Here is a 57,671-nt window from a genome sequence, read left to right as displayed (position 1 = left end):
CAGATCTACTGACGTATATTTTGCTCAATGAATAATTGAGGTGGTAAAATTGATATAGAAACGTAAAGGGAGAGAATAGAATGAATAAGCGAGAAACAAATAGCAATGAGAATGTAGTTACGTTATATGTTACAAGACATGGTAAAACAATATTAAATACGAATCATCGCGCGCAAGGTTGGGCAGACTCTCCATTAGTAGAAAAAGGTGTTGAAGTTGCCTCTAATTTAGGAACGGGATTAAAAGATATTCATTTTACGAATGCGTATAGTAGTGATAGCGGTCGAGCGATTGAAACTGCTAATTTAGTATTAAAATATAGTGAGCAATCAAAGTTGAAACTTGAGAAAAGAAAAAATTTACGAGAATTGAATTTCGGTATTTTTGAAGGTGAAAAACTTGACAATATGTGGGAAACGATTGGGAAAGTTGCGGGCGTTACATCACCAGAAGAACTCATGAAGCTTTCTATTCAAGAAGTGATTAATCTTATTAGAGCAGCAGACCCTACAAAAGAGGCGGAAGATTGGGAATTATTTTCTACTCGCATAAAAAAAGAGATTGATAAAATTAGTGAAGAAGCTGCTGGAAATGGTGGCGGTAACGTTTTAGTTGTCGTTCATGGGCTTTTGATTACTACATTAATTGAAATGCTAGACAGTAGCAAAACAAAACTTGGAGTAGAAAATGCTAGTGTGACGAAGATTTTATATCAAGATGGAATATACACCGTCGAATCGGTTGGAGATATGAGTTATGTTGAAAAAGGAAAAGAAAGCGTGGAAATATAATAATATCTCAATTAGAAATAAGAAAAGGAGGCTAGAAAAATCTAGCTTCCTTTTTAAATTGGAACGATTAAGGGATTAATAAAATCTTCCCAGTGCTTTTTCTGCTTTCTAATAATTCATGAGCACGGGCACCGTCTTGTAAAGAGAACGTAGTAGGACTCGCAATGTTTAGTTTCCCGTTCGTAATCCATTCGAATAATTGAGAGGAACGTTCTTTGCGCTCTTCGTAAGATGTAAGTACATTCCAAAGGTCTCCGCCAGTTAAAGTTTTTGAAGTATCCATAAGCATACGTGGATCAACTAGCGCAGGATTACCTCCAGCCATTCCGTAAAATACGACAGTACCACCAGTTTTAGTAGCCTTAAAGCTGTCTTCTAATGTAGAACCTACTGATTCATACACAACATTTACGCCGGCACCATTAGTTACTTCAAGTACATTCGTATGCCATGCCTCTGTATATAAAAATACGTGATCGGCACCAGCTAACGTTGCTATCTTTGCTTTTTCTTTTGATGACGTTAGACCGATCACTTTTCCGCCTTGTAGTTTAATCATTTGAACGAGAAGTTGACCAACACCACCAGCTGCAGCGTGTACTAAAGCTGTATCACCTTGTTTTATTTGATAGCTATCTTTCGTTAAATAATGTGCAGTTAATCCTTGTAATAGTACAGAAGCGGCTGTTTCAAAAGAAATAGAATCTGGAAGTGGAATTGCTTTTTCTGAAGGAACGGCAACTAATTCTGCATTTGCAAATGGGACATCAGCAAATGCAATGCGGTCTCCAGGATTGATTGTAGTAACGCCGGATCCTACTTTTTCAACAATACCAGCCCCTTCATAACCTAATATATAAGGCGGGTTGCCAGCGAGATGATAATCGCCACGGCGTCTATAAATATCAGCGAAATTTAAGCCAATTGCTTTCGTACGAACAAGGATTTCATTTGGATTTATGATTGGATCAGGTATTTCTTTATATTGTAGTACATTAGCGTCTCCGAATGTTTCGAAACAAAGTGCTTTCATATGGAATACCTCCATTTATATTGTTTGTATATATTTTTTATCATACAATACAAATATCAATAGACAAAGAGGATTATTTCGATGGAATCAATCGGGAATTTCGATTGAAAAGAGGGATGATAAATGGAGATAAAACAATTAATTACATTTAAAGTAGCTGCAGAAAGCTTGAATTTTACCCAAACTGCGAAGAAATTAAACTTTGCCCAATCGAGCGTAACAGCACAAATTAAAACGTTAGAGGCTGAGCTCGGTACGCCATTGTTTGAGAGATTAGGAAAACGTCTTTTCTTAACTGAAGCGGGGAGGAAGTTTCAATTATATGCGGATAAGATGATTGCGCTCAGTAACGAAGCGAAAATGGCTGTGAAAGATGATGAGGAAATAGCAGGTACGTTAATAATTGGTGCGCAAGAAAGTCAATGTACATACAGGCTTCCTTCCATATTAAAAAGGTTTAAAGCACAATTCCCTCAAATAAAGCTTATATTTAAACCTGCTCATTCCAATAAAGATGCGAAGGAACAACTGATGGAGGGGAAAGTAGATCTTGTATTTATTTTGGACGAATGTAAAACAGAAGATGTTTTACATGTGGAGCCACTTATGAAAGAAGAATTAAAAGTAGTAGCTGCTCTGGGGCATCGTTTACTTGAACAACCTTCCGTTTCTACAAAAGATTTGGAGAGTGAAACACTTTTATTAACAGAACTAGGTTGCTCGTATCGAACTTTATTTGAAGATCTATTTCGTGCTGAAGATGTATACCCAGCAAATAAGATTGAGTTTGTTAGTGTCGAGGCAATTAAACAATGTGTCATTGCAGATTTAGGTATAGCCGTTTTACCGGCAATAGTAGTAGAAAAGGATATACGAGAGGGGACGATAAAGGAGTTAGTTTTAAAGGATTCAATCTCTCCAATCTATACACAAATCGCTTGGCATAAAGATAAATGGATGACAGCTCCTTTACAACAATTTATTGATGTAACGAGGGAGTTTTTTACAACGAATTAAGTGGAGAAATATTTGTTTTATATGAAAGAAAAAATGGCACTTTTGTATAGAGAGAACCGATGCTTGAATGAAACAAGTATCGGGTTTTTTATGTTTTAAATAATGAATGCTATAAAATGTGTATTTCTCAAGTTTTTTTCTTAGACGGATAAGTAAAATTCTTCGTATATTCCAATAACCAAAAGGGAATTTACAACGTTTATTTGTTTCTGTAAGATGCCTCTAGGAAGAATGAAAGGAGGGCTTACATAGCGGTATAGGTTGTCTTTATTATACGTACTTATTTTGAGGGAGGAAATGTAAAATGTTTAAAAAGCTAATGAAAGTATGCGTGTTAAGTGCAGCAAGTATGGGTGTATTATTTAGTTTTCAAGGAAGTACATTTGCAGCTACTGATTTAAGCAGTTATTATGACGGGAAAAATCCGGCTACAACGAAAGTATACGGGGGAAGTACAACGTGTGATGCAGATGGATTTAACGCAAAATCTACAGCGGTATACGAAGGTGGTAAAAAAGTAGGGACCGTTTATTTACGTTACAGTAATAACTGTCATGCAGCATGGTCTAAGCTTGTTTTAGATCAACCAGCGCCTTCTGTTTCTGGAGGGATATATGCTTATGCAGTTATTAATAAATATAAAAACGGTGTATTCCAAAAATCGGTAGATTCTAATAGTGGTAATGGAGCAATTAAAACTGGTCAAACGAGCACTTATACAGGAATGGTGTTTGATTTAACGGCTGATTTTGGTTATACAGCTGATGCCGAAGCGGTTACGATTAATAACGGTTACGGGAAAACTGGACGTTATTAATAAAGGAGCGAAATCTATGGGTCTTTATAATGCTGCCGTTTCCGAAATTCGGAACTGTGCTGTGCAATTTTTCTAATGGGATTTCTTCTAAAAACGTAAATAGAGTTTCTCTTGTAGAACTAATAAGATTATATTGTTGTTTTAGAACATCTAACATGCAATTACACTCCTCTTTTGTTTACTGAAATGTTTGTACGGTAAGTAATTCTATATTTACGAGGGTTGTACCTTTTTATCGTATTGCCGGAGTGCGCTAAGCATATTAGGTGTATTTCTTAATTGTTTCTGGTAGATTTATAAATAAATTGTATATAAAAAAGGGGAACGATAGAGTGAATAGAATAGTTGGTTTAAAACAATTTGAAATAACTCGCGGGGCATTACTTAAATTTATGGAAAATTTAGATGATAAAACTGCGGATACGCAGCCGGAGGGTTTTAATAATACAATTCGTTGGCATATTGGTCACGTGTTATCTGCAGCAGAGTTGTTTATGTTTGGAAGAGAGTTTAAACATTTGCCAAGTGAATATCCAGGTTTGTTTGGATATGGAACAAGACCATCTAAATGGGAAACAGAAGGCCCTTCATTAGAAGTGTTAAAGTCTCAGTTACAAGAGCAAGCAAAGCGCATTAGTGCAATTCCAGCAGAAGCGTTTGAAAATAAACTTCCAGAGCGATTTTTAGGATTGGAAACAGTAGGGGAGCTTTACGGTATGATGCTTTATCATGAAGCGGATCATATTGGTCAAATGAAAGCGATGGAACGAATTATTAAAGCTCTATAGATTTGAAGAAGTTAAAAAAACGAAATCCTAGATGGATTTCGTTTTTTTATTGAGTAAGTAGAGAAGCTTAGAAGTTTCTAATATGTATTTACATTATCCTCTTGATTCCTTCAAATGTTTGAGTTGTGTAACAATCATGATACTAATGACAACGAGTAAAAACCATGAGCTAATTTTACTAAGGTGAACGAGATTCCATGCCTCCCGTTGATTTGGATATTGCCACGCCCCGAAAAATGTTGCGATGTTTTCTGCAATCCAAATAAAGAATCCAATAAGGAAAAAGGAGAGTACGAGCGGCATTTTATATGTAACTCCTTGTAACGAAAATTCTACAAATGTGCGAAAGAATACAATGAATAAAAGTAAGGTTAATACCCACCTAAAGTCATATAGAAAATGATGTGTGAAAAAATTGAAGTAAATCATAGCTCCTAACGGTATTGCAAAAATAGCCCTCGGCCAATTATACATTTGTAAATGCAACCTTCTCCACGCTTGACATATATAACTTGCGACACTTGCATACATAAAACCACTGTAAAGCGGAACACCTAAAACTTTTGAATATGCCTCTTCAGGATAACTCCATGAACCGAAATGTACTTTATATATTTCTAGTAGAAGGCCGATGAGGTGAAAGACAGTAATTACTTTTAGTTCGTCTTTTGTTTCAAGACCAGTCTTGTACATAATCCACTGCATAAGAAGACATACGATGAGTATGAAATCATAACGATATAGCCCTGGGATAGAAATGAGTTTTGAAAGGGCGAGTGTTAAAAAAATAACGACAGGGAACAAACAGGATAATGCTTGTTCGTAAGTAAAGTGTAGTAGTTGTTTTACATAAAACATTTTTTCACCTTCGATATACGTATTTGGAAAATTGAAACAATAACTTAGTATACTATAAATTTGAAAATATAACACCGCGCTATTTTGCATGTATTTGTAAGTTTTAGAAGGGAATTGTAATAAGTATTTTAATATTTTAACAAAGTAAAAAAATAGTTTGCTATTTAAAAAAAGTGGGGATATAATATCTAAATGAAAATGATAATTATTATCAATAATGATTATAAATAAAAAATTATTTTAAAAAACAACTGAATATAAAGGATGAAATGAAACATGTTACATAAGTCTACTGTACATGCTGGCAATAATCGCTGGATACATATTAAGTTCGTATGTTTTATGAGCTTAACAATTTTATGTTTAATTGGGTCTATATTTTTAGCTATTGCATTCGGTGCAAAGGATATTCATTTACAAACGGTGTGGGCAGCGGTTTTTGATTACAATCCAAAATTAACGCAGCATCAAATTATTTATGAATTAAGGCTCCCGAGGGTAATTGGCGCGGCAGTTGTAGGAGCTGCTTTTGCAGTCGCTGGGGCTGTTATGCAAGGGGTAACACGAAACCCTTTAGCTGATGCAGGTGTACTAGGAATAAATGCTGGTGCGATGTTTGTAGTAGCACTTAGTTTTGCTTTTTTCCCGCATATGCCGTATTCCTATTTAATGATTGTCTCCTTTATGGGAGCTGTTTTAAGTACAGTACTCATTTTTATTATCGGATCGGCAACATCAGGCGGGTTAACACCGATGAGGCTAACGATTGCAGGAGCAGTTATGGCAGCGCTTTTACATTCGTTAAGTTCAGGTATCGCGATTTATTATGATCTAAGTCAAGATTTAGCGTTTTGGTACGCTGGTGGTGTTGCAGGAGTAAAGTGGGACCACTTGAAATTTTTAGTGCCTATTATTCTCATAACGATTGTTTTTGCGACAGTGCTAGGGCGGTCTATTTCACTTATATCAATGGGGGATGATGTTGCTACGAATTTAGGAGTAAAAACGAACCGAACGAGAATACTTGGAATGATTATAGTAGTCATTCTTGCAGGTGTATCTGTTTCAGCTGTTGGTTCCATTGGGTTTGTAGGACTTGTCATTCCGCACATCGCTAGAAAATTAGTAGGTGTTAATTATCGGCTTATTATTCCTATGTCAGCATTATTAGGTGCTATGTTATTAGTTTTAGCTGATTTAGGGGCAAGAACAGTAAATCCTCCTAAAGAACTTGCGATAGGAATTATGGTAGCTCTTGTTGGGGTTCCGTTCTTCCTTTATATAGCACGTAAAGTTGGGAGGGAGCTATAAGTGAAAGATCTTTTTAACACGGATAAAAAGAGGGCTATTACTGTAACTACAATTTTCGGATGTATAAGTATCGTTGTAATTTTGATTAGTCTAAATACGGGGACGCTGAGTATTGCACCGCTCAAAGTGATTCAAACGCTTTTTGGTTATGGTGATTTTGAGAGTGCAACCGTGCTATATGATTATCGTATGCCAAGAATTATAATCACAATGCTAGCTGGTATTGGCCTTGGGATTTCCGGTGCGATTTTGCAAGGATTATCTCATAATGCACTCGCAGATCCAGGTATTCTCGGATTACATTCAGGTGCATCTTTCGGGCTTATTGTATTCGTTACTCTCTTTCATTCTATTAATGAGAGTGCATCAATTTTAATACCGTTATTTACATTTGGCGGAGGAGTGCTTGCTGCATTTCTTATTATTATACTTGCGAGTGACCGGTCAAAAGGTTTACTTCCCATTAGACTTATTCTCGTTGGTATTGCAGTTTCAGCTGGCTTTAGTGCGATTTCGTTATTTTTCTCTCTCAAGTTAAATGATGAGACATATACATTCGCTTCTAGATGGTTAGTTGGTAACGTTTGGGGAAGAGATTGGATTCATGTCCTTGCATTATTGCCGTGGATTTTTATATTAACCCCGTATGCATGGCTAAAATCTAAAACGTTAAATGCACTGTCACTAGGTGATAGTGTAGCAGCAGGACTTGGTGTTTCTGTTCAAAAAGAACGTTTACTACTTTTAGCTACAGCAGTTGGATTATCTTGCGCGAGTGTATCGATGGCAGGAGGCATTGGTTTTATCGGCTTAGTTGCTCCGCATATTGCAAGAAGGTTAGTAGGTACTACATATCAACACTTTCTTCCGCTAGCGGGTATTATCGGAATGATTATTTTAGTACTCGCAGATACGATAGGGCGCTCTTTATTTGAGCCAAATTCTATTCCAGCTGGTGTAGTAGTAGCGGCTTTAGGAGCACCGTATTTTCTTTATTTACTTACAAAAACAAAATAAACACTTCAAAGAGGAGAACATATGAAAAAGAAACTTACTATTTTATTTAGCATTATGTGTATTGTAGTATTATCAGCATGTGGTCAAACGAAATCTAGTGAAGAGGCAACTAAAAAAACTGAAAAAAGTAATGATCCAAAAATTGCTTCTATGTCTATTCATTTGACGAATGATTTACTTGCATTAGGAATTACACCAGTAGGTTCTGTTATTGGTGGAGATTTAAAAGATTTCTTACCACACGCAAAAGAGCAGTTGAAAGATACGAAGAAACTCGGTGTTGTAACAGATCCAAATATGGAAGCATTGCTTCAATTAAAGCCATCTGAAATTTATGTTGATGAAAAATATGCTGGCAAAGATTTAGCGAAATACGAAAAGATTGCAAAAACACATGCTTTCAATTTAGATGAAGGTACGTGGAGAGATCATTTAAAAGAAGTTGGTAAGCTTGTAAACCGTGAGAAAGAAGCAGATAAATATATTCAAGACTATGAAGAGCAATCAAAACGAGTAAAAAGTTTAATAGATAAAGAGTTAGGTAATAACGAAAAAGTAATGGCAATTCGCGTTACTGCAAAAGAATTGCGTGTATTTAGTACGAAAAGACCGATGGGACCAATTTTATTCCAAGACTTAGGATTACAACCCGCAAATGGTGTAGAGAAAATTGATGGAAACCGTCCTTTCGAAGTCATTTCACAAGAAGTATTACCTGATTTTGACGCAGATGCGATTTTCGTTGTCGTAAATAGAGACGATAAAGCAAAAGCAGCATTTAAACAACTACAAGAAACACCAATTTGGAAAGACTTAAAAGCTGTTAAAGGTAAGCACGTATACATTATTAATGACCAACCATGGCTTGACTATTCGGCTTTAGGAAACAAAATGGCAATGGATGAAGCAGAGAAAATGTTTACGAAGTAATATCGTCTTGTTGTTAGGAAGGCCCTCTAAATTTGGAGGGTCTTTTTATCATTGTTATTGTTAGAATAAACAAAAAATATACAATGAAGTCGATCTTTTTTATTTTGTGAATTTTTGAGAATAAGAGATTTTCGATTAGAATATGATATTAAAATCGAAGCGAGTGTAAAAAATTACAATTATGAAAGAGGTGTTTAAAGATGGAGCAAGATGAGATTTATTTGCGAGCTAAAAAAAGGGTGGAGAATTTAAAAGCATTTTACGTTCATTTAACGCTCTATATACTAGTTAATCTGATGCTTTTTTTAATAAATGTAATCTCTGATTCAAGTAAATTATGGTTTTTATATCCACTTGGAGGTTGGGGAATAGGTATTGTTATACACGGTTTGACAACTCTTCCATTAGGGATATTCGGAAAAGAATGGGAAGAACGAAAGATTAAAGAATATATGGAGAAAGATAAGTAAATCTTTTTCTTTCATATCTTTCTTGCATGGGGCGTTTCCTCCAAAAAGATTTTTGAATGTAAATAATATTATATTCTTGTTTCAAGCACGTAAAAAGGTCGCTTCCGTTTGCAGACCTTTTATGAATAAAAGTACATGATGTATTATATCTATTTGTAATATGTTTTCGTTTCATGGTATGTATTGTAAGGTCGCAACATCAAAAAATCATATGAAAACTGTACTGTATTCTAGTCAAAATAAGAACCCTCCTACAATTAGGAGGGTTCTTATCTTTCATATAAGTGAATCCGATTTTATGATTTTGAAAATGACTGTCGTATGTTATACCCCTAAAACGCAGACTGATCAGAGCATGCTCTGACTTCATTGTTATACTAGTGTCTATGATTGAACTCAATATGATAGTAATAGGTAGATTTCACCTAACGTATAATCTTCTGCTTTTTTTCCTCGGCGCTTGCAACTGATATTTGACTACATAACAAACCAAGTGATAATGTAGCGCCAACTAATGCTTTGTTTAATTTTATAAAACTTTCCTACTTTCTGAATGTTTATATAACGCGCATTTATGATATGATGATTTCTGATGGAAGTAAAGGGTTATTTTCCTAATTGTTTAAAAAATAGGAAATAAAAGGAGACGGGCGTAATGAAGCGGAAGGTGCTATTTGCGATAATAGTCGTTGTTTTAATTGGATTTATCATTTACTATAATCGTACAATTGAATCAAAAATACAGGGATTTCCTGTACCTGCTCGTGCGGAATATGTACATCAGGAAGAGCATAAGGATTATGAATACAACGGAACATGTTTTTCAAACGGATTACCCATTGATTATCAGCTAGGAATTTGGTTAGCTGGATGGAAAACACAGAGAGCAGAAGGCGCAATGATTCAATATAAAAAGAACGATAGAGTTGTTGTTTTAATACAAGGTGGGAATGCCATTTACATTTACGAAGAAGGTAGTAAAAAATAGGCTAGATTTTGAATGTATTTAAATAAGAGATGTTTAATATCTCCTCCCATATATTCATTAATACAAATTGCTAAGCTAATAATTAAAAACCAAAAAGTGAAATATCTTAATAATAAGCTGAACTTCATAATAATTTATCTCCTTAACAAAATTTAGCAGATTAATCCTAAAACAGCTTTATCCTAAAACAACATATTTATGTTATAAAGATAGAATAACAGCTTACAAGACTGGAATACCTTCTGATGTTTTAGATCAAAATAAAGTTTCTTATAGGGATTCTACCGCATCGCTATTAAACTAACATAAGAAAATCCCCCATGCCTCTCAAGATAATATTTTGAAGTATCCCCAAAACGAAAATTTTATTATTTTACGGTTATTTATGAGGATTCATCTCACTTTTTCGTTTTGAGGAACAACCAATTTCTTAAGTTGATGGGCATGGGGATGTGCCAATGTCAGCGCTTATTGTAAGTATCCTGTTCATACAACAGTTCAAGGGGCAAGGGGATAAATAGGCTAGAATAATTATCCCCGCTATTTAAAAAAGGGAGAGTTTCAAATGACAATTAATCTTTTTCAAGATAAAACAATTAAATTATCAGCTATTAGAGCAACTGATGCTGAAGTAATGGCTGTGTGGCAAGAGGATAGTGAGTATTTAAGAAATGTAGATACAGACTTAGCGTTCCCGCAATCTTTACATGAAATATCAAATGATGAGCTATTAAAGGGGCGGAGATCGAATAGTATTTCTTTCATGTTAAGAACGGTTCAAGATGATCGTCTAATTGGTTTTGTTGCAATTCATGGTATAGAGTGGAATAACAGAGCAGGTTTATTAGCAATTGGAATAGGAGATGCAAATGATAGGGGAAAAGGATATGGAAGAGAAGCAATACATCTTATTTTAAGGTATGCTTTCTATGAAATGAATTTACACCGGGTCGGCCTCGACGTTATTTCTTATAATAAAGCAGCCATTGAACTGTATAAACAGATGGGTTTTCAGATGGAAGGGTGTATGAGAGAAGCAGTTCAGCGAGATGGAAAGTGCTTTGATCGTATGATTATGGGGATGTTGCGGGATGAATGGATAGAGCTGCAAGATTAAAAATACATTCCATATTGTATATGTAGTATGCAGGAGATATAACAATAATTGGCGAATTTTTACAGTGTACTGATTGAACTTATAAGGAGTTATGCAAAATGAACTTAGAAAAAGCAAAACCAGTAAATGAAGAGGTCGCTGAATTAAAAGAACTAATTAAAGAATTGCACGGAAGTGTACACCAACTTCAAAGTGAAGTGCAGCAACTAAGGCACGAAAGACCAGTTGTTGAAGTGAGAAAAGGTGTTCAATTATCGCCAGCAATTATCGGACAAATTGGTGGGATTATTTTAGGTGGATTAGCAATTATAGGTATATTTTGGTGATGGAAAAAGGTATGCGGCGTAGTGCTGCATACCTTTTTGTATTGTTTGAAAGTTTTCGTCATTTGTTGGTAAGTAAATAGCATGTCCTTTACATTAAGTAACGTAAATATATGTAAGCATGTGATAATAATAATGCGATGATTGTTAGTGGTAAGCCGATTTTTAAGAAGTCCATATAAGAAAATCCATGTCCTTCACGTTTTGCAATACCAGCAACGACTACGTTTGCTGATGCTCCAATTAACGTTCCGTTTCCTCCTAAGCAAGCTCCAAGAGATAATGCCCACCATAGTACTTCGATTTGCGGAGAATCGACAGATAGTCCGAGTCCTGTAGCTAAATCTTGAATAAGAGGGATCATCGTTGCGACAAATGGGATATTGTCAATTGTTGCAGATGCGATGCCAGATACCCATAAGATAAGTATAGCAGCGAAACCGATATCACCATTTGTTACGTTAAGTACTTCTTTTGCGAGTGAAGAAATGAGTCCGATATCAATTAACCCGCCAACGAGAACGAATAGTCCAGCGAAGAAGAAAATTGTCACCCATTCAACGTGAGCAAATATATCTTCTATTTCATGTTCTTTCGCGCCGATTAACATAAGAAGTGTAGCACCTGTCATCGCAATAACTGCAGCGTCTACATGAATAATAGAATGAAGTACGAAGCCTAAAATGGTTAGTCCTAAAATCGTAATGGATTTTAAAAGGAGGCTTTGATCTTTAATGTAATCCTTTTCATTTAATGCCATTAGTTTTTCGATTTGTTCAGATGTTGTTTTTAGTTTGTTACGATACATGAAGTAAATAATTCCTAATGTAACGATAGAAATAATAAGTACGATTGGAGCTAAGTTTAATAAAAAGGCATTAAAGTCTAAATGCTTATTAGCCGATCCAATCATAATGTTCGGTGGATCACCGATTAGTGTTGCTGTGCCGCCTATATTTGAAAATAGTACTTCTGAAATCAAATAAGGCACAGGATTTACTTTTAAAATACGTGTAATGGATAGTGTAACAGGCACGATTAATAATACGGTCGTTACGTTGTCCAAAAATGCAGAACCGACAGCGGTTAATAGGGATAGTAATAATAAAATGCGGATCGGTTTTCCGCCAGCTGCTTTTGCTGCTTTAATGGCTACAAATTCAAATACGCCTGATTGACTCGTAATATGTACGAGAATCATCATCCCGATTAAAAGAGTGATTGTTTCCCATTGAATATGTGATGTGAAAGCAGTATGTAAATCTACGATTCCAAAAATAATCATAATAGCAGCACCGAATAGTGCGATTACAGCACGATTCAATTTCTCAGAAATAATAAAACCGTATGTGACTAAAAATACGGCAATTGCAAAATAATATTGCCAATTTGCTACTTCATGTACTGAATGTTCCAAGCATGTCACCTTCTTTAAATTATGTATTCAATTGTCGAAATGTATCCCTCTACATAAAATATATTGTAGCAAATTCAAAAAAGAAAGAAAACTGTTTAACAAAGTGAAAGAAAAAATGATGATTTTACATATCATATAAAAAATAAAAAAAACACAGTGCAAATTATTAGGAAAAGTGAGCGTTGTCCTCTAATATAGAGATAGCAATTTACATTATTTTTGCGTAAAATGGTTTAAAGAGGTGAATTCCGATGGAAATAGTAAAAGATAGTTCTCTTATTCAAAATGAAATTGAACGTTTTGTAAATAAAGATGTATATATTCATTTAGAAACGACGAACGGAGCGTATGCATCACACATAAATGAAAAGATGATGACAGTTGGTGCTTTCATTCGAAATGCAATTATCCGCTTTGAACGCGGGAAGATAACTGGAACAAACCCATACCGAGTTGGTCTGAAAATGGATCACGGATGGGTATATGCTGAAGGTATTACGCATTGGGAAGTAGATGATCAAGATCGTTTATTACTAGCTGGACATGATAATTTAGGTCGCCTAGCAGTTGCGCTTGAATTAAGCTTAACACCATTTAAGTAAGAGGGAGGGAAACTTATGGAGAGACATGTACTTGTTGTATTTCCGCATCCAGATGATGAAGCATTTGCTGCGGGAGGAACAATTCGCTTATTAACAGATCAAGGAGTACCTGTAACGTATGCATGTGGTACTCTTGGACAAATGGGACGTAACATGGGTAAGAATGTATTCGCTAACCGTGAAACGATTCCAAATATCCGTGAAAAAGAATTGAAAGATGCATGTGAAGCGATGGGGATTCAAGATTTAAGAATGCTCGGTTTCCATGATAAAACGTTAGAGTTTGAAGATGTTGATTTCGTTGCAGACAAAATTGAAGCAATCATTCAAGAAGTAAATCCATCTCGAATTATTACATTTTATCCTGAGCATGGCGTACACCCAGATCATGATGCATTTGGCCGTGCTGTAGTTCGCGCTGTATCACGTATGCCAAAAGAAGAGCGTCCAGTCATTCATGCAGTTGCAATTACAAAAAATCGTGAAGCTGTACTAGGTGAACCGGATGTTGTAAATAATATTAGTGAAGTATTTGAACATAAGTTAGCTGCACTAGGCGCGCACCGTTCACAAACAGAAGCAATGCTTGAAGACACGCATGCAAAAATAAAAAATAAAGATGCAGCAACATTAAAATGGCTGCAACTTGAACAATTTTGGACTTATAAATGGGAGTAGGCTAGAAGGATACCTTTTAGTAGCTCTTACATAGAAAAAGCGCCGTCACTTGTGATGGCGCTTTTTCTTGTTGAAGTGTGGTGTGTTATGTTATGTTTGTTGATTAGTCAATCCATAATCTTTAAGTTACGAATGTATGTATATCCCTGTATCTGGTGAATTATCATGATTGGCTCAAGAAGTTCAAAGCTGCTTATGCCTGTGCTACCATTTTTCAGATTAACCATGATTTTAGCTACAAGGGTGCTGTCTCATCCGTGAACTAGCCTACTTTTCGGACAACTTCTTTTTGTGTGCTATTTTTTCGTACTAGCCAAATACATTAGCATGTGGAATTTTTCGTCTATTACATGATAATCAAAATAAGGTCCTGGATCTGTACAGTAACCGATATTTTCACTTTGCATGATTTGAAATCCGTTAACTGATAAATTTTCTTCTAAGTATGTTGGATATAAAATGTGCTCGTGGGAATTTGGATATAAGGCTGAAATATTTTTCAAGGATTTGGCCGAGCTATCATAATACGAGTATCCGCCGACAATTGTTGAACTGTTATGTAAATAGTTTTTTAGAACGTGATTTGGGAACTGCGGATTAAGCAGTGAAAAATCAGTTATTGTAAAACTATCTACAAAAACGTCGATGCTAAGCGGTTTCAATGGTAGGTTTAAATCAGTATTTAAAATATAAAGGACACGTGGTTTCGGATTCATACGCTCAATTCTGTTTCTAACCTTCTTGAGCATCGCAAGCGAATAGCCACTGAATACATAGGACGCGCTCGTTTCAAGAACATCGATATATTTGGGTAGTGACACAAAAGCGTCAACGTTTGTTTCCACGATTAATTTGTTTTTCAAATCTATATTTTGTAGAACTTTTTGAAACTGAAAATTAATTTTTTCAAATAAGTTAATCATTTTGGGATTGATCTCTTTAATCGTTTCTTTATCGTAAAAATAAGATGGATAAGGGGACGTCTCGTACAAGTTTGCGGTAATGATAATACCATCCTCGATAGCTGCCTCATATCCACAGGAACAAGTTAAACTCCCCGTGTGAATGTAAACTTTTTTAATCGTTACATCTTTCATTTCAAGTGGAATGTGGCACTTCGGACAATAGAGCAGATCTACAAAGGAAAGTGGGATCCCTGTAAGATTCTCTTCTTCAGATGAAGGCGAGCTAGTTTGAACCGCTTTTTCAATTAATTGGATAGCTTTTGATATGTCTTCTTTTTTCTTGGCCAGCTCGTTCTTTTTATCAATGAGCAAGTTGTTGTAGTAGTCGATATCCTCATGATCCGAGAAGTTTGTGACACGCCGATACGATAAAATTCGTTGGATTTCTAGCAATGAAAAATGAAATTTTTTTAGCTCAGTAATAAAAGTCATGTCGTCGAAACACAATTGGTTCATTTGATACTGGGTGTTTTTTTTGTCTGGTATTAATAATCCTAGTTCAATGTAATAACGAACGGTATCAGTTGTAACGTGAAGAAGTTTTGCAAATGTACCAATTTTCATAGATGTCCCCCCAATGAAAAAAAGTGGAGTTACTCCATTTTTTTCGCAAAATGAATTCAAAAAACTCTAAAATGGCTATTGACTTGGAGGAAACTCCAAGTCATATTATTAGTTTAATAAGTGTGAATATTTAGAATATTTTTGAGTGTATTGTAACATACATGTCACGAAAGGAGAAGGATTAGCTATGGATAAGATGGATCGAATGGATACTCTCTCATTGTGGAAAGCAACTGCAAACAGCTATGACAAAGGAAAACCTCTTGAAGGAAATGAAGAGGCGGATGTTGTCATTATTGGCGCAGGCTTCACAGGTCTTTCTTCTGCATATCATTTGCAAAAATTAGGGAAGAGTGTCATTGTCCTTGAGCAAGAAACAATCGGATATGGCGCAAGCGGTCGCAACGGCGGGATGGTATTGCCAGGCTATAAGCCGACGATGCAGGAGCTTGCCAAGAAGTATGGTGCCGAAGAGGCGAGACAACTTAACGATCTTTCGCTGCTTAGTGTTGAACTAGTTAAAAACATCATCGATGAGCATCAAATCAATTGTAACTTTAGAAAGACAGGCCACATTGTGGCGGCTTACAAAGCTAAGCATTTTGAAGGATTGAAACTTGAAAGCGAATATTTAAACAAAAATTTTGGATATGAATGTAGCGTGCTTAATCGAAGTCAGTTGCATCAAGAAATCGATTCCCCGCAATATTATGGTTGCCTAGTCGACGACTCGAGTTACTCGTTCCAACCACTGAATTATGCAATTGGTTTGGGAGAAGCAGCTAAATCGATCGGTGCAAAAATCTTTGAGCATTCGAAAGCACTATCTATTGAGTACGGCCGAAATATTGTGAAAGTTGTTACAGAAAAAGGTGCTGTTACAGCGAAAGACATTATTGTTGCTACAGATGGTTACTCCGGAAAAATCATGACTGAATTGAATAAAGGCGTACTGCCAATTTCGGCACGTATTATTGCTACTGAACAGCTTCCAGAATCATTGGTGAATAGCGTCATTCCTAAGGATCGCATGGTTTTTGATACAAGCAGTTTCCTTTACTATTTCAGACGTACACCAGATAATCGGATCGTATTTGGCGGTGGTGACATTCGTCCAAACTTAGGTGATGCTGTTTATCAAAGTGTTTACGATGCCATGGTTAAAATAATGCCAAAACTAGAAGGAAGCAAGATTGATTACAGGTGGGGTGGATTGATCGGCGTGACAATTGATACGTTCCCGGTTATTGGCAGATCTAAAGAAGGCGCATATTTCGCAACGGGTTATACGGGCCATGGTGCGTCTCTCTCAACATTGTTTGGTAAGTTATTGGCACAATGGATCACAACGGGGAGTGCAGGTGGATATCGATTTGAAAAGGAACGCCTCAAATCATTCCCGTTCTATAATCAGAAAACGATGCTGGTCAATATAGCACATATTGGTTTCAAACTAGTAGATATTATTGCATAAAGGAGAGGTGTTTATGGAAATTAACATGTTCATTGACGGGAAATGGGTAGAAGCGTTATCCGGTGATAGACGAAACATTATTAACCCTGCAACCGGAGAGGTTATTGCAACGTCTGCTCATGGATCAGCAGACGATGCGAAGATAGCAATTAAGGCAGCTCGTAAAGCATTTGACAGCGGAATATGGTCGGGTTTATCGGCGGATGAAAGAGCTGACTATTTATATAAAATTGCAGACCGTCTTGAAGAGAAGACAGTTGAAATTGCCCGTTTGGAAACGGTAAATAATGGTAAGGTTATTCGTGCCACAACCTATGTGGATATTCCTGTATCAATTCAATGCTTCCGCTATTATGCTGACTTAATTAAAGGTATGAAAAAAGAATCTTACACTCGCGAGGATGCTTCGGAAACGATTATTATTCATGAACCGATTGGTGTTTGCGGACTTATTGTACCTTGGAATTTCCCGCTTATGTTAGCTGTTTGGCAAATTGCTCCGGCACTTGCCGCAGGGAATACAATTGTAATTAAACCTGCTGATGTCACTCCTGTAAGCGTATACAAATTGTTTGAAATTATCGAAGAAGTTGGGCTTCCTGACGGAGTGGCAAACTTAGTATTGGGACCTGGCTCAAAAGTTGGGAATGAGCTTGCAGAGAGCCATGATGTTGATAAAGTTGCCTTTACCGGTGGAACAACAACAGGCCAAAGTATTATGCGCGCAGCTGCTGGCAATATGAAAAAAATCACACTTGAACTAGGTGGTAAATCTCCACTTATTGTGTTCGACGATGTGGATTTTGAAACCGCAGTTGATAATGCGATGTTTGGTATTTTCCACAATGCTGGGCAAGTTTGTTCAGCGGCATCTCGTTTGCTTGTACAAGAGACTATTTACGATAAGTTTGTTGAAAGATTGGCCGAGCGTGCGAACAAAATTGTAGTTGGCAACGGAGAAAATGAGAACATTGAAATGGGAGCTCTCACAAACGAATCTCATATGAATGAAGTGTTACATTATATCCAGAGAGGAATCGAAGAAGGTGCAAAATTAGTTTGCGGTGGTCAGCGCTTAACAGAAAATGGGCTTGATCGAGGATTTTTCATCGCACCAACAATATTTGCTGATGTAAATGAGAATATGTGTATTGTTAAGGAAGAGATTTTTGGTCCAGTCCTTGTTGTACAGAAATTTAAAGATGAGGAAGATGCGATCCAAAAAGCGAATGATTCCATTTATGGATTAGCCGGTGCTGTATTTACGGAAGATATGGATCGAGCAAAACGTGTTATTAGTAAATTACGTGCGGGAATTACTTGGATTAATAGTTATCATCTCGCTTATGTTGAAGGTCCTTGGGGCGGATATAAGCAAAGTGGAATCGGTAGAGCGTTAGGTGCTGTTGGGCTGGAGCATTTTATGGAAACGAAGCAAATCAATATCCACCAGCATGTCAAGCCTGTAGGTTGGTATGCGAATTAATTGAGCTTAACTTGCTATATAAATTATTTATAAGGGGATATGCTCATGAAAATAGTGGACAACCGTCCGTCATCGAAAATAGAGCAACCAGAAGTAATGAATACGCCGGTGGATGATTCAGTGCTGGGAACCAAAAGTATTCCGTTACTATATTTACGGTTTGCTTTGGCAGGAATTATGGCTAACGTAATTCTAGGAGTTGTATCGGTTATCGATGGCTTTTTCGTCAGTGGCTTTCAGGAGCTAGAAATCGAAGGGATCGGAATTGGATTTACGGTCATGGTTATTACCCGTATGATTGGTGTTCTTTTGGGTGTAGGAGCCGGAGCGGTCATTTCACTTCGACTGGGGAAAGGGAAGATAGAAGAAGCTAGAGGTATTATGGGGCAAACTTTATGGTTTACTCTTTTCCTTTCTTCTTTGTTAGCTATACTTGGGTTGGTCTTTGAAAAGGATATTATGATTTTATTCGGGGCAAGTGATGAAGCGCTCCCGTATGCGGTGCAATATAGTCGACTACTATGGATTTCATTGCCATTAACGATATTGGCCGTTGTATTAAGTATTTTAACTAATATCGATGAAAAACCTGGATTATCAATGAACAGTTGGTTAGTCGCAGCAGTTGTTGCTGGGATTACAGAATGGATTATGGTAGTGAAGTATGACATGGGGATGATGGGTTCTTCATGGGCTAATACGATTTCGCAATCGATTCCAGTCCTTCTAATCTTTTATTTCTGGTTTGGTAAAACGAAACTTAAGCCAAAAATGAAAGATATGATGATTAATCTAAAGACGATTGGTGAAGTAGCTTGGACGGGCTTTGCATCTTTCTCGAGTCAGTTTATGATGTTTTTTGCCATTATTATCTTCAACAACTTACTACAAAGCTACGGTGGTGGGCTGCACGTTGCAGCTTTCACGATTCAAAACGGTTATATTACCAATCTACTTGCCTTAGCAGCGCTCGGCGGGATGACAGGACTCCAACCGATTATTAGTTATAATTACGGTGCAGGAAACCTTGATCGTGTTAAGCAAGCAATTAAGATGGGGCTCATTTTTACAGTTTCCTTCTTTGTGATTGTGACAGCTCTACTAATCATTTTTGCAGATCCAGTTGTGTCATTTTTCTCCGGTGGTAATGTTGAATTGCAGAAACTGGGCATTTGGACGACAGTTGTATTTAATTCTTTGTTTATGCTTAATGCAGTCAGTTTGCTTATCTCCGGTTATTTCGAATCACAAGAGAGAAATTGGATCGCAACGTTTATTAATGTTAGCAAAATGCTGTTGTTCTTGTTCCCATTTCTATTTATTTTCCCGAAATTCTGGGGTGTGGAAGGTGTATGGTACGCAGGCCCTGCTGCAGAAATTCCAGGCGTTCTCATTGCCATATACTTTATGAGAAAAGAGTTCAAACGTTTAAAAGATACAAATGTTAAGACGGTAGATTTATAGAATTAATTTCTTCAAAATTACCAATAAGAAAGAGAGATGATCATCATGTTTTTTGCGAAAAAACTTACGGCAGAAGAAGCAGAGCAACTAGGTGTTAACACGTGGGAACCATGGGTAGGCGAACCGAATAAAGGAACGTGGCATGTAGAAGAACAGGAAGTTTTCTATGTGACAGACGGTGAAGTGTTTATTACTGTTGATGGGAAAAAATATCATATTACAAAAGATTGGGTCGTTTCCTTGGCTAAGGATCTTGTTTGTGAATGGGATTGCCCAGTATTTTTGAAAAAGAATTATAAGATGAACCATGAGATCAATGTGAAATGGGAAGTGGGCAAATGCTAAGTAGATAACTACTCCTGCGCGTTAAAAAGATTGAAAATTCAGAATAGAGATGTTGAAGAAATGTAGTGGGATTTATGAAGATAAGTTTACATACCGCCTTATGAATGCGCTTTCTTTATACGTAGGGCGGTTATCTGAAAATAGGAGGTTTCACCATGGTAGTAACGAAAAATGTACAAACATTGAAAAATTATATTGGCGGACAATGGATAGAATCCACAAGTAAGCATGTTGAAGATGTACCAAATCCAGCAACAGGAGAGATTATTGCTCGTGTACCTCTTTCGACTAAAGAAGATTTAGATAGAGCTGTAGCAACTGCGAAAGAAGCATTCCAAACATGGAGAAAGGTTGCTGTGCCTAGGCGTGCTCGAATTCTATTTCGCTATCAACAGCTATTGATTGAAAACTGGGAAGAGTTAGCTAAACTCGTTACCTTGGAAAACGGAAAAAGTTATAAAGAAGCTTACGGTGAAGTACAGCGAGGGATTGAATGTGTTGAATTTGCCGCAGGTGCACCCACTTTAATGATGGGAGAGCAACTTCCCGATATTGCTACAGGTGTTGAATCAGGGATGTATCGTTATCCGATCGGAGTAATCGCAGGAATAACGCCATTTAATTTTCCGATGATGGTTCCATGTTGGATGTTTCCACTTGCGATTGCATGTGGAAATACGTTTGTATTAAAACCATCTGAAAGAACACCGTTATTGGCTAATCGTATAGCCGAACTATTTAAAGAAGCAGGTCTTCCAGATGGAGTACTAAATGTTGTGCATGGTGCACATGACGTCGTTAATGGCATTCTTGACAATGAGGATGTGAAGGCTGTATCTTTCGTTGGTTCTCAACCAGTCGCTGAGTATATTTATAAAACAGCAGCAGCTAATGGCAAACGTGTACAAGCTCTTGCAGGAGCAAAAAATCATTCGATCGTATTAAAAGATGCGGACCTTAGTTCTGCAGCGAAAGAAATTACAAATGCTGCCTTTGGTTCAGCCGGTGAACGATGCATGGCGGCGGCTGTTGTTGTAGTGGAAGAAGATGTTTTCCTTGGCCCCGTTATTCGCGAAGGACATAAAGAGCGAACACTCGGATACATTCAATCTGGTGTAGAGCAGGGAGCGACACTTATTCGTGATGGACGTGAAGATGATGCAGCAAACGACCGAGGTTATTTTGTTGGCCCAACGATTTTTGACAATGTGACACAGGAAATGAAAATCTGGAAAGATGAAATTTTCGCACCGGTTCTTTCTGTTGTACGCGTAAAAAACTTAATGGAAGCGATTCATGTTGCTAATGCATCACCATTCGCAAATGGTGCATGCCTGTACACGAATAGCGCAAAAGCTATTCGTGAATTCCGTGAAGAAATTGATGCAGGTATGCTTGGGGTTAATCTTGGAGTTCCCGCTCCAATGGCATTCTTCCCATTCTCTGGTTATAAGAAATCTTTCTATGGTGATCTCCATGCAAATGGAAAAGATGGCGTGGAATTCTATACTCGCAAGAAAATGCTTACGGCTCGTTATTAAAAAATTTATGTGAAATCATAAAAAGATAGAATGGAGTTGGTGATTGTGCAAGCGACAGAACAAACACAAAGTTTGAAACAAGCAGATGAAAAGTACCTTTGGCATGCGATGAGAGGAGCGGCCCCTAGTCCAACGAATTTAATTATCACAAAAGCAGAAGGAGCATGGGTGACGGATATTGATGGAAACCGTTATTTAGACGGTATGTCTGGTCTTTGGTGCGTGAATGTTGGATATGGCCGAAAAGAGCTTGCAAGAGCGGCTTTTGAACAGCTTGAAGAAATGCCGTATTTCCCTCTGACACAAAGTCATGTTCCTGCTATTAAATTAGCAGAAAAATTGAATGAATGGCTTGATGATGAATACGTCATTTTCTTTTCTAACAGTGGATCGGAAGCGAACGAAACAGCGTTTAAAATTGCTCGTCAATATCATCAACAAAAAGGTGATCATGGACGCTATAAGTTTATTTCACGCTATCGCGCTTACCACGGTAACTCAATGGGGGCTCTTGCAGCAACAGGTCAAGCACAGCGAAAGTATAAATATGAACCATTGGGGCAAGGATTTCTGCATGTAGCACCGCCTGATACGTATCGTAATCCAGATGATGTTCATACACTGGCAAGTGCTGATGAAATCGATCGCGTCATGACATGGGAGTTAAGCCAAACAGTAGCCGGCATGATTATGGAGCCAATTATCACCGGGGGCGGCATTTTAATGCCTCCTGATGGATATATGGCAAAAGTAAAAGAAATTTGCGAGAAGCACGGTGCGTTGCTCATTTGTGATGAAGTTATATGTGGATTTGGCCGGACAGGGAAGCCGTTTGGATTTATGAATTATGGCGTCAAACCAGATATCATTACAATGGCAAAAGGCATTACAAGTGCGTATCTTCCTTTGTCAGCAACAGCAGTCAGACGAGAGGTTTATGAGGCATACATAGGCAGTGAAGATTATGATCGCTTCCGCCATGTGAATACGTTCGGGGGAAATCCTGCTGCTTGCGCCTTGGCTTTGAAGAATTTGGAAATTATGGAGAATGAGAAACTCATTGAACGTTCCAAAGAATTGGGTGAACGACTGTTATATGAACTAGAGGATGTAAAAGAGCTTCCAAACGTAGGAGATGTTCGCGGAAAGGGCCTTCTTTTAGGTATTGAACTAGTGGAAGATAAGCAAACAAAAGAACCGGCTGCCATTGAAAAGGTGAACAAAGTCATTAATTCTTGTAAAGAAAAAGGTCTGATAATTGGTAAAAATGGTGACACTGTTGCAGGTTACAATAATATTTTGCAGCTTGCACCTCCATTAAGCATTACAGAGGAAGATTTTACTTTTATCGTTAAAACCATAAAAGAGTGTTTAGCTCAACTTTAATTTGTTAAAACGCGGAAGGTCCTATTGAGAGATGTAATTTTAAATACTGAATGAATTACTCGAAAAGGGTAATTCCGAAAGGGTTGAGTTTATGAAAGCTGATGTTGTCTTGATAAATGGAGAAGTTATTACAGTCGACCAAAAGAATGCAGTAGTCGAAGCTGTAGCAATAAAAGATAATCGCATCGCAGTTGTTGGTTCGAATCAGGAGGTTAAGAGTTTTATAGGAGAAAAAACGGATGTAATTGACTTGCAAGGAAAAACGCTTCTTCCTGGATTCATTGATTCCCATCTTCATCTCATTTCTTATGGACTAAATCAGTTGGCTATCAGTTGTAAAGTTGAACATATTGATTCTATCGAGGCTTTGTTAGATGATCTGAAAAAGAAGGCATCAGAGACGCCAAAAGGTGAATGGATACGTGCTTGGGGCTTTAATGAAACAGCTGTGAAGGAAAAGCGTTATCCAACAATTACTGAGCTGGATGAAATTTCAGTTGAACACCCTATTATTATAACTCGTACTTGCCACCACATAAGCGTGGTGAACAGCAAAGCATTAGAAATTGCGCAAATTAACGAGAACACACCGGATCCGAGTGGGGGAGTTATTGAAAAAAATCAGGAAGGAAGGCTTACAGGAAAGTTAATTGAAGCAGCAAATATGAGAATGAGCGAGGTTGCAAGTTATACAGAAAGTGAAATGATGAAGGCTGTGAAAATCGCATCAGATCATTTCGTTGCAGCTGGCATAACAAGTATACATGACGCAGGTGGAGATGGACCTGAGAGTTTTCGTTTACTACAACGAGCTGTGAAGAGTAGGGATATTCGTGTCCGAATATATGCAATGATATGTCAAATAAATAACTCTCATGAATTTGTTAATAAAATGATCGAAGCTGGTGTAGTAACTGGTACCGGAGATGAGAGATTCAAAGTTGGACCGGCTAAATTATTTACAGATGGGAGTAGCACTGGCCCTACAATTGCAACCCGTAAGTCATATTCAAGTGACCCTAACAATTACGGTATTCTTTATTATAGTGAGGAAGAAATCTATAAGGTTTTAGGTGAAGCGCATAAAAAAGGTTATCAAATCACTGTACATGCACAAGGTGATAAAGCTATTGAAATGTATTTAAATTGTGTAGAAAGGGCGCTAGAGGAATCACCAAGAAAAAATCATCGTCATCGAATCGAGCACGCGGGAATTTCTTCACCGGATTTACAAGAGAGAATGAAAAAACTAGAGATGGTTCCAATTCCAAATCCTCCATTTCCATATGAATTTGGAGAGATATATGTCCGGCATTATGGTGATCGTGTGAATCACATGTACGCTGCTCGTGATTTTATTGATCGTGGCATCATTGCAGCAGGTAGTTCGGATGCACCAGTTACTGACTATAATCCTTTATTAGGAATTCATGTTGCTGTCAATAGAAAAAGCCAGTCTGGAATGGAGGTTGGTGCTAATCAATCTATAAGCGTAATGGAAGCTATTAAACTATACACCTGGAATGGCGCTTATGCGAGTTTTGAAGAAGAGATAAAAGGAAGCATAGAGGTCGGAAAGTTGGCGGATTTAGTTATATTAAGTGACAGCATTTTAAGTGTCAATCCAAATCAAATTAAAGATTTAAAAGTAGAAACAACAATTATTGATGGTGAAATTATCTATCAAGAAGAACAATCAGTGAAAATTTAATATATCATAGTTTGCATACCACGTAACTCTTGTAATGTTACGTGGTGTTGTATTTAGCTATTATGCAGAAGCGCCGTTTAGCTTTATTGAGTACTTTCAGTTATCACCTAGTATGTACGGATTTCTAGGAATTGTAGTTGCGTCTGCCTCTATTATTGGGGCGAAAGTTTCAAAACGGTTACTACCTATTTATAAACCGGGGAAAATCATATATATAGGTTGTATTGTAATGACAGGAGGAGCAGTCATTTTATCTGTTATTACTTCTGTTGGATCAAATCCAAACATACTATATATGATTGGATTTTTAGTAGCGATGTTTATATTGCTACTAGGAATTGGGGTAGCGTTACCTAACTGTCTAAGCTTAGCGTTAGTAGATTTTCAAGATGTCATTGGCACAGCCGGTGCATTGTTTAGCCTAGGCTATTATATAATAGTGACGATGACGATTTGGGGAATGAGCCAGCTTCATACAGGTTCATTAGTAGTCATGCCTCTATATTTTTTAGATATTGTAGTAATTATGGTAGTTTTCACTCGAGTATTTATTTTGAATGATAGAGCTGAAAATTCTGTTTAAATATATAAAGAGAAAAGAGAGTCTCATTGAAAAATGAGACTCTCTTTTTTATAAAAATTATCATTCATGTTGATAATTTTTAATACTACAGTTTTACAAAATTTATTTATTGAACAAGAGATTTCTTTAGCAACTGTTTTTTTATCATCTCCAATAAATTGTGAATATAGTCGTCATGTGGGAGTGTAATGGAATGTTTGCTGTATAAAAATAGGTCGAGTAGATTGTAAATAAAATACTAAATTCATATTTTTAAACAGATTTGTAGATGGAGGAGGTTTGAAATAAGGTTTTATCCAAAAAACTGATATTTGGTTTATATTTGGTTTGTATTTGGTTTATGTTTGGTTTATGTATACTTTGCGTCTGCCTTATGTTTGGTTTCATTAATTACAAAATCAGTTACAAAAGTTACAAAAACTATTTTTGTTGTCTAAATAGTCTTATATTACGGAGGAGAGCATGAAAAAAATGTCTTTAGGAGGGGGCAAAAAAATTCGGTGAATAAAAATTGTGAATCATTAAAAATGTGTTATTAAACTTGGACATACTCATGTTATGAATCTAATGATGAAGGGGAAAAGTATGAGTAAACCGCTAGCTTTTTAATGAGAACATTATTAATCAGATATTTATGCTCATTTTAAGATGGCAGGTATGATGCAACGGTATAACGTTTTAGATTACAACGTTATCAGTAATTGCTTAGTTTGTAAATGTTGATACCATCAGCTAAGTATTATGTTGTAAACGGTAAGCGACTTAGTAAGGATAATAGGGAAATATCGATTGTTTTTTGTTTGTACGATGATTATAAACTAGGTTTATCAGTACGATTTAGAATTAAATAGTTTATATAAAAGTAAGAGGATAATAAGTTTACTTATAGCGTGCCGTTGATTTAGAAAGAAATACAATTGATTTTTATTTAGGTGAAACAAGAAAGTATAAGGCCACGGAGCGTTTTTTATGAAAGCTTTGCGGTCTTTTTATATTTTATTACTCTATACAAGTACGCGGTGGATCCTATGGTATTTCAGAACAAGATCATCATTGTAATAGGTAATTGTTTATTGCTTCTAGTTGGAAAATTTATATGGGGAGTCTTAAAGATATAGTAAATATAAAGGAGATGGGTTAAATAGTGAAATACACACTTAAAGATCTTATAAATATAAATGAGTTTAAGAATATAACAGAGCAATTTTATAATTTAACTAAAGTTCCATTCTGTCTCCTTGATAATAATCAAAATGTTATATTTTCCAAAGGTGACCCTTTTTTTCATAATCAGAAAATCCAATTGCCCCAAGAAATGCATATTCCCATCATTATTGAGCAGGAGCATATAGCAACCTTTGTTATAGGAACAAGTATTAATAAAGAGGTTATTGCAGATTCTCATATAACACATTTTAAATGCATTGCAAATCTAATTGAAGAGATGGCAACACAACAATTACACCTTAAAAAATTTCATGAAAAAGATTCACAAATAAAGACGATAACAAATCATGAAGAAAATTGTTTAGGCAGTGTATTACAAAATATGCCGATTATGATTAATGCTATTGATGAAAAAGGAAATATTATTATGTGGAATCGGGAATGTGAATTAGTAACTGGATATAATGCAGATGAAATAATTAACAATCCCAAAATGATGGAATTGCTACACCCTCATAAACCTTATAGAAATCAGTTATGTAACGAGTTGTTGCATAATGGTCACGAATCTAGAGATTGGGAGGTGAATATAACATGTAAAAGTGGAGAGATAAAAACTATTATGTGGTCAAACATTTTACATAGTATTCCAAATTTAGGATGGAGTATTGGAGCAATTGGAATTGATATAACTAAGCGTAAGAGGATGGAAGAAAAACTTAAACAAACCTCGACTGAACTAGAATTAATTTTTAAAGCAATTCCTGATTTGTATTTTTTGTCAGAACTTGATGGGACCATTAAGGATTGTAAAGTTAATGCTATATCCAAATTTTATGTTCCAATTGAAGAATTTATAGGGAAGAAATTCCAAGAGATATTACCAGTTCCTATCATAAAGCAATTTGAGAAGGCTATTAATCAAATAAAAACTTCATCCGCTCCTGTATTAATAGATTATTCTCTACAACTAGATGATGAAATTTATTATTTTGAAGCAAGACTTTTACCGCTTTTTGAGGATAAAATTATGATTATTGTACGTGATATTACAGAGCGTACAATAACGACGGAATTATTAAAGAAATCAGATACCCTTAATGCAGTAGGGCAATTGGCAGCTGGGATTGCTCATAAAGTTCGTAACCCATTAACAGTAATTAAAGGGTTCATGCAATTATTGCAACAGGAAGTAGGGAAGGATAAAGAATATTTAAGCCTAATACTTTCTGAAATCAGTAGTATAGAAAAAGTTATTCAAGAATTTTTATCTATTGCAAAACCGAATGCTGCAGTATTTGAACCCAAAAACCTTTGTACTATATTAGATAATGTAGTCGACTTAATAAGTACACAAGCAATTATGAAGAATATTCGTATTGCATTAAATATGGATGTTGAAAACTTATTGGTTGAGTGTTGCGAAATTCAACTAAAACAAGTTTTCTATAGTATTTTACAAAATTCTATTGAGGCTATACAAAATGGTCAAGAAATCATCATTAGCGTGAAAAAACATAATAGTACCGAGGTTAAGATTTGTATTTTAGATAAAGGAGTAGGTATTCCTTCAGAAAGAATTAAAAGACTAGGTGAACCTTTTTATAGTACAAAAGAAAAGGGGACGGGTGTTGGGCTCATGATGAGTTACCGAATTATTGAAAGTCATGGTGGAAAAATAAGTATAAAGAGCCAAGTTGGGAAAGGAACTACTGTTACTCTGTTTTTTCCAATTTATAACGGTGACTCAGTTGGTGATGTTAGTGCAAATAGCATGTAATCATAACTAGCAAATAAATCTCTGAAAATGAAAGATCAAGCTATTATCTTGTAGAAACATAGGTGGTCTGAAGTAATTTGATCTGGCAAAGAAAAATGGATTTAATAGGGATAATGTAACTTGAATTTGAAGTACAACTCCTAGTTTCAGTAGACGTTATATTTTATGCATAGAAGTAAGAGGCTCCTTTCAAAATTCACTTAAAAAGTTAGATTGATAATTCATAATGTAACGGAAGATAAAAAATTAATTTAGGGAAAAGAAGGTTGCTCTAAATACCATTTAGGTTAAGTTACATGTATATCTAAAAAGTGAAAAGTTTCTTTTTCTCAGCTATTGAAAAAGAAACTTTTTTACTTGAGTGATAATTTTTTATGATATTTGTGAAAGGGTTTTGTTATATTTTTGAAAGGAAAATGCAATGTATATAAACTAATATGAACTTACGCATATTGATTTTATATCAATCGCCATTGATGAAGGAACCGAGGAGACTTAATGTATGAAAACAAGAATTGCAATTATAGAAGATGAAGATAGTATACGAGAGATATGTAAACGGTACTTAGAAAGAGAAGGGTATGAAGTATACACTGCTGTGAACGGAACAGAAGGATGGAATGTATTTCAACAATTTCAACCAGATTTAATTATTTTAGATTTGATGATGCCAGGAAAAGATGGATGGGAACTATGTGAGGAAATTCGCCAACATTCCAATGTGCCGATTATTATGTTAACCGCGAGAGGAGAAGAAAGAGAGCGGATTTTAGGATTAACAATGGGAGCGGATGATTATGTAACAAAACCCTTTTCACCTCGTGAATTAGTATTAAGGGTACAAATTATATTAAGAAGAGGAAGTCAAGTAACAATTCAAGGAATAGAGTCTGCATCAGGAATGATAGAGTTTCTAGATTTGAAAATTGATCCAACAAAAAGACGTGTATTTGTTTGTCAATATGAAATAGAGCTAACGGTGAAAGAGTTTGAGGTGCTTTATCTCATGGCAAAGCATCCTAAACAGGTGTTTTCACGGTCTCAACTTCTTGAACAAATTTGGGGATTTGAGTATGAGGGCTGCACAAATGCAGTAACTGTATTAATGAGTCGTTTACGTGAGAAGTTGGAGAAGCATACAACAAAGAACCGTTGGGTTCATACGGTCTGGGGCATCGGTTATTGTTTCGAACCAGATGGAGGAAACGATAAATGAAATTACGATATCAACTTTTATTGATGAATTTATTAAGCACGGGTATCATGGTAATTTCTATATGGTACAGTGAAAGGCAAATGTTACTTAGACCAGAACAGACACGATTATTAATAGTAATTGTAATTGTAGCCATGATTATTTCTACGATTATTTATTGGTTAATGACACGTCCTATTATGAGATCTATTCAAAATTTAATTGCCTTAACCAAACAATTTAGTGATAGACAATTTGGAACGATGTACATAATAGGGAAAGAACCGGAAGAGTTTAAAGAATTAGCGGAAGCTTTTCAAGAAATGGCCAAAAAGTTAGACGAAAGCTTTGCTAAATTAGAAAAAGGAGAAAAAGCACGTACAGAGCTGATTGCGAATATTTCCCACGACTTACGAACACCCATGGCTAGCATACAATTGATGATAGAAGCGTTACAAGATGGATTAATTGAAGACCCTGATATGAAACAACAATATTTAAAGACAATCCTAAATGATATACAACGATTAAGTGGATTAATTAATGATTTATTTGACCTTTCTAAGTTAGAACTTGGACAAGAAGTTTTTCATCCAAGTTTAATACATGTAGATAGTATTCTATTAAAAGTAATAGATTCACATGATATCTTATTGCAAGATAAAGAGATTGATTTGCAATTGCACGTTTCTGAGACATTACCACGAATTTGGATTATGCCATGTAAAATAGCTCGAGTTATTAATAATTTGTTGCATAACGCGATTCGGCATTCTCCTACATGTGGAGCAATCGAATTAATTGTAGAGGAAAATAAACAGAAGCAGCAAGTTCAATTCACTTTGTGTGATGAAGGAGAAGGGATTTCTCCAGATGATCAATTGCGTATATTTGACCGTTTCTTTAGAACGGATCCATCAAGAAGTTCACAATCCGGAGGTTCTGGGCTTGGTTTAGCCATTGCAAAATCGCTAGTTGAACTGCATAAAGGACAAATTGGTGTTCGGGATCGCCAAGACGGGAAACAGGGATGTGAATTTTGGTTTACTCTTCCTGTTACATCAGAGAAGAAATGAGACGGTTGAAGGTCTTTTGTAACATTTACGAAAGTGAATTGAAAGATATACATAATAAGATGACTGTATTGAAGGTAATTATATTTTAATTTCTTTATTTTAGGAGAAACAGCGGAACTGGGACAATTCTTAAGCAGAATCGCATGTGTAATTATAGGGATTTTATCTTTTATAATTAAATCGTTTATCAATAAAAGGAACACAACTTTAAAAAAAGTAGTGTTCCTTTTATTTTTGTCATCTATCATATTTAAATTTTATTAAATAGCAAAGTAAAACAGGGAGCAAGCATAGAAAATTTCTTCTTCCTTTTTGTTTGGTTAGGATATGATTATAAAATTTGTTTCTGCAATTTTCTCATCTTTCTATGTGTTAAGAAATTCTGCAACGGAACTCGTTATATCGATAAAGTAAAAAAAGATTTGTGAAAGACTTTTGTAACATTTGCGAAAGAGAAATGAAAGACTTGTTAGATATTATGAAATCAATCTTACTAGTAGATGTTCAAACACGTATAGGAAATATGGAGGAAAACTAAGATGAAAAGATTAAAGCCAATACTTGGTGCAGTAAGTAGTTTAACTATGGCATTGACGATAACAGCCCCTGCTTTAGCTGAAACAAAGCCTGAACAAGACGGAAAAGTAGAAACCTTTAAAGAAGATACAAATTTAAAGGAAGGACAGAATATTATCTATGGCGATTCTGGAAAAAAGGGAGTCATGATTATGGAAGAGCCTCAGGAAAATAATGATTGGGACGAAGATGGTATTCCTAATGATGTGGAAGAAAAAGGATTTAAAATTGTATTTAATGAAAAGACAGGGAAAAATGAAGCCCAGTTATATGACCTAGTGCAAGACTTTGGAAAAAAGAGATTTATAACAAATCCTAAGAGTGCAAACTCAGATGGAGACCCTTTTACAGATAGCTATGAAGTGGAGCATTATGATAGTGATTCTGATATAGATTTTAACCCTATGATCGCGAATGTACCAAATCTACAAATTGCTGTAAAACGTATTGATATTACTCCTGTTGCTAGTATTACAGACTCAAATGGTGAGTCACGTACTAAGACTTGGGAAAAAAGCTTATCTGTACAACATTCTTTTAATGTTGGCTTAGCTGGTGAAGGTGGCGCTGAAGGATCAGCAGCGGGTCCTGTACCATCGGGTAAGGGATCGATAAATGTGGGGTATGGTTATTCAAATACAAAAACGGAAACAGAAAGCATCTCTAATAGCTTTGACTGGTCGACAGCAACCACTGTTGATTCATCTAAGGCAGCAAATGTGAGGCTTCATCTAGAATATAAAAATACGGGTACTGCATCTGCTGGAGATGTTTCACCGCACTTTAACATTCGATTAGGAAATAAAATTATTAATACTGTAAAGGCAACACAAGATCGTTATAAAGCCAACTTGTTAACTACAGCAAAAGGTGGAAATAATAAAACTGAAATTCTAATGGATAGTATAGAAGGTCAAGCGGATGTGAAAATTTCCTTAACACTGGATGAATTAAAAGCGGTAGAACAAGGGGCACCACTTTCTATTGAAGTCTTGCCTACTAGTACGATGAATGTGTATACAATGAAAGATGGACAATTTGTAAATTTAGGAGATTGGTCGCATTTTGCATCAAATGTAAATGCTTCTACTACATTGGTAGAAACAAACTACGGTTCTATACCGAAATATAGAATCTATACACCAAGAACGGGCAAGGAAAAGCCTGCTAACATTAATCATAATCTTTCACTAGACGAATTCTTTGCACATACTGGGATAGCTGATAAAGGTTGGGTAGCGAATTATATAGTAAATGGTCGCCTAAACGAAGAACGAGTTCGTTATGGTCCAAGTCGGACTCTTTTAGAACGAGGTAAGAACCTTGGTTTCTTTGATAATCGTGCACTACGACCAACTCTATCATATAGCAGTTATGATTATAGCAAGAAAAAGATTTACGCATCGGTTATACCAGGGATATTTAATTTGGGTGAAGAAATATTTGTTACGGTTCGAAATAAAAAAGGTGAGAGCCAAAAGGTAACGTTAGTTCGAAATCAGAATTCAAATGTGTATGAATCTAAAGAAAATGAGCCTGTAGACATAGCAGTAAACCGTGCATCTCTTGGAGAATATCAGGCAAAGTTTGAACTCATTGATGCAAAAGACAATAAAACTGAAGTCTTCACACCTCTTGTTTCAAATAAAAGCTATCTAGAAGCTATCGATAAATTAGTAGTAGATAATTCTGGAGAACCTATAGTAGAAGGTAAAAAGTACTATTTGAAGTCATCTGCTCGCTTTTATGAAGGTGTACAGGAATCTTGGTCTGCCGGTACTTTAAATCAATCAATTAATGGGAGATATGTACACTTTTCACTTAAGGGGAATAATTGGGACGGATTGAGACTCGGTCCTATCCAACAAGCAATACATGGACCAGACATTCAAGCAACACCAGTATTGATTGAAAGAAAAGGAAAATCTAAACCTGAAGAACCATTCAAAAAAGATGAAGAAGTATTTCTTAAGTTTACGAATAGTAGCCATAGTAATTACCAGTATTTAAACTTTGGAAACGGTTATGATTATAGCTGGTTAGATACTGAACAGAATAGATCTGCTATTAAATTAGACAAAATTCCTAATCAGAAGAGCTTCTATATAAAATCTGATTCTACTTATATAACATCTAGAGAAAATCAGTGGACTAGTTCTGTTGCAGATAATGGTATTGCCCCGCTTGTGGGTGCTGGTGAGCGTGTTTTAAGATCTGAGCATACAACTTCACCGGGTAATTATCACCAATGGGAATTAGAAAGTATTAAGTAAAGAATGATGCTATATATGTACCCCCTATCCATATGGATGGGGAGATATATATGAGGTTATAAAGATATCAAATCTTTCTGTTGGAGATGTCAATCTTCTCGTTTCGGGTTATTTGAATTTATTAGCCTGATGGATATGTAGCGAAACCTAGGACGGTAATACTTAAAATAATATAAGTAGTATTACAATTTAAAATGAATGCATAAAAAAAGACACTCATAAGAGTGTCTTTTTTTAGCAGCTGAATCCATCGCAACCACCACCATATCCCATAATAATTCCTTCTTTACGTAAAAGGGGGAATTATTGTTTCACTCTTTTGTTTTAACGGTTTTACATTACTTTATGTTTTTATAATGAATGAGCAGGTCCTTTGAGAAATAATTAAAGAAAAACAACGTGCAGGGATAAAGTTAGCGAAACGAAAAGGAGTTTACAGAGGAGAGATAATTAAGGTTTTGTTGAATAAAAATGCGTTACAATAGTTTATTATTTAATAGATAATTTTTGGAAAAAAACCTTTATTTTTCAATAATATTGAATTTATGTTTTTAGTTACTAATATAGTAATGGATTGTATTCGATTTGCATATAACAATCTACCAGAAAAAGTAATTGTATTTTTCAGATAAATGAATTATTATAAAATAAGCAATTTTACAATTGTACAAAGGGAGGAAAATGAAGAGGCTTTTACGACTTAATAAAAAGTAAAGAATAACTTTTAAGTGCGCTAAAAATGATACTCGCCTCATCATTTTCAGACCAAAGAGGAATTGGGGTACAGCATCTTGTTTTAAAATGCGGCTATGAATCATCTAAGAGGGGGAAGTGAAGTGGCAAACAAAGAATTGAAACGAGGTTTAGAAGCACGTCATATTCAAATGATTGCGTTAGGCGGAACGATTGGTGTTGGTTTGTTTATGGGGTCAGCCAGCACGATTAAATGGACAGGTCCGTCAGTAATGCTTGCATATGCAATTGCAGGTATTTTTATCTTCTTCATCATGCGTGCCATGGGAGAAATGTTGTATATGGAGCCAAGTACAGGTTCATTTGCGACGTTCGGTCATAAGTATATACACCCGTTAGCAGGTTATATGACAGCGTGGAGTAACTGGTTCCAGTGGGTTATCGTTGGAATGTCAGAGATTATCGCGGTTGGAGCGTATATGCAATATTGGTTCCCGGATTTACCAGCTTGGATACCAGGTGTTATCGCAATGGTTATTCTTGGGGCTGCTAACTTAATTTCGGTTAAGTCATTCGGTGAATTTGAATTTTGGTTTGCAATGATTAAAATCGTTACGATATTATTAATGATTATTGCTGGATTCGGTCTCATTTTCTTCGGAATTGGGAACGGAGGAGAAGCAATCGGTATATCTAATCTATGGAAAAATGGCGGTTTCTTTACAGGTGGTTTTTCAGGATTCTTCTTTGCATTATCACTTGTAGTTGGGGCATATCAAGGTGTGGAATTAATCGGGATCACTGCTGGTGAAGCGAAAGATCCGAAGAAGACACTTACAAGAGCTATTCAAAGTACAATTTGGCGTATTTTAATTTTCTATATTGGTGCTATTTTCGTGATTGTAACGGTGTATCCTTGGGATCAATTAAGTTCAATTGGTAGTCCATTCGTCGCAACTTTTGCGAAGGTTGGTATTACGGCAGCAGCTGGACTTATTAACTTCGTTGTTATTACAGCGGCAATGTCTGGTTGTAATAGTGGTATTTATAGTGCTGGACGTATGCTTTATACGTTAGGTGTAAATGGACAAGCACCGAAATACTTTACGAAGGTTTCTAGTAACGGTGTACCTTTATTCGGTACAGTTGGTGTGATTATCGGTTTAGCGGTTGGTGTTGTTTTAAGTTATATTGCACCAAAAAACTTATTCGTATATGTATATAGTGCAAGTGTCCTTCCTGGTATGGTACCATGGTTTGTTATTTTAATTAGTCAAATTCGTTTTAGAAAAGAAAAGGGAGAAGCGATGAAAGATCATCCATTCAAAATGCCATTTGCTCCTGTTACAAACTATTTAACGATTGCCTTTTTAATTATGGTGTTAATCGGTATGTGGTTTAACGATGATACTCGCATTTCACTAATTGTAGGTATTGTTTTCTTAGCTATCGTAACAATTAGTTTCTATGCTTTCGGAATAGGGAAACGTGTTCCGTTAGACGTTCAAAATGATCAAGAGGTTTCAAGTAAATAGAGAGAATGAAAAAGATGCTGTCCAAAAAATATTTGGGACAGCATCTTTTTATTATAAGAATATTAGAGTTGTCAGTTTTTGTCGGTAAATCGATATATACTGAAAATCGCCTATATAATTTTAATTACTGTTGTACTGTTTAAAAATGTGTTACATAATTAAAATTCCTCTAATACAATCTTCCCAATTGTACGTCCACTCTCAAGCAATGCATGTGCCTTTTTAAGGTTTTCTGCATTGATCGGTGTTAGCGTATCGTTTAAAGTTGTTTGAAGAATACCTTCATCTAATAGTTCGCTCACTTTATTTAAAAGTTCGTGCTGCGTAATCATATCACCAGTTTCATACATCGCTTTTGTAAACATAAACTCCCAAACGAATGTAGCACTTTTACTTTTTAAAATCCCCATCTCAAGAGGGTGTTCATTTTCTACGATAGAGCAAATTTTTCCTTGTGGTTTAATGATATCACCGATCGCGTGCCAATGTTGATCTGTATTGTTTAAGCAGAAGATATAATCTACATCTTTTAGCCCAAATTCTAATATTTGATCTTTTAAAGGTTGGTGATGGTTAACTATATAATCGGCACCGAATTTTTCAACCCAGTGTATCGTTTCACTGCGGGATGCGGTTGTGATTACATTCAGTCCAGCCCATTTAGCTAATTGAATAGCAATTGAGCCAACACCACCAGCTCCGCCGATAATTAAAATATTTTTAAATGAATTCTCATCTTTCTTATTATAATCTATCCCTAAACGTTCAAACAAACCTTCCCACGCTGTAATAGCAGTTAAAGGAAGTGCTGCAGATTCAGCGTCAGTTAAAGTTTTTGGTTTTTTACCAACAATTCTTTCATCAACTAAATGGTATTCACTATATGTACCTTGTCTCGTAATACTTCCAGCGTAAAATACTTCATCGCCTTCTTTAAATAATGTACAACCTTCGCCAGTTTGTACGACAATACCACTAGCATCCCAGCCGAGTATTTTCGGTATGTCTTCTTTTTTATCTTTCGGTGAGCGAACTTTTGTATCAACTGGGTTAACGGAAATCGCGTTAACTTTAACGAGCATATCTCTTCCTGTAGCAACAGGTTTTTCAACTTCAACATCAATCAAACTGTTTTCTTCTTCAATAGGTAAGTATTCATGTAAACCAATTGCTTTCATTTCTATTCCCTCCATTAAAGTAAGAGTCATTTACTCTTTTATTATAGATGGTGAAATGCCATTATGTAAAAAAGTACAATCTTTTTTATTTATGCTGGTATGAAAGGGGGAAGGAGTTTGTTTCTAAAAAGCAGAATTTTTTACTGTGTTATTTTATCTCAAATTAAATGTAAAGGTGGATACATAATGACAGTAAAGAAGCTTTATTTCGTCCCAGCAGGTCGTTGTATGTTGGATCATTCGTCTGTTAACAGTATTTTAACTCCAGGGAAACTATTAGACTTGCCGGTTTGGTGTTATCTTTTGGAGACGGAAGAAGGGCCTATTTTAGTAGATACAGGTATGCCAGAAAGTGCGGTTAATAATGAAGGTCTTTTTAACGGTACATTTGTTGAAGGGCAGATTTTACCGAAAATGACTGAAGAGGATAGAATCGTGAATATTTTAAAACGCGTTGGATATGAGCCGGAAGATCTACTTTATATTATTAGCTCTCACTTGCATTTTGATCATGCGGGAGGAAATGGCGCTTTTACGAATACACCTATTATTGTACAGCGTGCTGAATATGAGGCGGCGCAGCATAGAGAAGAATATTTGAAAGAATGTATATTACCGAATTTAAACTACAAAATTATTGAAGGGGATTATGAAGTAGTACCAGGTGTTCAATTATTGTATACACCGGGACATTCGCCAGGGCATCAGTCACTATTAATTGAGACGGAAAAATCAGGTCCAGTGTTACTAACGATTGATGCATCATATACGAAAGAAAACTTTGAAGATGAAGTGCCGTTTGCTGGATTTGATCCGGATTTAGCTTTATCTTCAATAAAACGTTTAAAAGAAGTAGTTATGAAAGAGAATCCGATTATTTTCTTTGGACATGATATAGAGCAGGAAAAAGGCTGTAAAGTGTTCCCGGAGTATTTGTGATATTGTATATAAAAAAGTCATGGGCTCGTTAGCTCATGACTTTTTTACATGCATTATTAAATGATTTTCTTGAATAAGTTATATACTTTTTGCGAATTGCCCTCATTTAATTGATAATAAGTAAGATTTAAGTCATCAGGAGTGTTTTGGTGGGCAATCATAACTTCACTACTGTTGTTATCTACTATCCAAATTAAATATTGTTTATAAGTCCCATCTTGAAAAGTAATCCACATGTTACAATCTACTAAATCAGAACCTTCTTCATCTAGCGTTAAATCGCCTTTTTTTGCTGTGTCCATACTATTAATAAACGTTTTTAGTTCATCTGTTTTTGTAAGAAAGATAGATTTTTTCGTTTTAATTGACTCTACATGAATATCTTTTATTTCTTGTTTTCCTAAAAAAACAGGAGGCGCATTTGGGTCTCTTTGCGTTGAAATAATAGTAGCTTTCTTTTTGGGCTTGCTAGATGTATATAGATCTTGAATAGATTTTCCAGAGTTTAAAAACCATACGATTCCAAAAATAATCAATACGCTACTGAGTAGTAAAATTATTTTTTTAATAGGATTGTCTCCTCTCTATGAATTCGAACTAAATAGGTTCTATATTAATATATATGATAAGAGAACGTGTATATTCTACTAATAGTGAAGAAACTATCATGACCTAATAGGGCTATAATTGAACATGGTTATTCTTCACGGTTTTAATTGGACGATCAACAAGTAAATTGTAAGTAAGACCAAGTAATACTAAAATTCCACCAACAATTTTGCCAATTGAGAGTTCGTTTGATAGTAAGAAATCTATAACAGTCCCCATAAATAATTGTCCGATAAAGATGAGTAACGTTAAGTAAAATGCTGATATTTTTGGAGTAATATAGTTTGATAATACAATGACGATAACACCTACTAAGCCACCTAAATATACAGCGAAGGGAATGGATTGCAATGTGTGACTAGATATATACAAAGAGTCTGTACTGAAAATCAAAAATAATGCAGAGAAAAATAACCCGGTAATATAATTGAAGAAAGTGCCTTCCCAAATTCCTATTTTTGTTGCTAAATTCGCATTAATAATTCTGGCAACAACGATAGAAACCCCAACTAAAATAGCGATACAAATATATAACATTTTTTTACCCCCATTAAAAAATAGTCATGACAACAATTCCAGAAGAAATGAACAATAATCCAATCAACTTTTTCTTTTCAAACTTCGCAACCTTCATTCCTAATAGCCCATAATGATCTATAACAATAGAAGCAATGGACTGTCCGAGTAAGCTTAATGCAATCGTAATGGAAGCACCAAGGGCGGAGAAGCTTATATTACTAAAAAGAACAGTGAAAACCCCAATGGCCCCAGCGCTGTATAAATAAAGCGGAATACCTTTCTCAAAAAGAATTTTATTTTTGTTAATGATTAAAACGATAACAACTGCTACTAAGCCAACGAGGTGAATGACAACGCTTGCTGTATAATTCCCTATAATTTCGGATAAGATTCCGTTTAAAGGAATCATAATTGCGATAAGTGCACCTATAAAGACAGAAAGAAAGTTATACAATGTGATGTCCCCTTTATATTTCATATTTGTAATGACTGTATCATGCTGAAATTGTGTATTACTATGACATATGTCATAGTGAAAGAAGAAAATTTTGATTACAATGGGGATGAGTGGTAAAGGCGGGGGATTATGAAAAAGGTATGTAATTCTAGTAAGCTAGCAGATTATATGAAACAAAATAAAATTGATTCATTTTTTAGTAACGATATGAAGCCTTATATGGAGCTATTATTTTTTAAAAAGAATGAATTCATATGTAGGGAAAATGAGGATATAGATTATTTGTATTTTTTTGTTGAGGGAAAAGCGAAAGCATTTAACACATTAAGTAATGGGAAATCTGTATTGCTATGTTTTTATGATAGTTTGCAGTTGCTAGGGGATGTAGAATTAATTCACTCTCAAAAGATTACTTCAAACGTACAAGTAATGGCAGATTCGTATTGTGTTGGCTTGCCTTTAGGGAAAGTTAGAAACCAATTATTTCATGATGCGAAATTTTTAAGATGTATTTGTGGATCATTAGCTCACAAATTAAACAGACTTTCAAAAAATAGTACAATTAATTTATTATATCCGCTTGAAAATCGACTTGCTAGTTACATGTTAGCAGCGGGGGAAAGAGCGGTTCAGCATGGAAATAGAATTGTATTTAATGGGAATTTAACGGAAACAGCTGAATTGTTAGGAACGAGTTATCGGCATTTATTGCGCACATTAAATACCCTTTGTGATAAAGAGATTATAAAAAGAAATAATGGTTGCTTTGAAGTGATGAATGTAGAGGTGCTGAGGGAACTGGCTGCGGATGTTTATAAATAAATGAAATTAATTGGTGGAGCTATTTGTATATCGGTTGTATATTTACTACCAGATATTTTACTGTTAATTGCTGGTCTAATGGGTATTTTCCGTAAACCTAAAACTGTAGAATAATATAAAGTTTAGAAACACGCTAGTTCTTTAATTGCTAGCGTGTTTTTTGTTAGTAATAGAAAACAAAAAATAGATCAGTAGCAAATACTACTGATCATCCATATGTACATGAATTAGGAGAGGTCAATCATTTATTAGCCTTATTATAATAGATTTTCAGAGACGAAAAAACTAAAAAATCGTGTTTCTATGTTGAGAAAGTTTTTTGTATCGAAATATAAAAAAATCGGGATTTTTATTGAAAGAAAATATGATATTTATATTTTAGTAAATTATGATATAGTCTATAAAAGGATATTTTCCTAAAATTTGATTTTTACATAGTAATTACATTTGCAGATGGAAAGGGGAAGTGATTGTGAAGTTTGATGATCAACGTCTACTAGGAGTACGATTGGGTTCTGTACTCGTAACAGAAGAAAATCAATATTTAGTAATTAAGAAAAAAGACCATTATGCACTATTAAACATACATAATTTAGAATGCACACATGTGGAAGTGCAGTTAGAGCATATTGAAGAACTGTTGCATGAAGATTTTCAAGAAAGTATAACGGAAATTATCGCACCGGAACATATTAAAATTGTGGCGAAAAATGTGATATAAAGAAAGAGGCTGGGAGAATCAGCTTCTTTCTTTGTTTTTGCTTAGTTCATTATAAGGATAACATTTTTAAAACCTCACCAATAATCCCTTCCATTTGATGAACACCTAAATCCGAGTTTGTCATAATAATAGCGCTATTCCCTCGGAGTGGATAACAAACCATCATACATTGGAATCCAACGCCCCAGCCAAGTGAATAAATTTGTAAGTCTTCATTAGAATCATCTAGAAAAACACCTAAGCCAGTCCATTTTGAGCAGCCTTGAGGAGAAATCATATCTTGTACTGTTTGTTGAGAAAGTGCTAATTTGCTATTCCCTTGTAAGGAATGAATAAGTTCAATTACTAAAGTTGATAAGTCAGATGGTGTTGTCCAAATGCCTGAAGCAGCTGGGAATGGATAAAACGGATACTTTTCATTTGTTACAGTCCCATCTTTATTATACCCGCAAGCAAAGGTGTCGGTTTTATTCATGTCTTCAGGAGAGAATAGTGTACTATTTTTCATTTGTAGTGGGTGAAAGATAAATTCTTTTAGTAACTGACTAAATGATTGCCCAGTAATATCTTCTAGTAGTTGTTCGATTATACAAAAGCTTGCGTCAGAGTAGTGAAATTCACTTTCTGGTTCATAATTCACTTCTATAGGTACTGGGCAATATAACGCGTTACCGGCAAGGAGTTCAGGAATTTTAGGTATTCCTTGCGCGAGCCTATAATGTTCAAAACTATTAGGCGGGTCGATTATTCCGGATTGATGACTTAATAAATTTCGTAAAGTGATTTTTTTCTTTGAAGTCAATTTGTTGGTAGGGATTTTCCAAGATGTGAGTCTATCATTTACGTCTTCATCTAAATTTACGATTCCTTGATCACATAATTTTAGTACGAGCGTTGCGGTGATGAATTTGCTAATAGAACAAGAATTGAAGATGGAATTTGTAGTAATATTTCTAGTTGTTCCAGATTCAAGTGTTCCGAAGGCTGTCGCTTCGTCTAGTTTACCACCACGTATAACAGCGAGGCTTAAACCAGCAACAGAATATTGTTTCATTTGCTTGTATATATTTTTACTTAATAGGTTCATAGTATCTCCCTTCTAATAAAACGGAATATTAACTTTATTATACATTAGTAAATAAAGAGAAGTGTTGTGAATGGAATAAAAAGGTGAGTTTTAATAGAAGGAGAGAATAAAAGAAAATGGAAAATAGTTGCTTTAAAAAGAACTTGGTTTTGTAAGCCGAGTTCTTTTTAGAATAGTATGAGTTTAGTGTATACAAAGGAGAGATACAGATGAAAAAGAAGCTTATAATAGGAGGATTTCTTACCCTAATTAGTGTAATGGGGGTAGTTGCTTACTTGATTTTCCAAGGGATATTCATTCCAAATCAATTAAAAGCGGATAAGTTTTTAATAAAAGGTGTAGATGTCGCATCTTATCAAGGAGAGATAGATTGGAGAGAGTTAGAAAAACAGAATATGAAGTTTGCGTTTATAAAGGCTACTGAAGGGAGCTCGTTTGTGGATGAGTACTTTTCGGAAAATTGGACTAATGCTAATAAGACAAATATGCGTATAGGAGCGTATCATTTTTTTAGTTTTGATAGTAAGGGTGAAACGCAAGCAGAGCAATACATAAGAACTGTTCCAAAACATGAACGAGCATTGCCACCAGTTATAGATGTTGAGTTTTACGGTGATAAAAAAGACAATCCCCCTAGGCGTGAAGATGTTACGAAAGAGTTGACGGTAATGATAAAAATGTTAGAAAAACATTATGATAAGAACGTGATATTGTATGCAACTCAAGAGGCGTATGACTTGTACATAAAAGATGTATATCCTGAATGTGATATATGGATTCGTAGTGTTCTTACAAAGCCGAGTTTATCCGATGAGAGAAAATGGACGTTTTGGCAATACACGAACCGTGGAAGATTAAGCGGTTATAATGGAAAAGAAAAATATATTGACTTGAATGTGTTTTATGGGAATGAGGAAGAGTTTGAGAATTATGGAATGAAAGATTAAGTTTTGAAGCGTACAAAATTTTGTACGCTTTTTTATTAATCGCATGAAAAATATGTAAGAAAAGATGGAACAAACTTTTGGAATGAATTGTCTATTATAGGTAATAACTATTTGCTTTGAAAGAAAGGATTGATAAGGATGAAAAAGAATACGTTATTAAAAATAGGGTTATGTGTAAGTTTACTAGGAGCAAGTCAATTTGCTACTGCAATATCTCCTGTACAAGCAGAACAAGAGGTAGAACAGAAAGTAATAAAAAATGAGACAGGAACAATTTCAATTTCTCAGCTAAACAAGAATGTATGGGTACATACTGAGTTAGGTTATTTTAACGGAGTTGCAGTTCCTTCAAATGGTTTAGTCTTAAATACTTCTAAAGGTTTAGTACTTGTAGACTCTTCTTGGGATGATAAGTTAACGAAAGAATTAATAGAGATGGTAGAAAAGAAATTTCAGAAGCGAGTAACTGATGTCATTATTACACATGCGCATGAGGATCGAATTGGCGGAATGAAAACGTTGAAAGAAAGAGGTATTAAAGCGCATAGTACAGCATTAACTGCGGAAATAGCAAAGAAAAATGGATATGAGGAGCCGCTTGGAGACTTACAAACGATTACGAATATGAAGTATGGAAATATGAAAGTAGAAACGTTCTATCCGGGGAAAGGTCATACCGAAGATAACATTGTTGTATGGTTACCACAATATAAAATTTTAGCTGGAGGCTGTTTAGTGAAATCTACGGAAGCTAAAGATTTAGGGAATGTTGCTGATGCGTACGTAAATGAATGGTCCGGATCAATTGAAAATGTGTTGAACCGATATGGAAATATGATTTCAGTAGTACCTGGTCATGGTCATGTAGGTGACAAAGGATTGCTTTTACATACACTAGATTTGTTGAAATAAGAAACGAGAAATAAAATAATGATGAAGCTTATTGTAGATTTAAGAAACTTTTGGAATACAAAAGAGAGAAGAAAACAATTTCCTTCTCTGTTTATTCTAGCTATATTTAAATGCTGAAGCTATCGATTACGCCTGAATACGTCACTGAGATTTTAATTCTAAGTATACAAATACTAGTACCGTCATAATTGCTATAACAACGTAGGTAGCATCAAGCATTATAAGTGTTTTTAAAGTTTCAGTCATCAAAGTTCACCCCTGTTATAAAAATATAACATGATTTCTTTATCAATTAGATAAGAGATCATAAAGATAAAAATGTACATGAAATTCCTTAAGTAGTTGTTATATCAATATACCATAAAGTAATGTAAATAATGTTAAGACAGTGTAAAAGTATTGTAAATAAAGAGATTTCTCATAAAGTCTTTAAAACGTTTTTAACAAAAAAATGATTGTTCCTCAAAATGAAAAAAACGCCATTCTTCTGTTGAATGATAGAAAAGGATGGCGTTTTTCTAAGTTTATTTCTGTAACTGATGAATTACAACTATTTGCTTAAGAGATTCAAAACTCTTTATTGCCAAATATATTACGAAATCTTGGTTTTGTACAATGAACTAGTAAGTAAAAGATTTAGTTGCTTTACATATATTGATGAATCAAAATGTCGCTAGCATTTCTTTAAAATAATTATCTAGATGTTTGGAACCATCAATAGAAGTGTCCATGCTTATGTATGAATTTTAAAGTGTCAATAAAAATATTATGTCAACAATATGAACTGTCACAAACTTTTACATATTATTGTGATTGATATCACATCCCTTTTTCTCAATGGGTATTATGCTTAGTTTGTAAGGAATGATTGGGAGAGGGTGGGATGATATGTTTTGTTATCAATGTGAACAAACGCCAACAGGTGGATGTAAAGTAATAGGTGTTTGCGGAAAGAATGAAACCATTGCAAGTTTACAAGATACGATTGTGTTTGGGTTAAAAGGAATTGCAGCTTATCGTACCCATGCTGCTCAGCTAGGGTATACAGATGCATTTGTAGATGCTACAACGCAAGAAGCGTTATATATGACATTAACAAATTCTAACTTTAATGAACAAGAACATATTGATATGGCTATGAAAGTAGGGAAATCAGCTTTACGAGTGATGGAGTTATTAGATGAGGCACATACGAATCACTTTGGTGTTCCAGAGCCTGTTCAAATTACACAAAATCATGTAGAAGGTAAGGCAATTGTAGTTACTGGTCATAATTTATTTGCATTAGAGGAATTATTAAAGCAAACAGAAGGAAAAGAAATTAATATTTATACGCATTCTGAAATGCTGCCAGCACACGGATATCCACAATTGAAAAAATATAAACATTTAAAAGGAAACATTGGTAAGGCATGGTACGATCAAAGACGCCTTTTCGAAAAATTTACCGGTGCAATATTAGCTACAACGAACTGTGTTATGCCAATTAAAGGATCATACTCTGATCGATTCTTTTCATATGATATTGCAGGCTTAGAGGGTGTACAAAAAATTGAAAATGATGATTTTACACCATTGATTCAAAAAGCGCTAGAGCTTCCAGAAGTACATATGGAGTCGGATGAACAGTTAGTAACAGGTTTTCATCATAATACAGTATTATCATTAGCTCCAGAAATCATTGAGGCAGTGAAGGAAGGGAAAATTAAGCGATTCTTTGTTATCGCAGGTTGTGATGCCCCAGGAAAAGGTGGAGAATATTATCGTGAATTAGCAACGTCACTTCCACCAGAAACGGTTATTTTAACAACTTCTTGCGGGAAATTCCGTTTTAATGATGTGAATTACGGTGTTGTACCTGGTACGGAGATCCCGCGTTACATTGACTTAGGACAATGTAATAATTCAATTTCTACAGTGAAAATAGCGGCCGCTTTAGCAGATGCTTTTCAATGTGAAGTAAATGAATTACCAGTGAGTATTGTCCTATCATGGTTTGAACAAAAAGCGGTTGCCATCTTACTAGGGCTATTTAGCCTTGGGATTCAAGATATTCGTATCGGTCCAAAGGCTCCTGAATTTATTTCGTCTGGTGTGCTTGATGTATTACAAGAAACATTTGGTTTAAAACTAATTACAACTGCAGCAGAAGATATGGATATGATGTTATCGTAACAAAAAAATGATCCGTCTTATTAATAAGAAGAGTTAGCCATATTCATTAACTTCTGTATAGTATAGCGCCCCAACACAAAAAGGTAGAATTTTTGTGTTGGGGTATTTTCTTTTCTTAGTAGGATAAGTATGTGGCGAAATTTTTTCAAAAAGAAAATCGGCTGTATCTAATAGGTAATAGTTGATTTTAGAAAAAATATAAAAATCGAGTTGACATCTATCGCTACTTAGTCATACAATGTACTTGTAATAAGCGATACTGAATAGTGTTGTTTCTCAAAATATATTCAGTAAACAATAGGTAATAGCGGATTTTAGAAAAAATTTGAAAATCAGTTGACATCTATCGCTACTTAGTCATACAATGTACTTGTAATAAGTAATACTGAATAGTATGGTTTTTCAAAAGCTATTCAGTAAAAATTAGCCTTAGTACTCTGTGATACTGAATATAAGTCAGACAGAATAGGGGGTAGAGGAGGAGCAGAATATGGAAAATTTAACTGAAATGCTGAAAGGTTCGCTGGAAGGATGTGTGCTGGAAATCATTAGCCGCCGTGAAACCTATGGCTATGAGATTACCCGCCACCTGAATGATCTTGGGTTTACCGAAGTCGTGGAAGGAACTGTGTATACCATCCTCGTACGATTAGAGAAGAAAAAGCTTGTGAATATTGAAAAGAAACCGTCAGATATGGGGCCGCCCCGTAAGTTTTATTCACTTAATGATGCTGGCCGCCAGGAGCTTGAATTGTTTTGGGAAAAATGGGATTTTGTATCATCAAAAATTAACGTCTTGAAGTCAAACTAGCTTCATAAGATAAGTTATTGCGTCTAATGTTTTTGGAATTTCTTGTTCTGCTTTATAAAAAAGGAGGAAAAACAATATGATGGAAATGTTCAAAAAATTAATTGGTGATAAAAAAGAGTACAAAATGATGATGGCACGAGTTGGGGCTCTCCCAGAGGACTACCAGTTTGTATTTAAGAAAATTCAAAACTACATGTGGAATTTCTCAGCAGGCAACGGGATGGATATGCTACACATACAGTATGAATTAATCGATTTGTTCGAAGCCGGTGCGGCGGAAGGGAGACAAGTGCTTGAAATCACTGGGGAAGACGTGGCGTCCTTTGCTGACGAACTAGTAGCAAATGCTAAAACCTATGTCTCCAAGTATCGTGAAGATTTGAATCAGAGTATCATGAATCGATTGAGAAAAAAATAAATGCAATAGATAATACCGACTGATTAGCTGGTTACAAATGTGAATTGCCACCATCGCTATTCAGTTATATTTTTAACCCGGTACTAAGTAATACAGATTATCAGTAACACTAAATAGAGGAGTGTAGGCAGTCTAGCTTTGCAAAACATTTTTTATAAGGAGGAAAAAAGTATGAGCAATGCAGCGATTTCTGTAAAAGGGTTAAAAAAATCTTTTAAAGACAAGGAGGTATTAAAAGGGGTGGATTTTGAGGTGCAGCGTGGCGAAATTTTCGCACTGCTGGGCTCCAATGGAGCGGGCAAGACGACGACGGTCAACATCCTCTCGACGCTGATGAAGCCCGATGGCGGCGAAGTAGGTATTTGCGGCTTTGACGTCCAGCGTCAACCGGATTATGTTCGTCAAAGCATCAGTCTGACAGGGCAGTTCGCAGCTTTAGACGGCATGCTCACCGGGAGGGAAAACCTGATAATGATCGCCAAGTTGCGTGGAGTTTCCAATCCCGCTCAAGTCGCCGACAATCTGCTTGCAAGATTTAGCCTGACCGATGCGGCCAACCGCCGGGCAGACCAGTATTCAGGCGGGATGAAGCGCCGGCTTGACATCGCCATGAGCCTGATCGGGACGCCAGCAGTTATTTTTCTCGACGAACCGACGACAGGGCTTGACCCTGAAGCACGGATTGAAGTGTGGGATACCGTCAAGGAGCTTGCTGGCGGTGGCACAACCATCTTGCTGACGACCCAGTACCTGGAGGAAGCCGAACAACTGGCGGACCGTATCGCCATCCTGCATGGCGGAAAAATTATTACGACTGGTACTCTTACTGAACTGAAAGAGATGTTCCCGCCAGCAAAAGTGGAGTATATCGAGAAGCAGCCGACGTTGGAGGAAATTTTCCTTGCGATTATCGGTAAAAAGGAGAAGATGTAAATGAAAAGCAAGACAGGGGTATTATTAGGACGATTAATGCGAAACATCATGCGCAGTCCAGATACGATAATTACGGTAGCAATTACACCAATTATGATGATGCTGTTGTTTGTTTACGTATTTGGTGGTGCCATAGAGACAGGAACAGATAACTACGTCAATTATTTATTACCGGGAATCTTGTTGATGGCTATCGCATCCGGTGTCGCTTACACTTCCGTGCGGTTGTTTACGGATATAAAGAGCGGACTGATGGCGCGTTTCATTACTATGCCCATCAAGCGTTCGTCTGTATTGTGGGCTCACGTATTAACTTCACTTGTTGCTAATGTGCTTACTATCGTGGTGGTTATCCTCGTTGCGCTCCTGATGGGCTTCCGTTCCAGCGCTGATATCCTGGATTGGCTCGCGGTAGCTGGGATACTCGGGATGTTTACGCTGGCGCTGACATGGCTGGCTGTCATTCCCGGGTTGACAGCGAGGTCTATGGAAGGGGCGACAGCCTACTCGTACCCACTAATTTTCCTGCCGTTTATTAGTTCGGCCTTTGTTCCTACCGAAACTATGCCTAAAATTGTTCGTGCGTTCGCTGAGAACCAGCCCGTGACTTCAATCGTGAATGCGATTCGTGCCCTCTTGTATGAAGGGTCTGTTAGCAACGATATCTGGATCGCGCTTGCTTGGTGCGTCGGCATCATGGTCATCGCTTACTTCTTCGCCAATAAAGCATTTAAACGTCAGTTAGGGTAAGTACACCATCGGTTCGGTGTCTCGTGACAACTAAATTTTCCGAAATAAAATATATGTTTGAAAAAGTGGATTAAAATCACATTAATCTTAGTTATTGCTATAGTTGTTGGTATTTTTACTGGTTACACAGTTGGTACGTATGTAGGTTCAGACGTTGAAAAAAAGCAGACTGAGAGAGTTGAAGGGGAAGAAATAATATTTTGAACTCAATTCTAATCGTCATATAATTAATGCAATTTTTATATGTGAAAAGCCCACCTATTTCCGTAGGTGGGCTTTATCTTTATTACACAATACAAAAGTATACTCTCTTTTTTTTATAAACTTTATGTAATTATGCATATTTAGATAAAACTACACTTAATAAATATTACATATTGTAAAAGATATCCTGTGGAGTTATTCTTTTAAAAGGCGTAACATGTCAATCATTATAGAAGTTGTGGTGGCTCCTTGGGGGGAGAAGTTCCTTTTTTCTGAAAAATGAATATAAATTCATTATATATAATAAATATTCGTAAAAATATTTTTATGTTTTCTTAATTTATTTCTTTACATCTGCATTGATCATTTAGTATAACAGTTTTCACGTCTAAAATAAGGTGCTTCAACAAAGGAGAATATAAGTATCTTTATAACGAGTTCCTAATATAATCAATGTGTTAACAAAAGGAAATCTGTATTATTTTTGCTTTTCTACCGACTAATACAGCTTCAAACGATGGACACAATTGCTACATACCACTTGGAATTAATTATCTATTCATAATTCTGATTATTCAATCTTTCTAAAAATAAAAAAACATTAGACTCGTAAATATTAACGTTATAATGAGGGCGTCGAGAGGTAATCTATTACCGACGGAGAAAATATCAAACATTTTAAAATTGGACAGACTGACACGATTACTTTAAGAAAGGTGTGTGCTTAGAAGGGGGATTTATTCAAAATAGTTCAGCAACAGTGGACATCGCATTAGCTAGCGTAAATAATATCAAAGCTACTGGCGAAGTTATTGAAGCGATGTATAGGGTTGGTTGGAGGATAAATGCCTCGCAAATTAAGAGAGACAGACAGGTTTAGGTGGAATCGATTACAATGTAGAAAATTTTGTAAGCGATTCATTTTTCAAAAATGTTCTATATTCCTAAGCCTAAAAAGAGACGTAAGAATAGGATACAAGGGGGAATAATTATATGAATGGGAATACTGCAAAAAATATAGAATTTCAAGCTGAAAATACTGCAGTAAAAAATGAGGAATATCTAGATCCTAAAAAGTGGCATAAACAAGATACTACCTGGGCATTGAGCCTTTTTGGAACAGCAATTGGAGCAGGAGTACTCTTCTTACCTATTAATGCAGGTTCAGGTGGTTTATTATCATTACTGTTAATTACCATACTTGCATATCCTGTTATGTATTATTCACATAGGGCGCTTGCTAAAATGATATACGCTTCAAATTCTGCTGATGAGGGGATTACAGGCACGATAAGAGAGTATTTCGGAAATAAGGCAAGTATCATTTTTAACATAGTATATTTCGTCTCAATTTATACGATCGTGTTGATGTATTCGGTTGCACTTACAAATACTGCGAGTAGTTTTATCGTGCATCAATTGCACATGCCGGAGCCTCCAAGGGCCATTTTATCGCTTGTATTAGTACTCGGTCTTATCGCTATACTAAATTTTGGTCAAGATATCACTGTAAAGATAATGAGCATGCTAGTATATCCTTTCATAGCTTCTCTACTTTTTATCGCAATATCTTTAATTCCACAGTGGAATACGTCAATGCTTAGTTTTTCAGGTGTTTCTACTGCTTCAACAGGAACAGGATATTTCGGAACGATATGGATGATACTACCAATCATAGTGTTCTCGTTTAATCATTCTCCTATGATTTCGTCATTCGTTATGAAACAGAGAGCTACGTATGGAATAGAAGCTACTGATGCCAAGTGTGCTCAAATACAAAAAGTTTGTTATATCATGACATTCGTTGTTGTTATGTTCTTTGTTTGGAGCAGTACTTTAAGTTTGACTCCAGATGATCTTAAGATGGCAAAAGAACAGAACTTGTCAATCCTATCATACCTTGCTAATGAGCTTAATTCGCCTGTAATCACTATTGCAGCTCCTATCATTGCGTTTGTGGCTATTACAAAGTCTTTCCTTGGCCACTATATAGGAGCGTATGAGGTAATGCGTGACATGATTATCAAGTCCGGTAAAAAACGTGGGAAAGATATAGGAGAAAAAACAGTTAAGACAATGATTCTTACTTTTGTCGTATTAACATGCTGGTATGTTGCTTATGCAAATCCAAGTATTCTTGGAATCATTGATGCCCTTAGCGGTCCGTTAGTTGCTGCTATTTTATGTATATTACCAATGTATGCGATCCGTAAAGTACCAGTACTAGCTAAATACAGAGGGAAAATGAGCAATGTATTTGTCATTGTTATAGGTATACTTACTGTCCTAGCAAGTATTAAGTCATTATTCTAATTCACTATTGTTGGTTCTAGTCCAAAAATAGTGGGATATGAAAAAAGAACGAAAGAGATTATGGATAAGATAAATCCACATTCGAAACTTAAACAAGCAATTTAATGAGGGTTAAACTCTAATATAAAAAGACATGAACTAAGATTAGTTCATGTCTTTTTTGTGTTGGTGTTATTACTAGAAGAGCGTTTAAAGCAGCGGTAGCGAATAAAATGTTTTTATTAAGTATTTGGATTGAAGTAACTGGAAACTAGGTGAACTCAATATTATTTTTGGTTTAACTGGTCACTGCTTATGGACAGTATAAACATAATCTCTCTTGTAAACCTTCTAACACTTCTTCAGGCACTTCCTTGATTTTGATATCTTTACCTAGGAAAAGTAGCCAATTTGTTATTTCTGTTAATTCATCGAGATTGTTAACATTGATAAAAGTCTTTAGAATGGCTGTGGATTGATAAGGATTTGTATAGGAAATAGAAATTTTTAAAGGATGGTATTTTTTGAACTGGGCAATCGCTTTTGGACCAAGTTCAAGTACAAGGTTGATTGCTTCGTCTTTCTTACTTAGTTTTTCTAAAATCTTTTTCTTACTTAATCTCTTTTTCGTCTTATAGGGCTCGACATTAATGAAATGATCGACAAGAAACATCTTCTTTTTTTCTTCTTTTATGTCAAATCCTTCAATTATCCAATGGCTTTTTTCTTGATAAAGGTGTAGTAGATAAATTGGATGAGACTTGATCACATTCTCTTCTTTTAGGGTAATCAATAAATGTCTATCCAAAAGAAGGATTTGGATGAGTTTTTCTAACATAGGGTGGGGGAGGTCAGAAAGCTCAAGTAGGTCGGGATTGTGGGGATTAGTCCCTTCAAAAAGCAAGATTTGATTTAAAAGAACAAGGTCATCCTGCTGGATTTCTGAGATGAGTCCCAGTAGTTTTTCGGCTAAAGATTGACGACTCTTTAGATAGGGGAGTTGTTGATTTCTTGTAGCCATAAAGGCAATAAAAAGAGCTTTAACCTCATTATCAGTAAAGCGAACAACGGGCAGGATAGAGTTATGCATAACAAAATATCCCCCAGCCCTTCCAACTTCAGCGACAAGTGGCATCCCCATTGCTTCAATTTCTCTAATGTCTCTAATAGCTGTCGATCGTGAGATGTTAAATTCTTGTATAATTTCAGAAATAGTAAAGTGGGAGCGGTTATTAATATACCGCATGATTGTACTAATCCGTTCAACTTTTTTCATTTTGGTCTCCTAAACAGTATCATTTTTTGACATGATTTAAGGATATTATAAACTTATCAGATGAAAAGAGAAATCGTTTGATTAATTAAAAAAAAGGAAGGTTTTGAATATGAAAAATTATACTTTAGAAGAAAAAGATAGCTTTATCGTGTTAGGTATTGGAACTGAAATTAAGAGTGAATACACAGACTTTGCAGGCATAAACAAGGAAAAGACAGACTTTTGGTTGGCAGTCACACAAGATGGAAGGCTGGACAACTTAAAAGCTATAGCCACAAATGATTACATTTTTTCTGTGAGCGAAGCGGTTAATAACAAGATGATGTATTATGCTGGTGTCATGACAGAGGCAACGATACAAGAAGAATCTAGAGTTATCCAGTTTCCGAGGGGAGAATACTTAGTAGTGAAAGGGGAAGGTAAGACGGCTGAGGAGCTAAGTAATAAGCTTACTGGCATTGCCTTTGGTCAAGTCTTACGAGAAGCGAAGGATTTTGCCTATGTTGGTGGACCAAATACAACGGTTGAGATGGGGCAGCGAAATGGCTTAGTATTTGGTGAAATGTGGATTCCGGTTGTTAGGAAGTAAAGAGTTAAAAGGAGAGATAGAATTGTCCAACGTCGTTGATTTTAAAAATGTAACTACAGCTGGCTTAGAGTCTTCACCTGTAGCAGAAGCGCTTGCTGGTTTACGTGCCCATGAAGCCCGTTACTTTATGAACAAATACAAGCATGAATTTACGGTTGTACCAGCTAGTGAAAGCCAGGAAACTCTTGATTATGCGAACCGTATTTTGAAAGAAGAACGTAATATTGAGTTTGAGGCCAAACCTTTAGAAACCTCACGTTTTCAAGTGGGAAATATCAAATTTGCTTATATTTTTTACGAGGATGGTCTTGCAGTCAACGTCATGTATACACTGGATAACCCGAAGAAGCGGGCTGTCGGGTTTAAGCTTTCTGAAGGAATGGAGATACCAAAGGAGTTAGAAGAGAAGTTTAAATTTGCTAGGCAGAAGTCTAAACTTGCTGGAACAATTCGGGGTTCGTTTTTTGTAATAAAAGGAGAATATATTGTAAGTTGAAGAAGCTAGTCGTTTGTTGTATTTTAACAGGCGAGATTATGGAAGGTGGAGGTTAACGATCTTGAATTGTTAGCCTTTTTTATATTGTAACAAATAAAAAACTAAAACCCATATCAGGGTAAATAATGTAAAAAAATGAATAAAGTAATAGAGAAAGGCTGATTTCTTGTAAGAGTAGGGATCCGCCTTTTCTTTGTTACCGATAATAGTACGTTATGTTAATCTTTTCTTTCGTCAATCATGATAAAATGGACGATAAGAAATTTATGTAATAGTTTACCTTCAGTTTCTATAATACATCCTAATAAATGGTAATATATATTATGTATAATAGATATTTTCTTTATAAAATAAGGGGGGATATTATGACTGAAACAAACGAATCTTCAGGAGTCAATCTAGAAAAAGATGTGAAGTTTTCTATTATAATCCCTGCACACAATGAAGAAAAGTACATTAGAAAATGTTTAGATTCAATTGCAAAGGCATCAGAGGCATATAAAGATCAAACTGAAGTTATAGTTATTTTAAATCGTTGCACAGATAAAACAGAGGAAATAGCAAAATCTTATAACTGTATTACATTAAAAAATAACGATAAAAACTTATCTAAAATCCGAAATGCAGGGGCTAAAATAGCTAGTGGAGAAATAATCATTACTATAGACGCTGATACCCAAATGACAGAGTCTATGTTGTCTAATGTAGATAAATATTTAGCCTCAGGTAAATACATTGGTGGTGGGGTAACTGGGAAGTTTGAAAGAATATCTTTAGGAATATTCCTTTCCGCAATGTTAATAATAATCCCCTTACTTTTTAAGTATGGAGCTATATCTGTAGGGATTTTTTGGTGCTATAAAAAAGACTTTATGGCAATCAACGGATTTAATGAAAATATGCTTATGGCAGAAGATGCAGATTTCGCTAAACGGTTAAAAGAATTGGGAAAGCAAAATAATAAGAAATTCGGTACAATTAAAAATGGAATGATAACTTCATGCAGAAGATTTGATAAATATGGAGACTGGGCTTTACTTAAAAATCCAAAAGTAATCTTAGCCTATCTAAAAGGAAATGATAAAAAATACGCAGATAAAACCTATTATGATAACCAAGAAAGATAACAATGGAGAAAATCGGCAGGGAATAGTGAGAACAGCTGATACTATTTTAGATACATTGAGAAACCAACTTGTACGGTTTTAGTGGATGGGTGGCCGATAAAATCTTGTATCATGTTTGCAATAGAAGTAACAGAAAAAAGGATAACTACAATTAAAGGCTTATATGATTAACCTTAGTTATAAAAAGTTAATAAATATAACAAGAAAACCATCAATTTGATTAATCTTTTTTCAAATTGATGGTTTTTATTTTTGAAATAAATAGCTATTTTATAAAAAATGTTTTTTTGACCCCCATAAATTTTTTTGTTCCTTCGAATATATATAGTAAAGAAAGAAAATGGAAGAAAAATGATTATGAAAAAACACGATTAAAAAGCAATTTTACACAAGAAACATTAAAAAAAAGCGACAGAAGACTTAGGAAAGTAAGATAAGCTTTTGGCAAAGAAGAAAAAGAAGCAATGAAAGTAAAAGTACACATCGAAAATAACGTTGAAGCATTAATAAAATTGCTAGATCAAACGGGGAATCCGAAAGCAAAAGCTGAAATTACCAAAAATATAGAGAAGAGTTATTCAAAGATTGCAGTTAAAATAGAAAAAGAGCAAGCAAAACAAGCGGACGCTATTGCGAAAGAGAATAAGAAGGTAGATCAAAATGCAGACTTAACTCTAGCACAAACAGAAAAGAATAATCATTAAGAAAACGGTGGAAAAAGTTGGCCTCGAAAAATATGAGCAACAGGAAGAAGACAAGCTCAAAAAAAGTACTAAGAAAATGTGGTTAAATGGTCACTTGTTTAGTGACCATTTTGCTATTTGAAGCAGAAGGAGGCAGGGAGATTACTAGTGTTGAGTTTAGTAATGAAGATCTTAAAAAAAACGAAAATAGAAGATATCGTATATAACATACAAAACAACGGAGGAGATAAGGAAGCTTTTATCGTACAGTATCAGCCTTTTATTAGAAAATCAATTTCGTCTGTCTGCCGCCGATATATTACAGAACAGGATGATGAATATAGCATTGGATTGTTTGCGTTTAACCAAGCAATTGAACAGTATTCATATAAAAAAGGAAAATCTTTTCTAGCGTTTGCTGATCTTCTTATAAAAAGAGACGTAATTGACTATATACGCAAGGAGTCTAAGCATAATCTTGTCTTTTTAAAAGAAGATGAGCAAGAGGAAATGTTAGAAATGCAAGTATCGCTTACGGAGTATATGAAAGAGATGGAAAATAGTAACCGTAAGGAGGAAATTCTTCATTTTCAAAGTGTGCTAGCTGAGTTTAAAATCACATTTTCAGAGCTTGCTAAGGAATCTCCTAAGCATCGTGATACGCGTGAGCACTTAATAGAAATTGTAAAGATTATTATAAAAGATGAGAAAATGATGGAAGAGCTGTTCCGAAAGAAAAAGTTACCGCTTAAACATATTGAACCGCGTGTTAGGGTAAGTCGTAAAACGTTAGAGCGGCATAGAAAATACATTATTGCAATGTGTATTATCTTTGCAAACAACTATACATATATTCTTGATTATATAAGAGGGGTAGCATGATGAATAAAGGAATTGTGATGGATATAAAAAAACATAGCGTAGTTGTTTTAACTCCAAATGGAGAATTTATTTCGTTTAAAAGAAAAGCGCACTCTTACATGATTGGAGAGGAAATCTCGTTTAACGAACAAGAACAAAGAGCACCGCATTTTTCAATCCCTTCTTTCTTAAAGCCTGCATCATTACTTGTTGCTTGTTTTCTATGTGTGTTGCTGTTTTTCTACAACCAACCTGAAGAAAAAGTATTTGCTTATGTCTCAGTTGATATAAATCCAAGTTTAGAGGTGAGCGTAACAAAGGATCTTCGTGTTATAGATTTGCGAGCTTGTAATGATGATGGAAGGCGTATTTTAAATGAAATGAAGCGATGGGAAAATAAACACCTGCAAGACGTAATACGTACTATTATAAAGAAGAGTCAAGAGGATAAGTACTTAACGAATGATAAGCAAGTTATGCTAACAGCTGTTACAAAGGACAAGTCGCTAGAACCACAGTTGGAAAAGGCTATGCAAGAATTAAAGAAAGAGTATGAGATAAAACATATTACAGTCGTATATCAAACCAGTACGATGCAAATGCGCGAGAATGCCGAGAAAGCAGGGGTTGGCACAGGTGTTTATATAAAACAAGAGAATGAGAAGCGGAAATCACTTACTCCTCCTGCGCCGCCGTCTAATCAAGAGGAGCGCGATGAGGAGATACATTCGCAACAAAAGTCATTTCCTGATACATCATCGAATTCGTCACCTGTAAAAGAAGAAGGATACGAGAAGCAAAAGTATATAGAACAAAAGCAACCCAAGGAACAGCAACCTAAGCAAATAAAAGAAAATAATAGATATCAGGAAGAAAACAACGGAAGAGGGTCTC

52 protein-coding genes and 5 pseudogenes are annotated in these 57,671 nt (G+C 35.5%); 46 read left to right on the top strand and 11 right to left on the bottom strand.

Annotation, left to right across the window (positions count from 1 at the left end; translation table 11 throughout):
- The first annotated feature begins 80 nt into the window (after window positions 1-80).
- Window positions 81-791: a histidine phosphatase family protein gene (locus VK90_RS25320; protein ID WP_048376178.1), complete on the top strand. Its 711-nt coding sequence runs from the start codon at window positions 81-83 to the stop codon at window positions 789-791.
- A gap of 67 nt (window positions 792-858) precedes the next feature.
- Here VK90_RS25320 and VK90_RS25315 read toward each other — a convergent pair whose 3' ends face one another.
- Window positions 859-1,824 (bottom strand): quinone oxidoreductase family protein, encoded by a 966-nt coding sequence (locus VK90_RS25315; RefSeq protein ID WP_048376176.1) that lies wholly within the window; start codon window positions 1,822-1,824, stop codon window positions 859-861.
- Between the two features lie 123 nt (window positions 1,825-1,947).
- Between VK90_RS25315 and VK90_RS25310 the strand changes: the two genes are divergently transcribed.
- Both VK90_RS25310 and VK90_RS25305 read left to right on the top strand, forming a co-directional pair.
- Window positions 1,948-2,841 carry a LysR family transcriptional regulator gene (locus tag VK90_RS25310; protein ID WP_048376174.1) on the top strand — a complete coding sequence of 298 codons (894 nt, stop codon included), beginning with the start codon at window positions 1,948-1,950 and terminating at the stop codon, window positions 2,839-2,841.
- 304 nt (window positions 2,842-3,145) lie between these two features.
- A complete protein-coding gene (locus VK90_RS25305; protein WP_048376172.1) occupies window positions 3,146-3,658 on the top strand; it encodes a DUF2690 domain-containing protein in 513 nt (170 codons plus the stop codon).
- Here VK90_RS25305 and VK90_RS29415 read toward each other — a convergent pair.
- A pseudogene (locus VK90_RS29415) lies at window positions 3,630-3,815 on the bottom strand (DinB family protein); the annotation flags it as partial. The gene VK90_RS25305 and the pseudogene VK90_RS29415 sit on opposite strands and share 29 nt — an antisense overlap.
- A 175-nt stretch (window positions 3,816-3,990) precedes the next feature.
- Here VK90_RS29415 and VK90_RS25300 point away from each other — a divergent pair.
- Complete coding sequence (locus VK90_RS25300; protein ID WP_048376171.1) at window positions 3,991-4,446, top strand: DinB family protein; 456 nt, start codon at window positions 3,991-3,993, stop codon at window positions 4,444-4,446.
- A 93-nt stretch (window positions 4,447-4,539) separates the two neighbouring features.
- Here the strand turns inward: VK90_RS25300 and VK90_RS25295 are convergent, their stop codons facing one another.
- Entirely contained in the window at window positions 4,540-5,304 is a 765-nt protein-coding gene (locus tag VK90_RS25295) for a DUF817 domain-containing protein (protein ID WP_002172784.1), read from the bottom strand.
- 276 nt (window positions 5,305-5,580) lie between these two features.
- Between VK90_RS25295 and VK90_RS25290 the strand changes: the two genes are divergently transcribed.
- The 7 genes from VK90_RS25290 to VK90_RS25260 all read left to right on the top strand — a co-directional run bounded on the left by VK90_RS25290 (window position 5,581) and on the right by VK90_RS25260 (window position 11,463).
- Window positions 5,581-6,615, top strand: a complete 1,035-nt coding sequence (locus tag VK90_RS25290; protein ID WP_002172783.1) for a FecCD family ABC transporter permease — start codon at window positions 5,581-5,583, stop codon at window positions 6,613-6,615.
- Entirely contained in the window at window positions 6,616-7,632 is a 1,017-nt protein-coding gene (locus VK90_RS25285; RefSeq protein ID WP_048376169.1) for a FecCD family ABC transporter permease, read from the top strand.
- A 21-nt stretch (window positions 7,633-7,653) separates the two neighbouring features.
- On the top strand, window positions 7,654-8,562 hold the full coding sequence (locus VK90_RS25280; RefSeq protein ID WP_025150459.1) for an iron-hydroxamate ABC transporter substrate-binding protein: 909 nt from the start codon (window positions 7,654-7,656) through the stop codon (window positions 8,560-8,562).
- Between the two features lie 200 nt (window positions 8,563-8,762).
- Window positions 8,763-9,032: a 2TM domain-containing protein gene (locus tag VK90_RS25275; RefSeq protein WP_025150460.1), complete on the top strand. Its 270-nt coding sequence runs from the start codon at window positions 8,763-8,765 to the stop codon at window positions 9,030-9,032.
- 655 nt (window positions 9,033-9,687) lie between these two features.
- Window positions 9,688-10,020, top strand: a complete 333-nt coding sequence (locus VK90_RS25270; protein WP_025150461.1) for a hypothetical protein — start codon at window positions 9,688-9,690, stop codon at window positions 10,018-10,020.
- Window positions 10,021-10,585: 565 nt separating this feature from the next.
- Window positions 10,586-11,137, top strand: a complete 552-nt coding sequence (locus VK90_RS25265; RefSeq protein WP_048376167.1) for a GNAT family N-acetyltransferase — start codon at window positions 10,586-10,588, stop codon at window positions 11,135-11,137.
- 98 nt (window positions 11,138-11,235) lie between these two features.
- Complete coding sequence (locus VK90_RS25260) at window positions 11,236-11,463, top strand: hypothetical protein (RefSeq protein ID WP_002172778.1); 228 nt, start codon at window positions 11,236-11,238, stop codon at window positions 11,461-11,463.
- Between the two features lie 88 nt (window positions 11,464-11,551).
- Here VK90_RS25260 and VK90_RS25255 read toward each other — a convergent pair whose 3' ends face one another.
- The gene (locus VK90_RS25255; RefSeq protein WP_002172777.1) at window positions 11,552-12,877 is read right to left on the bottom strand and encodes an ArsB/NhaD family transporter; all 1,326 of its coding nucleotides are present in this window, start codon (window positions 12,875-12,877) and stop codon (window positions 11,552-11,554) included.
- A 251-nt stretch (window positions 12,878-13,128) separates the two neighbouring features.
- On the opposite strand from VK90_RS25255, the gene VK90_RS25250 reads away from it, so the two are divergent.
- Together VK90_RS25250 and bshB2 are read left to right on the top strand one after the other, a co-directional pair.
- The gene (locus VK90_RS25250) at window positions 13,129-13,479 is read left to right on the top strand and encodes a YojF family protein (RefSeq protein WP_048376165.1); all 351 of its coding nucleotides are present in this window, start codon (window positions 13,129-13,131) and stop codon (window positions 13,477-13,479) included.
- A 15-nt stretch (window positions 13,480-13,494) separates the two neighbouring features.
- Window positions 13,495-14,157 carry a bacillithiol biosynthesis deacetylase BshB2 gene (gene bshB2 / locus VK90_RS25245; RefSeq protein WP_025150465.1) on the top strand — a complete coding sequence of 221 codons (663 nt, stop codon included), beginning with the start codon at window positions 13,495-13,497 and terminating at the stop codon, window positions 14,155-14,157.
- Between the two features lie 296 nt (window positions 14,158-14,453).
- Here bshB2 and VK90_RS25240 read toward each other — a convergent pair whose 3' ends face one another.
- Window positions 14,454-15,686, bottom strand: coding sequence for a MerR family transcriptional regulator (locus tag VK90_RS25240; RefSeq protein WP_048376164.1), 1,233 nt, complete (start codon window positions 15,684-15,686; stop codon window positions 14,454-14,456).
- Window positions 15,687-15,873: 187 nt separating this feature from the next.
- On the opposite strand from VK90_RS25240, the gene VK90_RS25235 reads away from it, so the two are divergent.
- The 14 genes and pseudogenes from VK90_RS25235 (at window position 15,874) to VK90_RS25175 (ending at window position 35,971) form a co-directional block, all read left to right on the top strand.
- Window positions 15,874-17,160 carry an NAD(P)/FAD-dependent oxidoreductase gene (locus VK90_RS25235; RefSeq protein WP_048376161.1) on the top strand — a complete coding sequence of 429 codons (1,287 nt, stop codon included), beginning with the start codon at window positions 15,874-15,876 and terminating at the stop codon, window positions 17,158-17,160.
- A gap of 13 nt (window positions 17,161-17,173) precedes the next feature.
- A complete protein-coding gene (locus tag VK90_RS25230; RefSeq protein WP_048376159.1) occupies window positions 17,174-18,646 on the top strand; it encodes an aldehyde dehydrogenase family protein in 1,473 nt (490 codons plus the stop codon).
- A 45-nt stretch (window positions 18,647-18,691) separates the two neighbouring features.
- Window positions 18,692-20,110 carry an MATE family efflux transporter gene (locus VK90_RS25225; RefSeq protein ID WP_048376157.1) on the top strand — a complete coding sequence of 473 codons (1,419 nt, stop codon included), beginning with the start codon at window positions 18,692-18,694 and terminating at the stop codon, window positions 20,108-20,110.
- 45 nt (window positions 20,111-20,155) lie between these two features.
- Window positions 20,156-20,455 (top strand): cupin domain-containing protein, encoded by a 300-nt coding sequence (locus tag VK90_RS25220; protein ID WP_048376155.1) that lies wholly within the window; start codon window positions 20,156-20,158, stop codon window positions 20,453-20,455.
- Window positions 20,456-20,610: 155 nt separating this feature from the next.
- Window positions 20,611-21,996, top strand: a complete 1,386-nt coding sequence (locus VK90_RS25215; protein WP_048376152.1) for a CoA-acylating methylmalonate-semialdehyde dehydrogenase — start codon at window positions 20,611-20,613, stop codon at window positions 21,994-21,996.
- A gap of 30 nt (window positions 21,997-22,026) precedes the next feature.
- Window positions 22,027-23,382, top strand: coding sequence for an aspartate aminotransferase family protein (locus tag VK90_RS25210; RefSeq protein WP_197088231.1), 1,356 nt, complete (start codon window positions 22,027-22,029; stop codon window positions 23,380-23,382).
- 91 nt (window positions 23,383-23,473) lie between these two features.
- Window positions 23,474-25,093, top strand: a complete 1,620-nt coding sequence (locus tag VK90_RS25205; protein WP_048376149.1) for an amidohydrolase — start codon at window positions 23,474-23,476, stop codon at window positions 25,091-25,093.
- A 43-nt stretch (window positions 25,094-25,136) separates the two neighbouring features.
- A pseudogene (locus tag VK90_RS25200) lies at window positions 25,137-25,676 on the top strand (multidrug effflux MFS transporter); the annotation flags it as partial.
- 1,144 nt (window positions 25,677-26,820) lie between these two features.
- Window positions 26,821-28,623, top strand: coding sequence for an ATP-binding protein (locus tag VK90_RS25195; RefSeq protein WP_048376147.1), 1,803 nt, complete (start codon window positions 26,821-26,823; stop codon window positions 28,621-28,623).
- 502 nt (window positions 28,624-29,125) lie between these two features.
- Window positions 29,126-29,839, top strand: coding sequence for a response regulator transcription factor (locus VK90_RS25190; RefSeq protein WP_002172765.1), 714 nt, complete (start codon window positions 29,126-29,128; stop codon window positions 29,837-29,839).
- On the top strand, window positions 29,836-30,894 hold the full coding sequence (locus VK90_RS25185) for a sensor histidine kinase (RefSeq protein ID WP_025150476.1): 1,059 nt from the start codon (window positions 29,836-29,838) through the stop codon (window positions 30,892-30,894). Before VK90_RS25190 ends, VK90_RS25185 begins: the two co-directional genes overlap by 4 nt.
- Window positions 30,895-31,433: 539 nt before the next feature.
- Entirely contained in the window at window positions 31,434-33,743 is a 2,310-nt protein-coding gene (locus tag VK90_RS25180) for a binary toxin-like calcium binding domain-containing protein (RefSeq protein WP_048376145.1), read from the top strand.
- 377 nt (window positions 33,744-34,120) lie between these two features.
- A pseudogene (locus tag VK90_RS31500) lies at window positions 34,121-34,198 on the top strand (recombinase family protein); the annotation flags it as partial.
- Window positions 34,199-34,579: 381 nt separating this feature from the next.
- Window positions 34,580-35,971, top strand: coding sequence for an amino acid permease (locus VK90_RS25175; protein ID WP_048376142.1), 1,392 nt, complete (start codon window positions 34,580-34,582; stop codon window positions 35,969-35,971).
- 158 nt (window positions 35,972-36,129) lie between these two features.
- On the opposite strand, the gene VK90_RS25170 is transcribed toward VK90_RS25175, so the two are convergent.
- Window positions 36,130-37,149: a zinc-binding alcohol dehydrogenase family protein gene (locus VK90_RS25170; protein WP_048376140.1), complete on the bottom strand. Its 1,020-nt coding sequence runs from the start codon at window positions 37,147-37,149 to the stop codon at window positions 36,130-36,132.
- Window positions 37,150-37,335: 186 nt separating this feature from the next.
- On the opposite strand from VK90_RS25170, the gene aiiA reads away from it, so the two are divergent.
- Window positions 37,336-38,088, top strand: coding sequence for a quorum-quenching N-acyl homoserine lactonase AiiA (gene aiiA, locus VK90_RS25165; protein WP_048376138.1), 753 nt, complete (start codon window positions 37,336-37,338; stop codon window positions 38,086-38,088).
- A gap of 56 nt (window positions 38,089-38,144) precedes the next feature.
- On the opposite strand, the gene VK90_RS25160 is transcribed toward aiiA, so the two are convergent.
- The 3 genes from VK90_RS25160 to VK90_RS25150 form a co-directional block, all read right to left on the bottom strand.
- Window positions 38,145-38,624 carry a hypothetical protein gene (locus VK90_RS25160; protein WP_048376136.1) on the bottom strand — a complete coding sequence of 160 codons (480 nt, stop codon included), beginning with the start codon at window positions 38,622-38,624 and terminating at the stop codon, window positions 38,145-38,147.
- Between the two features lie 145 nt (window positions 38,625-38,769).
- Entirely contained in the window at window positions 38,770-39,234 is a 465-nt protein-coding gene (locus tag VK90_RS25155; RefSeq protein ID WP_025150482.1) for a DMT family transporter, read from the bottom strand.
- Between the two features lie 13 nt (window positions 39,235-39,247).
- Window positions 39,248-39,694, bottom strand: coding sequence for a DMT family transporter (locus tag VK90_RS25150; protein WP_025150483.1), 447 nt, complete (start codon window positions 39,692-39,694; stop codon window positions 39,248-39,250).
- Window positions 39,695-39,802: 108 nt separating this feature from the next.
- On the opposite strand from VK90_RS25150, the gene VK90_RS25145 reads away from it, so the two are divergent.
- Both VK90_RS25145 and VK90_RS25140 read left to right on the top strand, forming a co-directional pair.
- Complete coding sequence (locus tag VK90_RS25145) at window positions 39,803-40,495, top strand: cyclic nucleotide-binding domain-containing protein (protein WP_048376133.1); 693 nt, start codon at window positions 39,803-39,805, stop codon at window positions 40,493-40,495.
- A gap of 472 nt (window positions 40,496-40,967) precedes the next feature.
- On the top strand, window positions 40,968-41,216 hold the full coding sequence (locus VK90_RS25140) for a hypothetical protein (protein WP_025150487.1): 249 nt from the start codon (window positions 40,968-40,970) through the stop codon (window positions 41,214-41,216).
- Between the two features lie 49 nt (window positions 41,217-41,265).
- Here the strand turns inward: VK90_RS25140 and VK90_RS25135 are convergent, their stop codons facing one another.
- On the bottom strand, window positions 41,266-42,303 hold the full coding sequence (locus VK90_RS25135; protein WP_048376131.1) for a serine hydrolase domain-containing protein: 1,038 nt from the start codon (window positions 42,301-42,303) through the stop codon (window positions 41,266-41,268).
- A gap of 209 nt (window positions 42,304-42,512) precedes the next feature.
- On the opposite strand from VK90_RS25135, the gene VK90_RS25130 reads away from it, so the two are divergent.
- The 10 genes and pseudogenes from VK90_RS25130 (at window position 42,513) to VK90_RS25095 (ending at window position 51,766) form a co-directional block, all read left to right on the top strand.
- Complete coding sequence (locus VK90_RS25130) at window positions 42,513-43,250, top strand: glycoside hydrolase family 25 protein (RefSeq protein ID WP_048376129.1); 738 nt, start codon at window positions 42,513-42,515, stop codon at window positions 43,248-43,250.
- Window positions 43,251-43,388: 138 nt separating this feature from the next.
- Window positions 43,389-44,162 carry a BcII family subclass B1 metallo-beta-lactamase gene (bla2, locus tag VK90_RS25125; protein ID WP_048376126.1) on the top strand — a complete coding sequence of 258 codons (774 nt, stop codon included), beginning with the start codon at window positions 43,389-43,391 and terminating at the stop codon, window positions 44,160-44,162.
- Between the two features lie 888 nt (window positions 44,163-45,050).
- Window positions 45,051-46,337 (top strand): hydroxylamine reductase, encoded by a 1,287-nt coding sequence (gene hcp / locus VK90_RS25120; protein WP_048376125.1) that lies wholly within the window; start codon window positions 45,051-45,053, stop codon window positions 46,335-46,337.
- 490 nt (window positions 46,338-46,827) lie between these two features.
- The gene (locus VK90_RS25115; RefSeq protein WP_000429482.1) at window positions 46,828-47,148 is read left to right on the top strand and encodes a PadR family transcriptional regulator; all 321 of its coding nucleotides are present in this window, start codon (window positions 46,828-46,830) and stop codon (window positions 47,146-47,148) included.
- Window positions 47,149-47,224: 76 nt separating this feature from the next.
- Window positions 47,225-47,566 (top strand): DUF1048 domain-containing protein, encoded by a 342-nt coding sequence (locus VK90_RS25110; protein WP_002172747.1) that lies wholly within the window; start codon window positions 47,225-47,227, stop codon window positions 47,564-47,566.
- A gap of 171 nt (window positions 47,567-47,737) precedes the next feature.
- Window positions 47,738-48,499 (top strand): ABC transporter ATP-binding protein, encoded by a 762-nt coding sequence (locus VK90_RS25105; RefSeq protein WP_048376122.1) that lies wholly within the window; start codon window positions 47,738-47,740, stop codon window positions 48,497-48,499.
- Entirely contained in the window at window positions 48,500-49,249 is a 750-nt protein-coding gene (locus VK90_RS25100; protein ID WP_048376120.1) for an ABC transporter permease, read from the top strand.
- Between the two features lie 57 nt (window positions 49,250-49,306).
- Window positions 49,307-49,487 (top strand): annotated as a pseudogene (locus tag VK90_RS30940) (PRK06770 family protein); the annotation flags it as partial.
- Between the two features lie 711 nt (window positions 49,488-50,198).
- Window positions 50,199-50,322: pseudogene (locus VK90_RS31495) on the top strand (L-serine ammonia-lyase, iron-sulfur-dependent, subunit alpha); the annotation flags it as partial.
- Between the two features lie 124 nt (window positions 50,323-50,446).
- Window positions 50,447-51,766: an aromatic amino acid transport family protein gene (locus tag VK90_RS25095; RefSeq protein ID WP_048376116.1), complete on the top strand. Its 1,320-nt coding sequence runs from the start codon at window positions 50,447-50,449 to the stop codon at window positions 51,764-51,766.
- A 292-nt stretch (window positions 51,767-52,058) separates the two neighbouring features.
- Here the strand turns inward: VK90_RS25095 and VK90_RS25090 are convergent, their stop codons facing one another.
- Complete coding sequence (locus VK90_RS25090) at window positions 52,059-53,021, bottom strand: helix-turn-helix transcriptional regulator (protein WP_048376114.1); 963 nt, start codon at window positions 53,019-53,021, stop codon at window positions 52,059-52,061.
- Window positions 53,022-53,130: 109 nt separating this feature from the next.
- Between VK90_RS25090 and VK90_RS25085 the strand changes: the two genes are divergently transcribed.
- The 6 genes from VK90_RS25085 to VK90_RS25060 form a co-directional block, all read left to right on the top strand.
- Complete coding sequence (locus VK90_RS25085) at window positions 53,131-53,610, top strand: GyrI-like domain-containing protein (RefSeq protein ID WP_048376112.1); 480 nt, start codon at window positions 53,131-53,133, stop codon at window positions 53,608-53,610.
- Window positions 53,597-54,106, top strand: coding sequence for a hypothetical protein (locus VK90_RS25080; RefSeq protein WP_048376110.1), 510 nt, complete (start codon window positions 53,597-53,599; stop codon window positions 54,104-54,106). Before VK90_RS25085 ends, VK90_RS25080 begins: the two co-directional genes overlap by 14 nt.
- Before the next feature lie 365 nt (window positions 54,107-54,471).
- Window positions 54,472-55,233 (top strand): glycosyltransferase, encoded by a 762-nt coding sequence (locus VK90_RS25075; RefSeq protein ID WP_048376108.1) that lies wholly within the window; start codon window positions 54,472-54,474, stop codon window positions 55,231-55,233.
- A 464-nt stretch (window positions 55,234-55,697) separates the two neighbouring features.
- Complete coding sequence (locus tag VK90_RS25070; RefSeq protein WP_231595961.1) at window positions 55,698-55,937, top strand: hypothetical protein; 240 nt, start codon at window positions 55,698-55,700, stop codon at window positions 55,935-55,937.
- 147 nt (window positions 55,938-56,084) lie between these two features.
- The gene (sigI, locus tag VK90_RS25065) at window positions 56,085-56,798 is read left to right on the top strand and encodes an RNA polymerase sigma factor SigI (RefSeq protein ID WP_048376107.1); all 714 of its coding nucleotides are present in this window, start codon (window positions 56,085-56,087) and stop codon (window positions 56,796-56,798) included.
- A partial coding sequence (locus VK90_RS25060; protein WP_048376105.1) for an anti-sigma factor domain-containing protein occupies window positions 56,798-57,671 on the top strand: 874 nt, incomplete at its 3' end. The genes sigI and VK90_RS25060, both read left to right, overlap by 1 nt.

The sequence above is a fragment of the Bacillus sp. LK2 genome (genome assembly GCF_001043575.1).
In the GTDB taxonomy this organism is placed as follows: domain Bacteria; phylum Bacillota; class Bacilli; order Bacillales; family Bacillaceae_G; genus Bacillus_A; species Bacillus_A paramycoides.
This window is presented reverse-complemented; position numbering and strand designations above follow the sequence as displayed.

Bases quoted from the DNA above. Each gene is read 5' to 3' on its own strand.
- VK90_RS25320 (WP_048376178.1), top strand. From the start codon at position 81: ATGAATAAGCGAGAAACAAATAGCAATGAGAATGTAGTTACGTTATAT.
- VK90_RS25315 (WP_048376176.1), bottom strand. From the start codon at position 1,824: ATGAAAGCACTTTGTTTCGAAACATTCGGAGACGCTAATGTACTACAA.
- VK90_RS25310 (WP_048376174.1), top strand. From the start codon at position 1,948: ATGGAGATAAAACAATTAATTACATTTAAAGTAGCTGCAGAAAGCTTG.
- VK90_RS25305 (WP_048376172.1), top strand. From the start codon at position 3,146: ATGTTTAAAAAGCTAATGAAAGTATGCGTGTTAAGTGCAGCAAGTATG.
- VK90_RS25295 (WP_002172784.1), bottom strand. From the start codon at position 5,304: ATGTTTTATGTAAAACAACTACTACACTTTACTTACGAACAAGCATTA.
- VK90_RS25290 (WP_002172783.1), top strand. From the start codon at position 5,581: ATGTTACATAAGTCTACTGTACATGCTGGCAATAATCGCTGGATACAT.
- VK90_RS25280 (WP_025150459.1), top strand. From the start codon at position 7,654: ATGAAAAAGAAACTTACTATTTTATTTAGCATTATGTGTATTGTAGTA.
- VK90_RS25275 (WP_025150460.1), top strand. From the start codon at position 8,763: ATGGAGCAAGATGAGATTTATTTGCGAGCTAAAAAAAGGGTGGAGAAT.
- VK90_RS25270 (WP_025150461.1), top strand. From the start codon at position 9,688: ATGAAGCGGAAGGTGCTATTTGCGATAATAGTCGTTGTTTTAATTGGA.
- VK90_RS25265 (WP_048376167.1), top strand. From the start codon at position 10,586: ATGACAATTAATCTTTTTCAAGATAAAACAATTAAATTATCAGCTATT.
- VK90_RS25260 (WP_002172778.1), top strand. From the start codon at position 11,236: ATGAACTTAGAAAAAGCAAAACCAGTAAATGAAGAGGTCGCTGAATTA.
- VK90_RS25250 (WP_048376165.1), top strand. From the start codon at position 13,129: ATGGAAATAGTAAAAGATAGTTCTCTTATTCAAAATGAAATTGAACGT.
- bshB2 (WP_025150465.1), top strand. From the start codon at position 13,495: ATGGAGAGACATGTACTTGTTGTATTTCCGCATCCAGATGATGAAGCA.
- VK90_RS25240 (WP_048376164.1), bottom strand. From the start codon at position 15,686: ATGAAAATTGGTACATTTGCAAAACTTCTTCACGTTACAACTGATACC.
- VK90_RS25235 (WP_048376161.1), top strand. From the start codon at position 15,874: ATGGATAAGATGGATCGAATGGATACTCTCTCATTGTGGAAAGCAACT.
- VK90_RS25230 (WP_048376159.1), top strand. From the start codon at position 17,174: ATGGAAATTAACATGTTCATTGACGGGAAATGGGTAGAAGCGTTATCC.
- VK90_RS25225 (WP_048376157.1), top strand. From the start codon at position 18,692: ATGAAAATAGTGGACAACCGTCCGTCATCGAAAATAGAGCAACCAGAA.
- VK90_RS25220 (WP_048376155.1), top strand. From the start codon at position 20,156: ATGTTTTTTGCGAAAAAACTTACGGCAGAAGAAGCAGAGCAACTAGGT.
- VK90_RS25215 (WP_048376152.1), top strand. From the start codon at position 20,611: ATGGTAGTAACGAAAAATGTACAAACATTGAAAAATTATATTGGCGGA.
- VK90_RS25210 (WP_197088231.1), top strand. From the start codon at position 22,027: ATGGAGTTGGTGATTGTGCAAGCGACAGAACAAACACAAAGTTTGAAA.
- VK90_RS25205 (WP_048376149.1), top strand. From the start codon at position 23,474: ATGAAAGCTGATGTTGTCTTGATAAATGGAGAAGTTATTACAGTCGAC.
- VK90_RS25190 (WP_002172765.1), top strand. From the start codon at position 29,126: ATGAAAACAAGAATTGCAATTATAGAAGATGAAGATAGTATACGAGAG.
- VK90_RS25185 (WP_025150476.1), top strand. From the start codon at position 29,836: ATGAAATTACGATATCAACTTTTATTGATGAATTTATTAAGCACGGGT.
- VK90_RS25180 (WP_048376145.1), top strand. From the start codon at position 31,434: ATGAAAAGATTAAAGCCAATACTTGGTGCAGTAAGTAGTTTAACTATG.
- VK90_RS25170 (WP_048376140.1), bottom strand. From the start codon at position 37,149: ATGAAAGCAATTGGTTTACATGAATACTTACCTATTGAAGAAGAAAAC.
- aiiA (WP_048376138.1), top strand. From the start codon at position 37,336: ATGACAGTAAAGAAGCTTTATTTCGTCCCAGCAGGTCGTTGTATGTTG.
- VK90_RS25155 (WP_025150482.1), bottom strand. From the start codon at position 39,234: ATGTTATATATTTGTATCGCTATTTTAGTTGGGGTTTCTATCGTTGTT.
- VK90_RS25150 (WP_025150483.1), bottom strand. From the start codon at position 39,694: ATGAAATATAAAGGGGACATCACATTGTATAACTTTCTTTCTGTCTTT.
- VK90_RS25145 (WP_048376133.1), top strand. From the start codon at position 39,803: ATGAAAAAGGTATGTAATTCTAGTAAGCTAGCAGATTATATGAAACAA.
- VK90_RS25135 (WP_048376131.1), bottom strand. From the start codon at position 42,303: ATGAACCTATTAAGTAAAAATATATACAAGCAAATGAAACAATATTCT.
- VK90_RS25130 (WP_048376129.1), top strand. From the start codon at position 42,513: ATGAAAAAGAAGCTTATAATAGGAGGATTTCTTACCCTAATTAGTGTA.
- bla2 (WP_048376126.1), top strand. From the start codon at position 43,389: ATGAAAAAGAATACGTTATTAAAAATAGGGTTATGTGTAAGTTTACTA.
- hcp (WP_048376125.1), top strand. From the start codon at position 45,051: ATGTTTTGTTATCAATGTGAACAAACGCCAACAGGTGGATGTAAAGTA.
- VK90_RS25115 (WP_000429482.1), top strand. From the start codon at position 46,828: ATGGAAAATTTAACTGAAATGCTGAAAGGTTCGCTGGAAGGATGTGTG.
- VK90_RS25110 (WP_002172747.1), top strand. From the start codon at position 47,225: ATGATGGAAATGTTCAAAAAATTAATTGGTGATAAAAAAGAGTACAAA.
- VK90_RS25105 (WP_048376122.1), top strand. From the start codon at position 47,738: ATGAGCAATGCAGCGATTTCTGTAAAAGGGTTAAAAAAATCTTTTAAA.
- VK90_RS25100 (WP_048376120.1), top strand. From the start codon at position 48,500: ATGAAAAGCAAGACAGGGGTATTATTAGGACGATTAATGCGAAACATC.
- VK90_RS25095 (WP_048376116.1), top strand. From the start codon at position 50,447: ATGAATGGGAATACTGCAAAAAATATAGAATTTCAAGCTGAAAATACT.
- VK90_RS25090 (WP_048376114.1), bottom strand. From the start codon at position 53,021: ATGAAAAAAGTTGAACGGATTAGTACAATCATGCGGTATATTAATAAC.
- VK90_RS25085 (WP_048376112.1), top strand. From the start codon at position 53,131: ATGAAAAATTATACTTTAGAAGAAAAAGATAGCTTTATCGTGTTAGGT.
- VK90_RS25075 (WP_048376108.1), top strand. From the start codon at position 54,472: ATGACTGAAACAAACGAATCTTCAGGAGTCAATCTAGAAAAAGATGTG.
- VK90_RS25070 (WP_231595961.1), top strand. From the start codon at position 55,698: ATGAAAGTAAAAGTACACATCGAAAATAACGTTGAAGCATTAATAAAA.